The organism is Tsuneonella troitsensis (assembly GCF_001441535.1).
Classification (GTDB): Bacteria; Pseudomonadota; Alphaproteobacteria; order Sphingomonadales; family Sphingomonadaceae; genus Tsuneonella; species Tsuneonella troitsensis.
Genome location: NZ_LMAU01000003.1, coordinates 563,768 through 611,240, shown reverse-complemented (window position 1 = coordinate 611,240; position 47,473 = coordinate 563,768). Strand labels below are relative to the sequence as shown.

The 47,473-nt window shown below is 65.5% G+C and carries 37 protein-coding genes (1 of these 37 only partly in view); 24 read left to right on the top strand and 13 right to left on the bottom strand.

All coding sequences use genetic code 11. The features are described 5' to 3' along the window. On the bottom strand, positions 1 to 3,776 hold a 3,776-nt coding region (locus tag AR323_RS09620), incomplete at its 3' end, for a beta strand repeat-containing protein (protein WP_200956695.1). Positions 3,777 to 4,240: 464 nt separating this feature from the next. Between AR323_RS09620 and AR323_RS09615 the strand changes: the two genes are divergently transcribed. Next, on the top strand, positions 4,241 to 4,894 hold the full coding sequence (locus AR323_RS09615; protein ID WP_057883705.1) for a hypothetical protein: 654 nt from the start codon (positions 4,241 to 4,243) through the stop codon (positions 4,892 to 4,894). Positions 4,895 to 4,903: 9 nt separating this feature from the next. Here the strand turns inward: AR323_RS09615 and AR323_RS09610 are convergent, their stop codons facing one another. Beyond that, on the bottom strand, positions 4,904 to 6,223 hold the full coding sequence (locus AR323_RS09610) for a sulfotransferase family protein (RefSeq protein ID WP_083495335.1): 1,320 nt from the start codon (positions 6,221 to 6,223) through the stop codon (positions 4,904 to 4,906). Between the two features lie 94 nt (positions 6,224 to 6,317). On the opposite strand from AR323_RS09610, the gene serS reads away from it, so the two are divergent. The 3 genes from serS (at position 6,318) to AR323_RS09595 (ending at position 9,461) form a co-directional block, all read left to right on the top strand. Continuing rightward, the gene (gene serS / locus AR323_RS09605; RefSeq protein WP_057883704.1) at positions 6,318 to 7,592 is read left to right on the top strand and encodes a serine--tRNA ligase; all 1,275 of its coding nucleotides are present in this window, start codon (positions 6,318 to 6,320) and stop codon (positions 7,590 to 7,592) included. Then, positions 7,592 to 8,353 carry a 5'/3'-nucleotidase SurE gene (gene surE / locus AR323_RS09600; protein WP_057883703.1) on the top strand — a complete coding sequence of 254 codons (762 nt, stop codon included), beginning with the start codon at positions 7,592 to 7,594 and terminating at the stop codon, positions 8,351 to 8,353. The genes serS and surE overlap by 1 nt, the downstream gene beginning before the upstream one ends. A gap of 64 nt (positions 8,354 to 8,417) precedes the next feature. After that, positions 8,418 to 9,461 (top strand): potassium channel family protein, encoded by a 1,044-nt coding sequence (locus tag AR323_RS09595; protein ID WP_057883702.1) that lies wholly within the window; start codon positions 8,418 to 8,420, stop codon positions 9,459 to 9,461. Here AR323_RS09595 and AR323_RS09590 read toward each other — a convergent pair. Further along, a complete protein-coding gene (locus AR323_RS09590; protein WP_057883701.1) occupies positions 9,458 to 9,868 on the bottom strand; it encodes a DUF1761 domain-containing protein in 411 nt (136 codons plus the stop codon). The two genes, AR323_RS09595 and AR323_RS09590, sit on opposite strands and share 4 nt — an antisense overlap. A gap of 73 nt (positions 9,869 to 9,941) precedes the next feature. Between AR323_RS09590 and rimO the strand changes: the two genes are divergently transcribed. Further along, entirely contained in the window at positions 9,942 to 11,321 is a 1,380-nt protein-coding gene (gene rimO, locus AR323_RS09585; protein ID WP_057883700.1) for a 30S ribosomal protein S12 methylthiotransferase RimO, read from the top strand. On the opposite strand, the gene AR323_RS09580 is transcribed toward rimO, so the two are convergent. From AR323_RS09580 to hemC, 4 genes are read right to left on the bottom strand one after another with little or no spacing between them, the layout of a single operon-like run. Beyond that, positions 11,318 to 11,887 (bottom strand): alpha-ketoglutarate-dependent dioxygenase AlkB, encoded by a 570-nt coding sequence (locus AR323_RS09580; protein WP_057883699.1) that lies wholly within the window; start codon positions 11,885 to 11,887, stop codon positions 11,318 to 11,320. The genes rimO and AR323_RS09580 overlap by 4 nt on opposite strands. A gap of 47 nt (positions 11,888 to 11,934) precedes the next feature. Next, a complete protein-coding gene (locus AR323_RS09575) occupies positions 11,935 to 12,837 on the bottom strand; it encodes a hypothetical protein (protein WP_057883698.1) in 903 nt (300 codons plus the stop codon). A gap of 49 nt (positions 12,838 to 12,886) precedes the next feature. Next, positions 12,887 to 13,564 carry a uroporphyrinogen-III synthase gene (locus tag AR323_RS09570; protein ID WP_235510524.1) on the bottom strand — a complete coding sequence of 226 codons (678 nt, stop codon included), beginning with the start codon at positions 13,562 to 13,564 and terminating at the stop codon, positions 12,887 to 12,889. Then, positions 13,561 to 14,490 carry a hydroxymethylbilane synthase gene (gene hemC, locus AR323_RS09565; protein WP_057883777.1) on the bottom strand — a complete coding sequence of 310 codons (930 nt, stop codon included), beginning with the start codon at positions 14,488 to 14,490 and terminating at the stop codon, positions 13,561 to 13,563. Before hemC ends, AR323_RS09570 begins: the two co-directional genes overlap by 4 nt. Before the next feature lie 46 nt (positions 14,491 to 14,536). Between hemC and tsaD the strand changes: the two genes are divergently transcribed. The 15 genes from tsaD (at position 14,537) to AR323_RS09490 (ending at position 32,314) form a co-directional block, all read left to right on the top strand. Continuing rightward, on the top strand, positions 14,537 to 15,574 hold the full coding sequence (gene tsaD / locus AR323_RS09560; RefSeq protein WP_057883776.1) for a tRNA (adenosine(37)-N6)-threonylcarbamoyltransferase complex transferase subunit TsaD: 1,038 nt from the start codon (positions 14,537 to 14,539) through the stop codon (positions 15,572 to 15,574). Then, complete coding sequence (locus AR323_RS09555; RefSeq protein WP_057883697.1) at positions 15,571 to 16,566, top strand: NAD(P)H-dependent glycerol-3-phosphate dehydrogenase; 996 nt, start codon at positions 15,571 to 15,573, stop codon at positions 16,564 to 16,566. Before tsaD ends, AR323_RS09555 begins: the two co-directional genes overlap by 4 nt. A 5-nt stretch (positions 16,567 to 16,571) precedes the next feature. Beyond that, positions 16,572 to 18,098, top strand: a complete 1,527-nt coding sequence (locus AR323_RS09550; protein WP_057883696.1) for a lipopolysaccharide biosynthesis protein — start codon at positions 16,572 to 16,574, stop codon at positions 18,096 to 18,098. Continuing rightward, positions 18,095 to 18,631, top strand: coding sequence for a hypothetical protein (locus AR323_RS09545; RefSeq protein WP_057883695.1), 537 nt, complete (start codon positions 18,095 to 18,097; stop codon positions 18,629 to 18,631). Before AR323_RS09550 ends, AR323_RS09545 begins: the two co-directional genes overlap by 4 nt. Positions 18,632 to 18,694: 63 nt before the next feature. Beyond that, positions 18,695 to 19,057 carry a response regulator gene (locus AR323_RS09540; RefSeq protein ID WP_057883694.1) on the top strand — a complete coding sequence of 121 codons (363 nt, stop codon included), beginning with the start codon at positions 18,695 to 18,697 and terminating at the stop codon, positions 19,055 to 19,057. Positions 19,058 to 19,102: 45 nt separating this feature from the next. Beyond that, on the top strand, positions 19,103 to 20,275 hold the full coding sequence (locus AR323_RS09535; RefSeq protein WP_057883693.1) for an acyl-CoA dehydrogenase: 1,173 nt from the start codon (positions 19,103 to 19,105) through the stop codon (positions 20,273 to 20,275). Positions 20,276 to 20,289: 14 nt separating this feature from the next. Then, positions 20,290 to 20,943: a maleylacetoacetate isomerase gene (gene maiA / locus AR323_RS09530; RefSeq protein WP_057883775.1), complete on the top strand. Its 654-nt coding sequence runs from the start codon at positions 20,290 to 20,292 to the stop codon at positions 20,941 to 20,943. Continuing rightward, positions 20,940 to 21,947, top strand: a complete 1,008-nt coding sequence (locus AR323_RS09525) for a fumarylacetoacetate hydrolase family protein (protein ID WP_057883692.1) — start codon at positions 20,940 to 20,942, stop codon at positions 21,945 to 21,947. Before maiA ends, AR323_RS09525 begins: the two co-directional genes overlap by 4 nt. A 70-nt stretch (positions 21,948 to 22,017) precedes the next feature. Continuing rightward, a complete protein-coding gene (locus tag AR323_RS09520; protein WP_057883691.1) occupies positions 22,018 to 22,785 on the top strand; it encodes an SDR family NAD(P)-dependent oxidoreductase in 768 nt (255 codons plus the stop codon). A 77-nt stretch (positions 22,786 to 22,862) separates the two neighbouring features. Beyond that, entirely contained in the window at positions 22,863 to 24,170 is a 1,308-nt protein-coding gene (locus AR323_RS09515) for an acyl-CoA dehydrogenase family protein (protein WP_057883690.1), read from the top strand. After that, on the top strand, positions 24,167 to 25,678 hold the full coding sequence (locus AR323_RS09510) for an MFS transporter (protein ID WP_057883689.1): 1,512 nt from the start codon (positions 24,167 to 24,169) through the stop codon (positions 25,676 to 25,678). Before AR323_RS09515 ends, AR323_RS09510 begins: the two co-directional genes overlap by 4 nt. A gap of 14 nt (positions 25,679 to 25,692) precedes the next feature. Next, positions 25,693 to 26,904, top strand: coding sequence for an acyl-CoA dehydrogenase family protein (locus tag AR323_RS09505; RefSeq protein ID WP_057883688.1), 1,212 nt, complete (start codon positions 25,693 to 25,695; stop codon positions 26,902 to 26,904). Between the two features lie 12 nt (positions 26,905 to 26,916). Further along, complete coding sequence (locus tag AR323_RS09500) at positions 26,917 to 27,984, top strand: acyl-CoA dehydrogenase family protein (RefSeq protein WP_057883687.1); 1,068 nt, start codon at positions 26,917 to 26,919, stop codon at positions 27,982 to 27,984. A gap of 140 nt (positions 27,985 to 28,124) precedes the next feature. Then, the gene (locus AR323_RS09495; protein ID WP_083495352.1) at positions 28,125 to 29,297 is read left to right on the top strand and encodes an MFS transporter; all 1,173 of its coding nucleotides are present in this window, start codon (positions 28,125 to 28,127) and stop codon (positions 29,295 to 29,297) included. Positions 29,298 to 29,470: 173 nt separating this feature from the next. Continuing rightward, positions 29,471 to 32,314 carry a TonB-dependent receptor gene (locus tag AR323_RS09490; RefSeq protein ID WP_083495333.1) on the top strand — a complete coding sequence of 948 codons (2,844 nt, stop codon included), beginning with the start codon at positions 29,471 to 29,473 and terminating at the stop codon, positions 32,312 to 32,314. Between the two features lie 77 nt (positions 32,315 to 32,391). Here AR323_RS09490 and AR323_RS09485 read toward each other — a convergent pair whose 3' ends face one another. Both AR323_RS09485 and AR323_RS09480 read right to left on the bottom strand, forming a co-directional pair. Next, positions 32,392 to 33,639, bottom strand: a complete 1,248-nt coding sequence (locus AR323_RS09485; protein WP_057883685.1) for a TetR/AcrR family transcriptional regulator — start codon at positions 33,637 to 33,639, stop codon at positions 32,392 to 32,394. A gap of 7 nt (positions 33,640 to 33,646) precedes the next feature. After that, a complete protein-coding gene (locus tag AR323_RS09480) occupies positions 33,647 to 35,410 on the bottom strand; it encodes a class I adenylate-forming enzyme family protein (RefSeq protein WP_057883684.1) in 1,764 nt (587 codons plus the stop codon). A 181-nt stretch (positions 35,411 to 35,591) separates the two neighbouring features. Between AR323_RS09480 and AR323_RS09475 the strand changes: the two genes are divergently transcribed. Genes AR323_RS09475 through acs form a run of 4 tightly spaced genes read left to right on the top strand, consistent with a single transcriptional unit; the run spans position 35,592 to position 42,391 of the window. Continuing rightward, positions 35,592 to 36,827 (top strand): serine hydrolase domain-containing protein, encoded by a 1,236-nt coding sequence (locus AR323_RS09475; RefSeq protein ID WP_057883683.1) that lies wholly within the window; start codon positions 35,592 to 35,594, stop codon positions 36,825 to 36,827. 13 nt (positions 36,828 to 36,840) lie between these two features. Then, positions 36,841 to 38,880 (top strand): 3-hydroxyacyl-CoA dehydrogenase NAD-binding domain-containing protein, encoded by a 2,040-nt coding sequence (locus AR323_RS09470; protein WP_057883682.1) that lies wholly within the window; start codon positions 36,841 to 36,843, stop codon positions 38,878 to 38,880. An 8-nt stretch (positions 38,881 to 38,888) separates the two neighbouring features. After that, positions 38,889 to 40,403, top strand: a complete 1,515-nt coding sequence (locus tag AR323_RS09465; RefSeq protein ID WP_057883681.1) for a hypothetical protein — start codon at positions 38,889 to 38,891, stop codon at positions 40,401 to 40,403. A gap of 32 nt (positions 40,404 to 40,435) precedes the next feature. Beyond that, entirely contained in the window at positions 40,436 to 42,391 is a 1,956-nt protein-coding gene (gene acs, locus AR323_RS09460; protein ID WP_057883680.1) for an acetate--CoA ligase, read from the top strand. On the opposite strand, the gene AR323_RS09455 is transcribed toward acs, so the two are convergent. From AR323_RS09455 to glgX, 4 genes are all read right to left on the bottom strand, one after another. Further along, on the bottom strand, positions 42,381 to 43,217 hold the full coding sequence (locus AR323_RS09455; RefSeq protein ID WP_057883679.1) for an alpha/beta hydrolase: 837 nt from the start codon (positions 43,215 to 43,217) through the stop codon (positions 42,381 to 42,383). The two genes, acs and AR323_RS09455, sit on opposite strands and share 11 nt — an antisense overlap. Positions 43,218 to 43,231: 14 nt before the next feature. Next, positions 43,232 to 44,467, bottom strand: a complete 1,236-nt coding sequence (gene kynU / locus AR323_RS09450) for a kynureninase (RefSeq protein ID WP_057883678.1) — start codon at positions 44,465 to 44,467, stop codon at positions 43,232 to 43,234. Beyond that, positions 44,467 to 46,017, bottom strand: a complete 1,551-nt coding sequence (locus tag AR323_RS09445) for an acetolactate synthase large subunit (protein ID WP_057883773.1) — start codon at positions 46,015 to 46,017, stop codon at positions 44,467 to 44,469. The genes kynU and AR323_RS09445 overlap by 1 nt, the downstream gene beginning before the upstream one ends. A gap of 91 nt (positions 46,018 to 46,108) precedes the next feature. Beyond that, positions 46,109 to 47,473, bottom strand: partial view of a glycogen debranching protein GlgX gene (gene glgX / locus AR323_RS09440; protein ID WP_057883772.1) — the 3' portion only. Its footprint extends 411 nt past the window's final position; 1,365 of the gene's 1,776 nt are visible here — the last part of the coding sequence; its start codon lies beyond the right edge, outside the window — the gene reads right to left on this strand; its stop codon occupies positions 46,109 to 46,111.

The following is a 47,473-nucleotide window of genomic DNA, read 5'->3' as shown; positions in this document are numbered from 1 at the left end:
GCCGTCGGAAGGTCGTCGACGATGCGCACCACCAGGGTGTCGCCCGCAGCCGTGCCGCCCAGGCCCGCCACCGACAGCGCGATCGCGTCGTCGAACTCGGTCCCGGTCGCACCGACCTTGCTGTCGTTGTCGATCGTCGCCTTCAGCGTGTAGCTGTAGCTCACCGTCCCGCTCGTCGCGCTCCCGGTGTAGCCGGTCAGCGTCAGCGTGCCCTCGCCCGTGTCGACCACGCCGTTCGTGGTGCCGAACGCCTGGACCTGCGCCAGCGTGAACACCGTGCCCCCGATCGTCACCGTCGCGATGCCGTCGGTCGCCGAGACCGTGAACGTCCCCGTGCTCGTCTCGCCGTTGCCCGCTGCCTGCGACCCGTTGGGGTTCAGACCCGACTCGAACACCGTGTTGTCCGGGCCGTTCGCCGCCGCGGTCACCACGGTCGCGCCGTCGTTGGCACCCGTGATCGTGATCGTCAGCGTCGCCGGCGACACGTCGCCGTCGGCATCCTGCATCGTGTAGTCGAGCGTGTACGTCTTCAGGTCAGCCGCGGTCAGCGCCTGCGTCGCCGCACGGCTGTTGTCGAGCACGTAGCTGTAGCTGCCGTCAGGGTTGAGGGTCAGCGTGCCGTAAACGTTGAGATCCGCGATCTCCGCCGCATTGCCCGCAGACCATGCCGTGAAGCTCTTGGGCGTATCGGCGCCCGAGGCATCGTTGGTCAGCACGTTGCCCGCAACGTTGCTCACGCCGTCCTCGACCACACCGAATGGACCGTCGTTCAAGGCCGTCGGAAGGTCGTCGACGATGTTGATCTGCAGCGTACCGGCGGTGTTGTCGCCGTCCTGATCGGAAACGACGATCGCGAAATCGTCGAACGTGGAATCGCCGACTGTGTTTGTGGTGAGTTCGTAGGTGTAGTCGACCGAACCGGCGGAAATACCGGTGATCGTCAACGTTCCGAACGCCCCGGCGTAGGTTTGTCCGACCGCTGCCACTGCGCCGTCGATCGTGACGATCGCCGGTCCATCAGGCGCGGTAAACGTGAAGCTGCCAGTAGCGAATTCGCCATTGCCCGCCGCATCGGATCCGTCCGGATCGAGGCCAGCTTCGAGCACTTGAGTCACGCCGGGAGTTCCGGCGATCGGCAGGTCTAGCGTCGTGCCCGCATTGCCGATCGTGATGACGAGCTGCGCGGTCGACTGGTCGCCGTCCCCGTCCTCGATCGTGTAGGTGAAGGTATCGGTGACGTTGCCCGGAGTGCCGGCGTTGCGGGTGTACGAGAACTCGCCATCGGCATCGATCGTCAGGGTGCCGTACTGCCCGTTGACCGTCGACCCGACTGTTCCGCTGTCGACACCGCTATAGGATACGACCTCTGCGGCATCTGCGCCCTGGGTATCGTTGGTGACTACGTTTCCGCCGATCGGACCGTAAGTCCCCGCGGCAAGCGCCGCAGCGTCGTCTGCGGCAGTCGACTGGTCGTCCGCAATGGCGATCACGAGCGAAGTGGACGCGGTATCGCCGTCGCTGTCGGTCACCACGAGAGTGAACGTGTCGCTGTCCGGATCGGTCAACGTGTTGTCGGCCAAGGTATAGCTGTAGGTGTAAGCTCCAGCCGAGACCGAGATCGTCAAAGTGCCCTTGGCAGTGGTCACCGTGCCGCCTGCCGTGACGTCGACCCCATTTACGACCAGGGACCCGACGGTATCACCGCCGGTGGTCAGTGCGATCGTGCCCGCTGCCGTTTCGTCAGTGCTTGCACTATTGGAGCCTTCCGGCTCGCCTGGCCGCGCCGGAAGCGCGGCCTCGTCGACGGTATCATCTCCAGCCACCGCGATGGTGGGGGTCGAGTCGGCCGCCAGTGTGATCCTGACCGTCGCCTGGTCGGTGTCGCCGTCGCCATCGGTGATGGTGTAGTCGAACGTGACCGAGCCGGTCTCGCCGTTGCCGGGCATGTAGGTGAACGTGCCGTCGCCGTTGTTGACAAGGGTGCCCGTTCCGCTGAGCGAACCAGCAACCAAAGCCACGGTGCCAGGCTGAACGCTGTCGGCACCTTCGATATCGTTGCCGAGCACATCAACGGTTACGGGCACGTTTTCGGCCGACTGGGTTGCCGTATCGTCATTCGCGATCGGCGCGTCGTCGAGGATCGTGATCGTCAGCGTCTTGGTGTCGGAATCGCCGTCGACGTCGGTGACGGTGACCGGGAACGAGACGGAGGTGGTGTCACCCGTGGTATTGTCCGTCAGGGTGAAGGAATAGGTGATCGCTCCGGTCGCCGGATCGTAAGACGTAATCGTCAGCGTGCCTTGCGGAACGGTGATGATCTGGCCGGCGCCGGTGACGATCGTTTCACCGATCTTCACCGAGGCGATGCCGTCCGGCGCGACCACAGTGATCGCTCCGTTGGTGGTTTCCACCGGGGTCGCCTCCGCGGTGCCGGGCGCACCATCGGTCCGTGCCGGCAAGCCGGCTTCGTCGACGATGGTTCCCGCGCCCGAAGTCGGCAGCGACACGACGCTTGCCGGACTGTCTCCGATGGAGATTGTCAGGGTCGCGGTATCGCTGTCTCCGTCACCGTCGGTGAGAGTGTAGGTGAACACATCGGTAACACCGCCAGCGGTGTTCGGCGTGCGCACGTAGCTATATGAACCGTCGGCCTTGATCGTCAGGTTGCCGTACTGACCTGCAATCACGAGGTTTCCGGCGGCATCGAACGTCGAATCGCTACCACCTGCGCCACTAATTGAAGTGACCCGCGCGCCGTCGGCGCCCTGCACGTCCGCACCGGCTGCGCCGCTCGTGGTGCCGCTGCCGCTAATGACGTTGCCGGTTTCGGGGCCATACGTACCCGCCGCGACCGCATCGGTATCGGCGCGCGCATCGGGCGCATCGTCCAGAATGGATATGGTCAGGTTTGCGGTGGCCGTGTCGCCGTCCGTGTCGGTCACGACCACGACGAAAATGTCGGCGGGGTTCGTGTTCGCGTTGGTGTTGTCGGTCAGCGTGTAGCTGTAACCGTAATTGCCCGGCGCGATACTGGTGATCGTCAGCACGCCGTTCGGGGTAGTGAACTGTTGCCCAACAGCAGTGATCGCGGTGCCATTCAGCGTGATGGAGGCAAGGCCGTCTTCGGCCAGGAAAACGATCGATCCCGCAGTCGTTTCGCTATTGGTCGACGCGTTCGAACCCGGAGACTCGACCGATCCGTTCAGACGCGTACCCGGTAAGCCCGCCTCGCTGACCGACGCACCCGCAGAGGATGCGCCCGTCGGATTATCGGGCGTTATGATCCCGACAGTCGGCTCGCGGTCGACGAAGTTGGGAATGATCTCGCGCTCTTCGGGCTGGGGAAACGCCAGCTCAGTGTACGGCAGCAGGTCGCCAAGACCGTAAGCGGCCTGGAGCGGACCGACAGCGCTGGCGAAGTTGCCGCCCGAGCTTTGCGGATTGCCGGCAGCAGGCTGCGGTTCGTTGCCGATCAGGAGCGCTGCCAGGTTGAGCGGCGGGATGACGACGTCGTCAATGACGAGTTGCGGAACGATTATCGCGCCGTCGGGGATCACATAACGAACGCCGTCCGCACCGATGACGACCAGGTCGCGGCCCTCAATACGGATGTCACCGAGTTCGGTGCCGGCCGGAAGTACGACGACGCCCGATTGGTCTGCGACGAGAACTTGCGCCGCTCCCCGCCCCACTGCGGGTGCGGAAGCGCTGCTGTCTTGCAGTTCAGCCGAGTCCTGATCGCCGAACTGGTTCGGTTCCTGATTGTGCAGATCCATCTCGTACCAACCTCGCGTTACGGGTGCGTCTTTTCGACGAAGCAAGATTGGGGACCGCCAGAATGGACGGGTGAGCGCCTAACGCTCCCGACGACTCTCCAATTCTTGCGGCCCTGGTTTTCGTCGTGATCGGCACGTTCACATGCCCTCTGATCGCGACGAGTCGTTTGTGAGGCAGAGTCAGAACAGGATTCTAACAGGGTTTCAAGGAAATTAACCTTTGTTGCTCGGTCCCCGTCAATCTGGAGTTTACATCGACTTACACGGTGAACGTTCGCTTCAATTCCCGGAATAGGACAGTCCGGGGCGCTTGCTCACGAAAAATTCCGCGCGCTCTTGCTCCCTGCTCCTCTTGTGAGGGGAACGATTTTGCATGATCCTGTGCGCTGGGCTGCGTGAAGCCGAGGTAGTGGGTTGCATGTGCGTTGACCAAGCGCGCTGATGTAGGGGGGAAGTCGACGAATATGATGACCCGACGTGCCATTTCCCTGTCCGTTGGTGGCCTCGCGCTAGCGGCTGGCCTGGCGACCGCGCTCGCGGTCAACGCCGAGCCGCCAAGTTCCGTCACACGCTTTCTGGCCGATCGAGATCTTTATTCGATCAGCATCGTTCGAGGCGACTATCCCGTCTGGATGGAACTGCCTGAGCTGTCTTCCCCTGAGACGAGTTCGAAGCAAGATTCGGGCGAAGTGCCCGCTGACGATCCGATCGAACCGGAATTGGCGACGATGGAACAGGCGGTCGACGTTGGCGAAAGGCCGGAAATGGCCACCGTCGGCAATTCGACCGGACGCATGGTTGCGCCGCTGAAGTTCAGCGTCACCGACTTCGGCATGGCAGCTTCGGTCGACGTTAGCGGGAAGATACGGACGAGCAAGCCGGTCATGTTGGCAGGCAATCGCCTGGGCACGATCGAGTTGGCGGTGGGACAGGGTGCATCGGTCTCGATCGATCGTCAATCGTTGGCAGACCTCGTGGGAGACCGGTCTCCAGCGCTTGCGTCGACCCTTACGCGGCTGGAGGGCGACCGCGTCACGCTGGAGGAAATCCGAAGCCGCGAGGTCGCCGTACGTTATGATCCACTTGCGGATGCCCTGATCATCGAACCGCGGTCCTGACGACGGTCCTCAGCGCATGTTCCCAAATGCCGAAGAAGGAACATCGCCCGCCCCTTCCATCGGCACATCGTAGCTGCGGATGTATGCGCCAAGGCGATCGAGGACTTCTTCCTCGCGAAGGCCGAACTCGTCCAAACTATATCGATGGGGCGTACGCTTGAGCGCGCGACTGCGCTCGATGTAGTTTTCCATGCCGCCCACCGCGGGAGCCATATCGAGACCCAGGAAGCGGTAAACCCTCGTCATCGTCCCGCGCCAGTCCCGGTCCATGTCCTCGTACCGGACATCGATGACGCGGTCGGGGGCCATGTCGCGGCGAGCCCTCATCATCCGGGATATCATCAACTCAGTCTTGCGAAGCCACTCGCGCCCCACGCGATCGGGATCGGCATGGTCCGAGTAGATTATGGTCTGGTTCCAGGCGAGCGAGGCGGCGCTGCCGACGACCTGGCGGGGGTCGCGGTGCGTGAAGATGACCCGCGCGTCTGGAAACACATTCAATAGCGCCGGTAAATCAAGCATATGCTGCGGCGTCTTGAGAATCCATGGCCGCAACGAACTCTCTTGCTGAGACCAGCCTATGAGCCGCAGCAGGTTCGCCATGTGCCGGTACGCCGGAGTTGCATCTTCGCCCTCGCACCAGCGAGCGTAAGTGGGTACGGTCCACTGGGCTTCATGCTTCATCCCCCACATCGACGCGACCAGAAGACCCAGTTCCTCCTCAGGCTCGTATGGTCCGGTAGGGTGGATCGAGAGAGTGCGCGGATTGGCGAGCCGCGCGACCTTCATTATGCGGCTCGCCAGCTTTGGACGGAAGTCGGCGGCCTTGCCGACCATCACTTCTTCGAATCCGGGCCGCGGCACCGGGCTGATCGTTTCAAAGCTGCGCAGGTGCGCGAACCGGCGGTCTGCGGCAAGCAACCGGTGCATACGTGTCGTACCGCTGCGCATCGGTCCGACGATGACAACCGGATTCTTGATCGGTCGGGCCAGGATCTCAGGGTGCCGATCGAACCATATCTGCGTGTAGAGGCGGTCGCGCAAGACGTGGTGAAACTGCTTTTCGGCGGCGAACGTGCCGGCGTCGTTGAGCCGAGCTTCGCCGCGGACTGCGTCGAGCAAGACGTCCATCGGGCGTTCGAACCAAGGATCGCCGAAATCGTCCAGGCCCGTAGCTGCGACGGCCTGCTCCAACAGTTCGGTTTTCGTCAATCTGGCCGGCGCGATCGCACCGATATGCCGCCCATGACGGAGCACCCGATCGAGCACCCCGATGAAGGGGGTGCGCTTTGGCGGATTTATGACTTGCTGGACCAGAGTCGCCCCCATTATTCCGCCGGTTGGCGCATTGTCCCACTACCCTCGGATTTGGGAGCGGTTCCCGCATTGCCCTTGTCTTGAGCGTCGGGCATAGGCCGCGCGCATGCACGACATACGCCTTATCCGTGACGACCCCGCGGCGTTCGATGCCGCCCTCGCCCGCCGCGGATTTGCCGCTTCGGCTGCCCAGATCCTTGCCCACGACGAAGCGCGCCGGGCTGCCGCGACAAGGGCTCAGGAAATGCTCGCGCGCCGTAACGAAGCGTCGAAGGCGATTGGCGCGGCGATGGGGCGTGGGGATCCCGACGCCGCTGAAGCGCTCAAGGCGGAGGTGGCCAGCATCAAGCTTGAACTTCCCTCGATCGAGGACGCCGAGCGGGAGGCGGCGCGCGCACAGGATGATCTCCTGGCGAGCCTCCCCAACCTGCCCGCCGACGATGTGCCCGAGGGCGATGACGAGACGGCTAACGTCGAGGTTTCTACCTGGGGCGAGCCTCGCCGATTTCCGTTCGTTGCGAAGGAGCACGCGGACATCGGACCCGCGCTGGGCCTCGATTTCGAGACAGGCGCGGCCATCGCCGGTGCGCGCTTCACGTTCCTGCGCGGACCGATGGCGCGGCTCCAGCGGGCGATCGCGCAATTCATGCTCGACGTTCAGACCGGCGAGCATGGTTACACCGAATGCGCCACCCCACTTCTTGTTCGCGAGGAGTCGATGTTCGGCACCGGGCAATTGCCCAAGTTTGCCGACGATAGTTTCGTTACGACCGACGGGCGCTGGCTGATCCCGACGAGCGAAGTCAGCCTGACCAACTCGGTCCGCGAACAGATTGTCGATCTTGATGTACCGTTGCGATTGACGGCCCTAACACCTTGTTTTCGTTCGGAAGCGGGCTCGGCCGGACGCGACACGCGCGGTTACATTCGCCAGCACCAGTTCGACAAGGTCGAGCTCGTTTCGATCTGCCGCGCCGAACACGCAGCCGCCGAACACGACCACATGCTACGGAGCGCGCAGACGATCCTCGAACGGCTGGAACTGCCATACCGCACGATGCTGCTGTGCGCGGGCGACATGGGCTTCGGCGCGAAGAAAACCTACGATCTGGAGGTGTGGCTGCCCGGACAGGGTGCTTACCGTGAGATCAGTTCGATCAGCTGGTGCGGAGATTTCCAGGCTCGGCGGATGAACGCCCGATACCGGGCCGAAGGCGGCAAACCGGCTTTCGCCCATACCCTCAACGGATCGGGTCTCGCCGTGGGCCGCACGCTGGTGGCCGTGCTGGAGAACTACCAGCAGGAAGACGGCTCGGTGGTGGTACCGGAAGCGCTCTGCCCCTGGGCGGGCGGCCTCGAGCGACTGGTGCCGGCCGTCTAATGCGCATCCTTCTTACCAATGACGATGGTGTCCACGCCCCGGGCCTCATCGTGCTGGAAGAGATCGCGCGTGCCTTTACCGACGACATCTGGATCTGTGCGCCTGCCGAGGAGCAATCCGGTGCGGGTCACTCGCTTACGCTTTCGCGTCCGGTACGGATGCGAAAGCACGGCGAGCGGCGGTATTCGGTAAGCGGGACGCCCACCGATGCCGTCACGCTGGGCCTGCGCAAGGTCATGGACGGCCCGCCGGACGTGATCCTGTCGGGCGTAAACCGCGGCGCGAACCTGGGCGACGATGTCACCTATTCGGGCACGGTATCTGCGGCGATCGAGGGTGCGCTGGCAGGCATTCGTTCGATCGCTCTCAGCCAAGTCTACGCCAGCGAAGGCATGGGCGATGCCGTTCCGTTCGACGCGGCGCGCGCGTGGGGGGCGAAGGTGATCGCCCCACTTCTCGATGCGCCGTTGCCGAAGCGGACGTTGGTCAACGTCAATTTTCCTGCGCTTGCTGCGGAAAAAGTCAACGGAATCCGCGTCGTACGCCAAGGATTTCACGACTATTCGAGGGGCAGCGTGGTCGAAGGTCGCGACCCTCGAGGCTACCCCTATTACTGGTTCGGACTGGAGGCGATCGAGCACACGCTCGACCACGGAACTGATCTCGAGGCGATCGACGAGGGGTATGTCTCGGTGACACCGCTGCAATTGGACCTGACGCATCATTCATCACTGGGCGCGCTGGCGGAGCGGTATTCCTGATGGGCCGGCAGACGAGCGCTCAAGGGCTTCGAGAGCCGGCACAAAGCGCTCTCCAGGTCGCGAGATGCCAGTGAAGCCACCCAAGCCCCATCAGCGCACCAAGTTCCAGCCGATCCGCCGCGCGGTGCGCGTTCCAGTTTGGGCCGATCTCGGGATCCGCATGGGCTTGGCGCTCGGGCTCGTTTTCATGGTCATCATGATCCACTGGTGGGATCGCGAGGGTCTGGTCGACAATTTCGACGGGGAGATCAGCTTTCTCGACGTCGTCTATTTCACGATGATTTCGATCACCACCACCGGATTCGGCGATATCGCACCTATTTCGGACCGGGCGCGTCTGGTGGAGGCGGTGATCGTCACGCCTATACGGATCGCCGTCCTATTCATCTTCGTGGGCGCCGCCTACGATTTCGTCATCCGCAGAAGCTGGGAGAAGTGGCGCATGGCGCGCATTCAGGAACGTCTCACGGATCACATCGTGGTTCTCGGCTTCGGGGTATCGGGCTCGGAAGCCGTGAAGGAACTGATCGAGCGCGGCACGGATCCCGAATGCATCGTGGTGATGGACACCAGCACCGCTCGGCTGGCCGATGCCGAGGCCATGGGCTGCAACGTGATGGAAGCCGATGCATCGCGCGACGAGAACCTGCAGGCTGTGCGGATCGCCGAGGCTTCGACCGTGCTGATTTCGGCCGGGCGAGACGACAGCTCGATCCTGATCGTGCTCACCGTCCGCCACCTCGCACCCAAGGTCCCGATCAGCGTGGTCGTGCGCGCCGACGACAACGAATTGCTGGCGCGGCAGGCAGGCGCGGACAATGTCATCAATCCCGTTCGCTTCACCGGGCTGTTGTTGGCCGGCAGCGCGCAGGGTTCGCACATCGCCGACTACATGGCGGACCTGGCATCGCACAGCGGGCGGGTGAAGCTGGTCGAGCGACCGGTGCGCCCCGAGGAGATCGGCAAGTCGATCAACGAGCTTGTCAGCGGCGGCAAGGGTCTGCGGGTCTATCGCGACGGTGAGGCGCGCGGATACTGGGAGTGCGGGTTGTTGCAGGAGGGCGACATTATCGTCGAAATCCAGCCCACGGCGCTCACCGAAGCCTAGCCCAGCAGGAAAAAGACCAGCCCCATCGCCAGATAGGCCGCCAGCCAGAAACCGGCATCGATGAATGCGACCCGCGTCGGCACACGGATGTGGCTGAAACTGACCCACAGCGCGGGAATGACGAAAGCAATCGCAAGGCCGCCGCTCATCATGAAGTAGAGCCACGGCTTGGCCGCCAGCGTCGCTTCACCGACCCGTGCGAACAGGTGGCCCAGCATCGTCGACGTAAGCAGCAGGAGGATCGCGGAGAGCGCCGCGATCTTCTCGGGCCGGACCCGCGCCATGACGCGTCCCGGCGCCACTTTTCGCAGCTTCGCTCTGCCGAACAGCGGTCCGAACCAGACCAGCGCGAGCCCTCCGGCTGCGATGGCTGCGACGACGACGGCGATCCAGTTGACGGGACCCAATTGGCGACCTTTCCTGCGACATTTTCGTCCGGAGTAGCGCAATTGACGTTTGCGGTGTAGGGGCGCGGCCGAAATGAACTCCCCAATCGCCACCACAATCCCGGACCAGAAGAAGGTCGGCATGGTCAGCCTCGGCTGTCCCAAGGCACTCGTCGACTCCGAGCGGATCCTCACCAGCCTGCGGGCCGACGGCTACGCCATGAGCGCGGACTATGCCGGTGCCGACGTCGTCCTCGTCAACACCTGCGGCTTCCTCGACAGCGCCAAGGAGGAAAGCCTCGAGGCGATCGGCGAGGCCATCGCCGAGAACGGTCGCGTGATCGTGACCGGCTGCCTGGGCGAAGAAGCGGAGCTCATTCGTGCCCGTTTCCCGCAGGTGCTCGCCGTCACAGGAGCGCATCAGTACGAGGCCGTGGTCGAAGCGGTGCGCGAGGCCGCGCCTCCATCGCAGGGGCCGTTCGTCGACCTGATCCCGCAACCCGACGTGAAGCTGACGCCGCGCCATTACAGCTATCTGAAAATTTCCGAAGGCTGCAACCACTCCTGCGCCTTCTGCATCATCCCTCAACTGCGCGGGAAGCTTGCCAGCCGGCGCATCGACGCGGTCCTGCGCGAGGCCGAAAAGCTAGTTGCTGCAGGCACCAAGGAACTGCTGGTGATCAGTCAGGACACCAGCGCCTATGGCGTCGACATCCGGCACGAGCCGCGGATGTGGCACGGCCGCGAAGTCCGCGCCCACATGACCGACATGGCGCGCGAACTCGGCCAGCTCCGCACGCCGGAAGGCGATACGCCTTGGGTGCGCCTGCATTACGTCTATCCCTACCCACACGTCGACGCAGTCATTCCGCTGATGGCGGAGGGGTTGCTGACGCCATACCTCGACATCCCGTTCCAGCACGCCAGCCCCAAGGTGCTGCGCGCCATGAAGCGTCCGGCGAACGAGGCGCGTGTTCTCGAACGAATTCGTTCGTGGCGGACGATCGCCCCGGACCTGACAATCCGGTCCAGCTTCGTGGTTGGGTTCCCCGGCGAGACGGACGACGATTTCGCCTATCTGCTCGACTGGCTCCAAGAGGCGCAACTCGACCGCGTGGGAGCGTTCCGCTTCGAACCGGTGGCGGGAGCTGCGGCGAACGACTTGCCCGATCCGGTGCCCGAAGCCGTCAAGGAAGAGCGCTACGCCCGCCTGATGGAAGTGACCGAGCGGATCAGCGCCGAGAAGCTCGCAGCCAAGGTGGGCCGCACATTGCAGGTGATCGTCGACGAGGTCGGCGAGCCGGACGAGGACGGCGATATTGGTGCAACCGCTCGCAGTCAGGCCGACGCGCCCGAGATCGATGGACAGGTATTCCTGCGCAACGTGCCGGCAACGCTGAAGGCCGGCGATTTCGCCAACGTGCTGGTCGAGGATGCCGACGCGCACGACCTGTATGGAGTGGTCGCCCCTTAGGCTCGCAGGGTACGGAAGGTCACGCTGCGCCGAGTGATGTTCATCGGCGCGATCGAGTGTTCCCATTCGTCGCGCACCTCGCCGCCGAGCAGATAAGTCGAACGCGGCGGCAATTCGACTTTGCGTCGTTCGAAGGCGCCGCTCGGCAGCCGTCGCCGGAGCCGCAGGACCGCCGGAGCCGAAAGCGACAGGCCGACAATCTCACCATACTGCGGTCTATCCCGATGCCACCCGATCCCCGCGCCAGGTTCGTAGCGGATCAGCAACGCCTGCTCGAACGCTGACGGGTTGCGGGCGAACAGCGGAACGACCCTTTCCCTCAACGTCGCGAGCCAGTCCGGAAGTTCTGGCGCAGGCGTGGGCCGGCTCCGCTGATAATCGTAAGCCGAGCCGTAATTCGTCGTGAGGCGCTTGCCAGTCCAGGGACCGAACTGGAACGGCGCCAGCGCCGCGCAATCGATTTCGGCTGTGATCGATCGCTCGTCCGCCCGGTCTATCGCGTCTTCTACGAGAACGAGCCCGGGCACCACGGCGGGCAATGCGAAAAGTCCTGGCTGCGCGACCATGCCCGGGACATGGCGACGAAAGGCGCCGATGGAACCCCTTGGGAGAATCAAGACGGGTCGGCGGTTTCCGCGGGACCCGGCTGCTGGATCGGCTGGCCGTCCCCATCGCGCAACCTGCGCGGTTCGCGCACCGCAGTCGTCTCGATCAGGTCGAGCGCCCGCTGCGCGCGCTCGTAACGACGCGCATCGACGAGCCAGGATGCCGCGTTCTGTGCACCCGGCATCTGTTCCACTTCCGCAATTGCCCGGTCCACGCGACCCGTTTCGAGGAACATGCGCGCCCGGTCCAGCCGGCGCGTTGGCTGGGGCGACGGTGTCGTTTCGCGGCGAATCACGAACAGGCTGGACAGTTCCCTTCTCAACCGCTCGATGCTGGGCTGATCGTTGGACGTGACAAGCTGGTCACCCAAGCCGTCGAGACGCGCCAGCAAGACGTCGAGCGTTACCGGATCTCGCGCGAAATCGATCACCGTCTGCACCGAATTCGGCTGCGCATCGCCAAACCGCAGGCGAAGCTGGTCGCCGAGGTAGCCCAGTTCGGCGCCGCGTTCGATCGCTCGCCGGGTGGCGAAAGCGATCAACAGCCCTTCGGCACGAGCGGCGTTGCCCACCGCGGCCTGTGCCTGCAGGTCGAGCCGCGCGATGCGCTGCTCGGCTGCGGCAAGCCGCTGATCGATGCCGCCCTGCGTTTGTTCCACCCGTTCGACCGCGGCAGCAGCTTGCGCCGTCTCACTCGCGATAGGTGTCGGGCTGGGCGATGGAGTGGCGGTCGCGGGAACGTCCGAGCCACTCTCGAAATCGATTTCCGCTGATGTGTCCGTGGTGGTGAAGTAACCACGCCAGGCAAGGAAGCCGGCAACCGAAGCGCCAAGCAGAAACGAAGCGAGCACCGCGATTATGACGGGCTTCAAAGACGGGCGCGACCGCCCCGGTGACGTGCTGTCGATCATTCGAATCCTGCGTACGGTCCGGCTCTATCCGGTGCGATCCCGTTCAGTTTCAATGGCACATGTCTGCGGCCATGGCCAGAAGAGCGGCATCGGTCACCTCTGGAGCCACTTGGATCCGTGCCCAGCCGCTTCCCACCGCAGTCGCGATCCGCGGACCGAGCGCCGCCAGTGAAATTCTATCGCGCGCGATGGAGAGCCGATCGCACTCGGCGGCGAACCGGCGGGCTGCTTCGCCCGAATGCAGCAGGGCCACGGCGCCGGAAGCCAGAACTTCGATCACCTTGTCGGCCAGCGGCAATGGCGCTGCGCGATAAACGGTCCGCTCGACCATCGAAACGCCGTTCGGCGGCGCGAGGTCGATCCGTTCCTCACCCGAAAGGCGCAGTAGCTGTGCTGGGGGCTTGATGGTGTCCAGTAGCGCCTGCAGCCCGCCCTGCCCCGTGGCGGCGACGGTGAAACCGGCTTCGCGTGCGGCTGCAGCCGTTCGCTCACCGACAGCCACGACCGGCAGGTCGGTCAGCTCGTCCAATTGTGTTCCGCCAAATCTGAAGGCGTTCGCACTGCCCGCGATCAGCCGATCGAACTGTACTGGATCGGGCGCGTCCCACGGCACAGATTCGATCGCGAAGATCGGCGCGGAGATCGCTTCCAGTCCCCGCTTGCGTGCTGCCGCCAGAGTTTCGCTGCAGCCAGGTTCGGGTCGCAGGACGAGTAACTTAGGGATCACTCGGGCCCTGTGAACAGCGCCGTGATGGCCGGGGATGCGCGGGCGAGAAGGTCGGCGGCGAGCCGGGCGGGTGCGTCCCGATCGCCGGGCGAAAGGGTGACGGTGCCGTCCACCCTCTCCGCGCCGTCGGCGCTGTAGATGGCGGCCGTCAGCGCGATCTGATCGCCTACGCTGCGAGTGAGCGCGGCGATCGGCGAGTGGCAGGTGCCGCCAAGCGCGGCGAGCAGGCTTCGCTCGGCGTCGACTGCTGCCCGGCTGGGAGCGTCCTCTATCGCGGCCAGCAGGCTGCGCGTGGCGGGATCGTCGGCGCGGCATTCGATGGCGATTGCCCCCTGTGACGGCGCCGGGAGCCAATCGTCGGTCTCGAGCGGGGTTCCCACTCCGCTTTCGCCCAAGCGTTCGAGCCCCGCGGCGGCGAGCAGGGTCACGTCCGCCTCCCCCGCCGCCAGCTTGGCGATCCGGGTGGCGACGTTGCCGCGGAACTGCACAATGGTCACGTCGGGGCGCTGGTGCAGCATTTGCGCGGCCCGGCGCGGTGCGCTGGTCCCGATCCGTGCGCCTTCGAGGATTGCCCGGATGCTGGCTGCGCCCACGAGCACGTCACGCACATCAGCGCGCGGCAGAACCGCCGCTATGCACAGAAAGTCCGGGCGGATCGTCTCCACATCCTTGAGCGAATGGACGGCGGCGTCGATCTTTCGCTCATGGAGCCACTCGTCGAGTTCCTTGGTCCACAGCGCCTTGCCGCCGATCTCTGCGAGCGGACGATCCTGTATCCGGTCGCCGCTGGCGGTGACGGGCACCAGCTCGACCGCGTCTTCGTCCCAGCCGTGAGCGACGCATAAGCGCGCGCGGGTTTCCACCGCCTGCGCCATGGCGAGCGGCGAGCGTCGGGTTCCCAGGCGAAGCTTCACGGTGGCGGTCATCTGGCGGCGCTTGCCGTAGCCAAGCAAATGCCTAATGGGAAGCGGCATGGGGCTAGTCCTGGGCATTGAATCGAGCTGCGACGAAACAGCGGTGGCGCTCGTCGCGAGCGACCGCACCATCGTGGCGCAGAAGATCGCGAGCCAGGACGAGGAGCACGCAGCCTATGGGGGCGTCGTTCCCGAAATCGCCGCGCGTGCTCATGCCGAACGCCTCGCGCCCATGATCGCCGCCGTCCTCAAAGAAGGCAGAGTGGCGCTGGCCGATCTCGATGCGGTCGCGGCGACTGCCGGACCCGGTCTGATCGGCGGCGTGATGGTCGGCCTCGTCAGCGCGAAGGCACTAGCGATGGCCGGCGAGGTGCCCTTGGTGGCGATCAATCACCTCGAAGGGCACGCGCTGTCGCCTCGCCTGGCCGATCCCTCGCTGGAGTTTCCTTACGCACTGCTGCTGGTATCTGGCGGGCATTGCCAGATTCTGCGGGTCGAAGGGGTCGGCCAGTATCGTCGGATCGCGACCACGATTGACGACGCCTTGGGAGAAGCGTTCGACAAGACCGCCAAGATTCTCGGCCTGGGATTTCCCGGTGGTCCTGCGGTCGAGCGGCTCGCGCTGCAGGGCGATCCGAAGGCGGTCCCCCTGCCCCGCCCGCTCGTGGGCAGCGGAGAGCCGCATTTCAGCTTCGCCGGTCTCAAGAGTGCTGTCCTCCGTGCGCGCGAGAACGGGCAGCACGCGCCGGAAGATATCGCCGCCAGTTTCCAGCTGGCCGCGATCGACTGCGTAATCGACCGGCTGCGCCATGCGCTGGATGCGATCGACCCCGTCCGTTCGCTGGTTGTCGCCGGGGGGGTGGCCGCAAACGCCTCGGTGCGAACCGCGCTCGAGGACCTAGCAGAGAATCGCGGCCTTACGTTTTCCGCGCCGCCACCGTCGCTGTGCACCGACAACGCGGCGATGATCGCCTGGGCCGGGCACGAACGCCTAGCTGTCGGACTTCCGGCCGATCCGCTCGATGTGGCGGCACGCCCGCGCTGGCCGCTCGATCCGGCCGCCGAGCCGGTGCGCGGCGCGGGGGTCAAGGGATGACCGATGCCGCAACCGTGGGCGTTCTGGGCGCCGGTGCCTGGGGAACCGCGCTCGCGCAGATGCTCGCGTCCGACGGGCGCGAAGTGATTTTGTGGGCGCGCGAAAGCGAACTGGTTACGGAAATCAACGCGGAGCGGCGCAATTCGCTGTTCCTCCCCTCCGTGGTCGTCGCGCCGTCTATCCGCGCGACCGGAGAACTCGGCGACCTGGCAAAGCTCGATGTGTTGCTCATCGTCACCCCCGCGCAGCACACGGCCAGCGTGCTCGGGGCCATGCCGTCCCATCCGCGCGATCTCGTGCTCTGTTCCAAGGGAATCGAGGCCGGGACGGGGCGTTTGATGAACCATGTCGCGCGCGATGCCGCCCCGCATTCCGAGATCACCGTGCTTTCCGGGCCGACCTTCGCGCACGAAGTGGCCGCCGGACTGCCGACTGCGGTGACCTTGGCCTGCGCCGGCGGAACCGCGCAGTGGAACCGGATCGCACCTGCGATCGCGCGACCGAAATTCCGCCCCTACTACTCCGACGACGTCGTCGGGGCGGAGATCGGCGGCGCGGTGAAGAACGTACTCGCGATAGCGTGCGGAGTGGTCGATGGCCTCGGCCTCGGTCAGAACGCCCGCGCCGCACTGATCGCGCGTGGATACGCGGAGATGCTGCGGTTCGGCGAAGCGCTGGGCGCAGAGCGCGACACGCTGGCCGGACTGTGCGGCCTCGGCGACCTCGTGCTCACATGCTCGTCGACCGCGAGCCGCAACTTCAGCCTTGGCAAAGCACTGGGCGAAGGCGGCGATGCGGCTACCTTGATGGCTGATCGGCGCACCGTCGCGGAAGGAGCGCACACCGCGCCCGTCCTGACCGAACTGGCAGCGCGCCACGGTGTGTCGATGCCCATCGTCACGGCCGTCTATCGCCTGCTTCAGGGTGCCCCGGCGAGCGCGATCGTGGCCGAACTGCTCGCCCGACCGCTGGCGGCGGAAAGCGACTCGTGAGCCCAATGGCCGAGGCCCCGCGCACGGACGGGGGCGACATCGCCGCACTGGCCAAGGGCGGACGGACCAATTTCCTCGGTTTCCTGCTAAGGCTGGCGGCGCGACTGCCGTTCCTGTTCATCGCGGGCCGCCTTTACGGTGCCGAGGCGCTGGGACGATTCGCCTCCGCTCTCGTGGTGGTCGAACTCGCCGCGATGATCTGCTCGATGGGAGAGAAGCGCGGGCTTGCCCAGCGACTGGCCGAAGCGCCCGACAGCCGACCGGCGAACGTCGTCTTCGACGGGATCCTGATCGCCTTGCTCGCCTCGCTGGTGGCGGGACTGTTCTTCTGGTTCGTGCCCGCCCCGCTGTTCCCGAGCGGCAATTATACCGACCTCGATCGACTCATCGTGCTGGCCATACCCGGTTACGCCCTGACCGAAATCGTGCTGGCGGCACAGGCTTATCGCTTCGATATCGGGACCACGGTCCGCGCCCGTGCCGTGGTCGAACCGTGGACGATCTCGATCCTGGCCGGCGCATTCTATTTCGTCATTCCCGATTCGGGCCTGGCGATGGCCTACCTTGCGTCGATCTACGCGGGTCTGCTGACAGCGCTGTGGCCGTTCTTCAGGACCTACGGCCTGCCGCGCGGCTGGCGTCCCCATCCCGTCGCGATGACCCGGCTCACGGTGCGCGCCTTTCCCCTAGCCGTGGCAGACGCGATCGAGTGGGGGACGCGCCGCCTCGACATATTCGTGCTGGGCCTGTTCGCGGCGCCCGCCGCGGTAGGTGTCTACTACGTTGCCCAGCAGGTCGCCTCGCTGCCTCAGAAGCTGAAGACCAGTTTCGAGCCGATCCTCGGTCCGGTGATCACCCGCAACCTCAAGGAAAACAACTATCCAGCAATCGCCCGGCAGGTGTGCCAGGTGGGCTTCTGGATCGTGGCCGCCCAAGCTGGGATCGCCCTGGCCCTCGGCATTCCGGGAGAGGGGGTCATGGGCCTTGTGGGGCCTAATTTCGTCGGCGGCACCGGAGCGCTCGCATTCCTCCTGGCCGCCGAAGTGGTCGCCGCGACGGCGGTCGTTCCGGAGGCCGCGTTGGTCTATATGGCCCGTGTCCGCAACCTCGCCATCTCGGTCGCGACGATAGCGCTGCAAGCGGTGCTGACAGTGACCGCGATGGTGGTCGTCGACCGGATGGGCCTACCCGAAACCTATAAGGCAGCCGGTGCCGCAGCCGCGCTGATGATCGCCCTCGGGACCGCCTCGTTCGTGAAGTCGCGGCTTCTGTCGAGGATCCTGGGGCAGAGCATCAACAACTGGCGCTGGGCGCTAGTCTGGGCCGCAGCCCCGGCGATCATCGTCGGCGTTCTGGCAACATACCTGCCGGAATGGGCCGAACTCGCCTTCGGTATTCCCGCTATCCTGCTTGCCTATGGAGCGATGATCTGGCGGTACGGATTCGGTCCGGAAGACCGCGTCCTGTTCCGCCGCAATCTTGAACAACCGGCCGCCGAGACCGGCCCAACTGCCCAGGAGTCCCGACCGTGAACGATTTCATCGCCGCGAACCTGCCTCTCGTCATCGTCGGCGCAATTATTGCGCTTGTCGTGCTGTGGTGGGCCTTCATGGCTACGCGCCGCACGCGGGTGACTGTCGACCGGCGCGATACGCTCGACGAAGGCGCCGCCCCCGCCTCCCGCAACCAGGCTCTAATCGACGCGCCCCCGGTTGTGGCGGGATCGACGATCCCCACACCGCCGCCTGTCCCAGAAGCCATCGGCGGGGTCGGCATTGCCGTCGCCGCCGCGGTCGAGGACGCGCAGATCGAGCGAGCCGCCGCTTATGGCGACGACCTCACCCGCATCAAGGGGCTTGGGCCCAAGCTTGCCGCGACGCTGTCCGATCTAGGGATAGTGCGCTTCGATCAGATCGCGGCGTGGAGCGAGGCGGATATCGACCGGCTCGACGCGCAACTCGGTCGCTTCCAAGGGCGCATCCGCCGCGATTCGTGGGTCGAGCAGGCTGCGTTGCTGGCTGCGGGAGACGTCGACGCATTCGAGCAGAAGTTCGGCGCGCACTGAGCGGAACGAATAACTCTGACGAATGTTAATTCCGGGTTCCCGATCGCAACCCGGAGTTCAACCATGTCTCATCAGCCCTGCGTTCTTGTCGCCGAGGACGAGATGATCGTCGGCTTCGACCTGTGCGATACAGTGAAGGAAGCGGGCTTCGACGTTTCCGGGCCGTACGACACCGCGCAGTCCGCGTTTGACGCGATCGCCCAGCGCCGACCCGATCTCGCGATTCTCGACATCAATCTCGACGACGGCGAGGTGTACCCGCTGGCCGAACAGCTAATGGCGGCCAACGTGCCAGTGATATTTCACTCCGGCCGCGTCGATCCGCAGGAGGTTTCGGGTCGCTACCCGGACGCCCATGCCCTTTCCAAGCCGTGCCCGCCCAACCGGATCATCGCCACCATGCACGAGGCGCTGGCCGCCGCCTGAGCGGCGCCTCTTGCACGAAGCGCGCGGCCCTGCGAAGGCAGGCGCATGACACCATTCGACTGGGAAGACCCGTTCGGTCTGGACGCGCAATTGTCCGAAGACGAGCGGATGATCCGCGACGCCGCGCAGGCCTTTGCGCAGAGCGAACTTCAGCCCCGCGTGATCGAGGCATTCGCCAACGAGGTCGACGCACCGGAGCTGTTCCCTCTGATGGGTCGCGCGGGCCTTCTCGGCGCGACAGTGCCGGAAGAATACGGCGGCGCGGGCGCCAACTACGTCGCATACGGACTGATTGCGCGCGAAATCGAGCGGGTCGATTCCGGCTACCGCTCGATGGCAAGCGTGCAGTCCAGCCTCGTGATGTATCCCATCCATGCCTACGGATCGGAAGGACAGCGGCGCAAGTACCTCCCTGGCCTCGCCAGCGGCGACCTGATCGGCTGCTTCGGACTGACCGAGCCTGACGCGGGCTCCGACCCTGGCTCCATGCGGACCTATGCGAAAAAGGACGGTGACGGCTATTCGATTTCCGGCTCGAAGACCTGGATCTCCAACTCGCCCTTCGCCGACGTGTTCGTGGTCTGGGCCAAGAGCGAAGCGCACGGCGGCGGCATTCGCGGGTTCGTGCTGGAAAAGGGCATGCCGGGCCTTTCCGCTCCGAAGATCGAGAACAAGTTGTCGCTTCGCGCAAGCACAACCGGCATGATCGTGATGGACGATGTGAAGCTGCCCGCCGACGCGCTACTGCCAGATGTTCAGGGTCTCAAGGGTCCGTTCGGCTGTCTCAACCGCGCGCGCTACGGTATTTCCTGGGGCGCGATGGGCGCGGCGGAGTTCTGCTTCCACGCCGCGCGCCAGTACGGCCTCGATCGCAATCAGTTCGGCTCGCTGGCCGGCAAGCAGCTCTACCAGCTCAAGCTGGCCGACATGATGAGCGAGATCGCGCTGGGCCTGCAGGCGTCACTGCGGGTCGGGCGGCTGATGGACGAGCACAATTTCGCGCCCGAGATGATCTCCATCGTCAAACGCAACAACGTGGGCAAGGCGCTCGATATCGCCCGCAAATCGCGTGACATGCACGGCGGAAACGGCATTTCGGGCGAATACCAGGTGATCCGCCACATGGTGAACCTCGAGACGGTGAACACTTACGAAGGCACGCACGACGTCCATGCGCTGATCCTGGGCCGCGCGATCACCGGGCTCGCCGCGTTTTGACCGACCGCGACCCGATGAGACTGTTCGCCTATTTCCGCAGTTCGACCAGTTATCGTGTCCGTATCGCGCTGGAGCTGAAGGGCCTTTCCTACGAGGTCGTGCCGGTGAACCTGCGCACCGGCGAGCAACAGGCGGCGGAGTTCGTCGCGCGCAACCCGTTCGGCGGGGTTCCCATGCTCGAAGCCGATGGCCGCGACCGGGCGCAATCAATGGCGGTGATCGAGTGGCTCGACGAAGCCTATCCGGATTTTCCCCTGCTGCCCAAGAGCATTGAGGATCGCTACACCGTGCGCGAACTCGCCTATGCGATAGCGACGGAGATCCATGCCCTCAACAACCTGCAAGTTCTTAAACACCTGCGCGGCGCGATGGGGCACAGCGAGGCCGAAACCGACGACTGGTATCGCCACTGGCTGGCGCGGACGCTCGATCCGGTCGAGGCGCGACTCGCGCAGATTGGCACCGGAGATTTCCTGATGGACGGGTCTCCGGGCCTGTTCGAAGTGGTCCTGCTGCCGCAAGTCTACAACGCGAGAAAGCTCGGCTTCGACCTCACGGCGCACCGCCACATCACTCGCATAGAGGCAGCCTGCCTCGCCCTGCCCGCGTTCCAGCGCGCGCATCCCGATCACCAGCCGGACACCCCCAAGGAGGCCGTGGCCCAATGAAACTCGCTTCGCTCAAGCACGGCCGCGACGGCCAGCTCGTCGTCGTCTCGAAAGACATCACGCGTTACAGCTCTGCCGAGCATATCGCGCCCACGATGCAGTATGCGATCGACAACTGGGAAGCGGTCGCCCCTGCGCTCGAGGCGCTTTACCGCGATGTCGAACACTGGACCGTGCCTTGCGGCCGATTCCACGAACACGATGCGATGAGCCCACTCCCCCGCGCCTACCAGTGGGCGGACGGCAGCGCCTATATCAACCACGTCGAACTGGTCCGGCAGGCTCGCGGCGCGAAAGTGCCCGAGAGCTTCTACCACGACCCGTTGATGTATCAGGGCGGCAGCGACGGGTTCCTGGCTCCGCGCGATCCGATCCCGCTGAAGGACGTGGCCTGGGGCTGCGACATGGAGGGCGAGATCGCTTGCATCGTCGACGACGTGCCGATGGGCGTTTCCAGTGACGAGGCCGCCGGTCACATCAAGCTGCTGATGCTCGTCAACGACGTGTCGCTGCGCGGCCTTATCCCCGGCGAGCTGGAAAAGGGCTTCGGCTTTTTCCAGTCGAAGCCGGCGAGCGCCTTTTCGCCGGTCGCGGTCACGCCTGACGAGCTCGGCGATGCCTGGAAGGGCAGCCTGATCCACCTGCCACTCATCGTCGACTACAACGACGCTCCGTTCGGGCGAGCCGACGCCGCCCAGGACGCGACGTTTAGCCTGGCCGACCTCGTCGCCCACGCGGCCAAGACCCGCAGCCTTTGCGCGGGATCGATCATCGGTTCGGGCACTGTGAGCAACAAGGGTGCCGACGGCGGCGCCGGCAAGCCAGTCAGCGAAGGCGGCGCCGGATACTCGTGCATCGCCGAAATCCGCATGATTGAAACGATCGCCGACGGCAAGCCGTCGACCCCCTTCATGTCGCCGGGGGACAAGGTATCGGTCGAGATGCGCGACGCGGCAGGGCATTCGATCTTCGGCAAGATCGAACAGGACGTGATCGCCGCCTGACGCTTCATCCGGGGCTTGTACGGCCCGGTTTTCGAACACATGGTATCTCCCGCTTTGGGAGAGTGACACCATGAACGATCCGTTCGACCTGACCGGCAAGGTTGCCGTTATCACCGGCTCATCGCGCGGCATCGGCCGTGCCATCGCCGAGCGGCTCGCGCAGCGCGGCGCCCGCGTCGTGGTATCGAGCCGAAACCAGGATATCTGCGACGAGGTTGCAGGCTCCATCAATGCGGCCTTCGGCGAGGGAAGCGCGATCGCCGTCGCGGCGAGCATTTCGTCCAAGGAAGCAATCGAAGACCTGATCCGCACGACCCGGGAGAGGCTCGGGCCCGTCGACATCCTTGTCTGCAACGCGGCATCGAACCCGCACTACGGCTCGCTCGACACGATCGACGATGCCAAGTTCCGCAAGACCCTCGACAACAACATCCTGTCGAACCACTGGCTGATCCAGCAGGTCCTGCCCGATATGCAGGCGCGAGGCGACGGGGCGATCGTGGTCATCTCCTCGATCGCGGGACTACGCGGCACGCCGACCATCGGGGCCTATGCGATCACCAAGGCGGCCGATATCCAGCTTGTTCGCAACTACGCGGTCGAGAAGGGCAAGCACGGGATCCGGGTGAACGGCATTGCGCCGGGCCTGGTCAGGACCGACTTCGCCAAGGCGCTCTACGAGAATCCCGAAGCGGAAAAGGCCGCAATCGCGCGCACGCCGATGGGCCGGCTCGGCCTACCCGACGACATCGCCGGCCTCGCGGTGTTCCTGTCATCGCCCGCGGCAAGCTGGCTGACCGGCCAGACGATCGTCGTGGACGGCGGAACCACGGTCTGAGTCTTGCCGCGTTTCGGAAAAGCGGTATGGTGATTGCCTGAGCCGTCCGAAGACGGCCGCGCGGGAGAGACGCGGACATGGCATGGGATTTCGAAACGGAGCCCGATTTCCAGGCGAAGCTCGACTGGATGGAAAGCTTCGTCGCCGAAAAGGTGGAGCCGCTGGGGTATCTCGGTATCCATCCGTACGACGTGAAGAACCCGCGTCGGAACGCGCTCGTCCGCCCGCTGCAGCGGGAAGTCAGGGACCAGGGGCTGTGGGCCTGCCATCTCGGCCCCGAACTCGGCGGTCAGGGATACGGCCAGGTCAAGCTGGGCCTGATGAACGAGATCATCGGCGGCGCGACTTTCGCTCCGATCGTGTTCGGATGCCAGGCTCCAGATACCGGAAATGCCGAGATCATCGCCCACTACGGCACGCCCGAGCAGAAAGAACGATACCTCCGCCCCCTGCTCGACAACGAGATCGTCAGCGCCTTCTCGATGACCGAGCCGCAAGGCGGATCGGACCCCACGAACTTCGTGACCCGTGCCGAGATCGACGGCAATCACTGGAAGATCAACGGGGAGAAGTGGTTCTCCACCAACGGCAAATGGGCCGATTTCCTGATCGTGATGGCGGTCACCGATCCCGACGCGCCGCGGCACGAGCGGATGAGCATGTTCATCGTGCCGATCGACGCCCCCGGAGTGGAGATCGTCCGCAACGTCGGCGTTTATGGCCAGCAGGACGGCAGCGAAAGCTATGTCCGCTACACCGACGTGCGCGTGCCCGCCGATCACCTGCTCGGCACCCGCGGCAGCGCCTTCGCGATTTCGCAGACCCGCCTTGGCGGCGGCCGGGTCCACCACGCGATGCGCACCGTCGGCAACTGCCGGAAGCTGCTCGACAAGATGAGTCGCCGCGCCGTGAGCCGGACCACGTGCACGGGTACGCTGGCCGACTACCAGGCGGTCCAGTTCGACATCGCCGACAGCTACATCGAGCTGGAACAGTTCAAGCTGTTCGTCCTCAAGACCGCGTGGATGATCGACAAGCACAACGATTATCGCCGCGTCCGCAAGGATATCGCCGCGATCAAGGCGCTGATGCCGAAGGTCTATGCCGACATCGCCAAGCGGTGCATCCACATCCACGGTTCGCTCGGCGTATCGAACGAAATGCCCTTTGTCGGCGGACTGATCGCGGCGATGGTCATGGGCATCGCCGACGGTCCGACCGAAGTGCACAAGGCGACCGTCGCCAAGCAGCATCTCAAGGCGTATCGCGACGTCAAGGACCCCATCTTTCCCGATTATTCGCTGCTGAACCGCAAGGCGCTGGCCATGGAGCTTTACCCCGATCCCGTAGGCGAAATCGCCGATGCCGCGGAGGCGGTCGCTTGAACGCCGAGGTCAAGGTCGCGCAGGCGGACGACACATCCGTTCCGCCGCTGCGCCGCGCGACGCGGGTCGCATACGGTTTCGGCTCCATCGCCGACGGGATCAAGAGTGCCGCGTTCTCGACCTATCTGCTGCTCTATTTCAACCAGGTCCTCGGGGTGCCCGCCGCGATCGTTTCGACAGCAATCGCGCTGACCCTTGCGGTCGACGCGATCGCCGATCCGCTGATCGGCCGCATTTCGGACCGGACGCGGTCGCGCTGGGGCCGACGCCACCCCTACATCATGGGCGCCGCCATCCCGGCTGGCCTGTTCTTCGCGCTCGTCTGGTTTCCGCCGGACGGTTTGAGCGACTTCGCGATGGGCGCGTGGATTTTCGGCATGGCCTCGCTCGCGCGCGCCGCGATGAGCGCGTACCAAGTGCCGGCCAACGCGCTCGGCAGCGAACTGACGCAGGATTACGCGGAGCGGACACGGCTCTACGGACTGCGTTACTGGTTTGCCTATGCCGGCACGTTCGCGTTCGGGGCGTTCGCGCTCACCTTCTTCTTTGTGGCGACTCCCGACTATCCGAAGGGCCAGCTCAATCCGGCGGGCTACGTGCCGTTCGCGCTGACCGGCGCGGCGCTGATCGTGATCAGCATCCTGGTCTGCGGCTGGGGCACCCGCTCGCGCATTCCATACATCCGCCAAGCCGACGACCGGCCGGTCGTACCCGGGTTGATGACCCACCTGCGCGAGATGGTGTCAGCGTTCCGCAACCGCGCGTTCCTGACGATCTTCGGCTTCGCGATCTTCAAGTGGACCGCCATCGGCCTTTATGGCGCGACCTCGCTCTATTTCGGGACCTACGTGTACAAACTCAGTTCGGGCGAGCTTGCTCTGTTGACGCTCGACGGGTTCGTGGCCGTGACCCTGGCTCTGCCGCTTGCGCCCAAGTTCACCAAGTGGTGGGGCAAACGCAACGCCGCGCTTTACCTCGCTTTCTTCGGGGTGCTGCTGGGCACAAGTCCGCTGATGCTGGTCTGGCTCGACCTGTTCTTCGAGCCCGGCCATCCGCTGCTGTTGCCGACCCTGCTGATCATCGGCGCATTATACGGCGCGATGGTCGCGATTTCGCTGATGACGGCATCGTCCATGCTGGCCGACGTAGTCGAGGACGACGCGGTACGATCAGGCGGGCACAATGCCGGAATCTATTTCTCGGCGGCCAGCTTCTCGTCGCAATGCGCCACCGGACTGGGCATCCTGGCCGCCGGTATCGTGCTGGAAACCTCGCGCTTTCCTGCGGGCGTCGATCCGGCGCAGGTGACCGAGGCGATGACCGACAGCCTGATCATCCACTACGTGCCAATAGTTGTGGGCCTGTGGGCCGTCGGTTGCGCGATCATCGCGCTTTACCCGATCACCGAAGCGAAGCACCTTGCCAACCTTGAGCGATTGCGCGCACGCGAGGCAGAGGCGAACAGCCGCATGATTCAGGACGCGCCGATCGGCGCGCCGACACGTTAACGAGGAGAACGATCATGGCGACCCTGGCCGAACCGAGAGAGGCGACGAGCGACGAGGCTTTCCGCGAGGAAGTACGCGCGTTCCTGGCCGACCATTTCCCGCCCGAGCTGAAGGGCAAGGGCAATGCGCTAGCAAGCGTGGAAGGCCCCACCAAAGAAGGCCCCGCCGAAAAGGCCTGGCGCGAGGCGATGGGCAGCCGCGGCTGGGGCACGCCCACGTGGCCCAAGGAATATGGGGGCGGCGGGCTGAGCAAGGCACAGACCCGCATCCTGCAAGAAGAAATGGCCAAGGCCGGCGCGTGGAACCCGATCGGCGGCATGGGCGTGATGATGTTTGGGCCCACCCTCCTCGAATACGGCAGCGAGGAACAGAAGCACGAACACATCCCGCCGATCTGCCGCGGCGAGATCCGCTGGTGCCAGGGCTATTCGGAACCCAACGCGGGATCCGACCTCGCCAACCTGCAGACCTTTGCCGAGGACAAGGGCGACCACTACGTCGTCAACGGCCAGAAGACCTGGACCAGCGGCGGCCAGTGGGCCGACAAGTGCTTCGCCATCGTCCGGACCGACCGCAGCGACAAGCACCACGGCATCAGCTTCATGCTGATCGACATGGATGCGCCCGGCGTGGAAGTCCGCCCCATCCAGATGATCAGCGGCATGAGCCCGTTCTGCGAAACATTCTTCACCGATGTGAAGGTGCCCAAGAAGAACCTCGTCGGGCAGGAAGGCCAAGGCTGGACGATTGGCAAGCGCCTGCTCCAGCACGAGCGGACGAATATCTCGGGCGGCGGCGCCGCAGCGCGGATGATGGGCGCCAACCTGTCCGACCTCGCCAAGAAATACCTCGAACTCGGCGATGACGGCCGGATCGCTGACGCCGTGATGCGCGACCGGATCGCCGATTTCGAAATCCGCTGGCAGGCTTTCCTGCTCACCGCCAAGCGCGCGGTCGAGGAAAGCAAGGCCGCCGGCGGCGTGAGCGAGATCAGCTCGGTGCTCAAGAAGCTGGGCACCAAGCTGACCCAGGAACGCAGCGAACTGACGATCGAGATCATGGGCCTGCAGGGCCTCGGCTGGGAGGGCGACGGCTTCTCCGAATCCGAACTCGGCGGCGTGCGCGCCTGGCTCTTCGGCAAGGCGACAACGATCTATGGCGGCTCGACCGAAATCCAGAACAACATCATCGCCAAGCGCGTGCTTGGCATGCTCGACCATCAGTAAGGGGCACGCGACATGGCCATTCTGAACGAAGAACAGGAAATGCTGCGCGACATGGCGCGCGAATGGGCGACCAACGAAAGCCCCGTCGCCGCATTCCGCAAGGTCCGCAACGAAAAGCCCGCCGAAGGATATTCGACCGATGCCTTCGCCACCATGGCCCAGATGGGCTGGACCGGCATCGTCATTCCCGAGGAATTCGGCGGCAGCGATTTCGGCTGGATGAGCGCGGGGCTGGTGGTCGAGGAGCTCGGCAAGACGCTCACCGCAAGTCCCCTGGTCGCCACGACCCTGGCTGCCAGTGTGATCGTGCTGGGCGGAAGCGATGAGCAGAAGTCGATGTGGCTGCCGAAACTCGCCAGCGGTGAAGTGGTCGGCACGCTGGCGATCGACGAAGGCCCGCGCCACGGCGGCAAGGTTACCGCGACGGTCTCAAGCGGCAAGCTCACCGGGACAAAGGCTTTCGTGCATGAAGCGCACGGCGCCACGCTGTTCGTGGTCGCCGCGGCAGACGGCCTATATCTGGTCGAAAAGGGCGAGGGCGTTACCATGTCGGATCGCAAGCTGACCGACCAGCGCAGCCATGCCGAGGTAACCTTCGACGGCGCGGCCGCCGAACGGCTCGCCGACGGCGGGGACGACCTGCTCGACAAGGTGCTGGACCGAGCCCGGATCCTTACGTCTGCCGAGATGCTCGGCATGGCGAACCAGGTGTTCGACGTGACGCTCGACTACCTGAAGCAGCGCGTTCAGTTCAATCAGGTGCTGGCGAGCTTCCAGGCGCTCCAGCACCGCATGGCTGACCTGTTCGCCGACCTCGCCATGATGCGATCCGCAGTCGAAAGCGGGCTCGAGGCACTCGACGGCGGTTATGGCATCCCGCGCGCGGCCTGCGTCGCGAAGGCGGAAGCCAATCGCGCGCTTCACGCCATGAGCCGCGAGGGCATCCAGCTTCACGGCGGTATCGGCATGACCGACGAATACGACGTCGGTTTCTACCTCAAGCGCGCCCGCGTGCTCGAGGCGAGCTGGGGTTCGAGCACCTACCTGAAGGACCGCTTCGCCAATCTGGCGGGCTACTGAGCGCCCCCAGCGACGAAATCGAGGAATACGGCCTCGCCCTCGCGGACGAGGCCGTAGACCCGTTTGCGCAGCACGCGCGGTTCGTCGACGCGAACCTTCGGCGCAACTACAGCGCGAGCTTCATCCACGGGGTGCTGGGGATGACCGGCTTCCGGCTGATCTACGCGCCCACGATCATTCCGGCCTACTTGCTAGCCATTACCGGCAGCCCGGCAGCGGTGGGGCTGGGCACCGCGTTGCTCCAGCTAGGATCTACCGTCTCCCCGATTCTCTCGGGCGCCCGGATCGAGCGTCGCAGCCACATCCTGCCCTATTCGATCCGCGTCGGATCGATGATGCGGCTGGCCATCCTCGGCCTTGCCCTTGCCGGCTGGTTCCTGACCGGCGAGGTGCTGGTCATAGTGACGCTGGCGCTGTTCGCGTTCCTGGGCTTCTTCAACGGCGCCCAGCGGGTCGCCTTCCAGATGATCATGGCCAAGGTTATCCCGATCGACCGGCGGGGCCGGTTGCAGGGGTACCGGAACCTTGCCGGCGGGCTGATCGCGGCGGTGCTGGCGTGGGTCGCGGGCAAGTACTTCATCGCTGACGAGTGGCTGGGCAACGGTTACTCCACGACCTTCCTGTTCGCGTTCGCGCTGACCAGCGCTGGGCTGCTGGTGCTGCAGACCATGATCCGCGAGCCCGCCGCGCCAGCCTCGCGTCCGGTCATACCCTTCCGCGAGCGCATTCGGCAGTTCCCGCAGTTGCTGGAGGACAAGGATTTCGCCCGCTTCATTGCGGCGCAGGCGTGCGCCACAGCCATCCGCATCGGCGGGCCGTTCTGGACGATCTACGCGGCGCAGCGCTTGGGGATGACCGGCGCGCTGATCGGCGGCCTCAGCTTCGCGTTCCTTGGCGCCGACACGCTGTCGAACCTGCTGTGGGGGCCGATGGGCGACCGGCTGGGCTTCCGCATCGTCTACATCCTCTCGCTCGCCAGCGCGGCGGCGGGCGTCATCTTGCTGATGACGCTGGGCACCTCGGCGGCGATCTACACGGCGTTCATCCTGCTGGGCATCGGCGGATCGGGCTGGATGCTGGCCTCGACGACGATGGTGCTCGAATTCGGCGCGCACGAAGATATTCCCATGCGCCTGGCCTTTGTCACCACCGCGGAAGGCGCGGTGGCAGCGATCGGTCCGATCCTCGCGGGACTGCTGGTCGCCGTCGCCGGGTTTGGCCCGCTATTCGCGCTGGTGCTCGCGGGCATCGCCCTGGCGCTGGTGCTGATGATATTTGCAGTACGTGAACCGCGCCGGCGCACGCAAGTTTGACTTTCGAGGCCAAGGCGTTGCCCGCCTGCCTCACCTCCACGGAAAGAACCGGGATTCAGCGGCCAAGCGCTGCTTCCTGCTTGACAGGAAGCTTGTGTTCACCTTTCAGATTCGAGGAACGGGTACCCATCGCGTAATGGCGAGGACCCGTCCCCAAGGGAGAGAGAAGACCGATGATCAAGGCTAATCTGCGCCATACCTGTGCCTGCTTCGCAATCGCGGCGGGCATTTTCGGGGTGAGCTCCGCTCAAGCGCAAGACACCTCGGCCGCTGCTGTAACCGAAGAGTCGGCCGAGGTGCTGGAAGAGAGCGTCGATGATGTGGGCATCGTGGTGACCGCGCAGGGCCGCGCCCAGGCGCTGGCTGACGTTCCGGTCGCGATCTCTGCCGTTAATGCAGAGACGCTCCAGAATTCGGGTGCCAATGACATTCGGCAGCTCAACCAGGTCGCCCCGTCGCTCCTGGTGTCCTCGACCGGCAACGAAGCGAATGCCTCTCCGCGTATTCGCGGTATCGGCACCGTCGGCGACAATCCCGGCCTTGAAAGCTCGGTGGTTGTGTTCATCGACGGCGTGTATCGCTCGCGTTCGGGCATCGGCCTGAACGAACTCGGTGAGATCGACCGCGTCGAGGTGCTGCGCGGCCCGCAAGGAACCCTGGGCGGCCGTAACTCCTCCGCCGGCCTGATCTCCATTATCTCTAAGCAGCCGTCCTTCAGCGGTTTCTCCGCCGGTGGCGAAGCCACTTACGGCAACTACGATTACCTGCGTCTGGCAGGGAACGTGAACGTGCCGCTCGGCGATACCGTGGCCGCCCGGGTCGACGGCGTGTTCGTGCAGCGTGACGGGTTCTACCGGGATCCCGCGAACGACACCCGGGTCAACGACCGCGATCGCTATTTCCTGCGCGGGCAGCTCCGCTTCGAGCCGACCAGCGACATCAGCGTCCGTCTGATCGGCGATTACACGAACCGCGAGGAATCGTGCTGCGGTGCGGTCTATGTCGATCGCTCGGTCAATCCGTTCATCGGCAATCTCAACGAGCCGGTGGCATCGGTCAATGCGGGCGCCGGGACGTTCGGCAACGGCAACAACATCATCAACGTGCTGCGCGATCTGGGGCAAGACCCGGCCGCGTTCAACCGGGGCTACGATCGTACGCTGTCGGTCACTCCCGGCCGCAGCTACGACGGCAAGACCGAGGATTGGGGCGTTTCAGGCCAAGTGGATTGGAACCTCGGCGAGGCATCGCTGACCTCGATTACCGCATACCGCGATTACTATAACGAACAGGCTGCCGACCTCGATTACAGCACCATCGACATCCTTTACAACGGGGCTGATGGCAACAACCGGCGCGCGTTCAGGACTTTCACGCAGGAACTGCGCCTGAACGGCGAAGCATTCGACGGTAAGCTCGACTGGCTGATTGGCGGCTTCTACGCGGACGAGAAATTCCGCGGGAAAAGCAATCTGCGCTTCGGCAGCCAGTATGGCCGCTTTGCCGCTTGCCGCGCTGTGTCCGGCGGCACGCTGGCCGCGGGCTATTCCCCGACCAGCGCGGGCTGCCTCGCGCCGGCCATTCGCGGTGCGCTTAACGCCGGATTTGTCCCCGGCATCTCGGCCGGGGTGGGACAGACCCTCACCGCCGCGTTCGACCGGCTGGATTCCATCAGCGATCGCGGAAGCACCGTGGATTTCTACCGGCAGGACAGCCGCAGCTTCGCGGCCTTCACGCACAACATCCTGCACGTCACCGACACGGTCGATCTGACGCTGGGCCTGCGTTATACCAATGAACGCAAGAAGTTCAGCGCCACCTTCGGCAACGACAACACGGCGTGTGTCGCCCAGCAGGCGGCGCTTGGGCCCTTCCTCGCCACCGGTCTGGCGGCCACGGCGGGCGGGCTCATCTCGCTGACGTGCCAGGGCAATTCGACGAGCGAGCTGAACGGGGTCAGCATCAACGACCAGCGCAAGGAAGACGAATTCACCGGCACCGCCATCCTGTCGTGGAAGCCGGTCGACGATCTGCTGGTCTACGGCAGCTATTCGCGCGGGTACAAGGCGGGCGGGTTCAACTTCGACCGCTCGGCGCTCAAGGCACCGATCCGGTCATTCGCCAGCTTCGGCGGCGGCAATGCGCAGGCCGGTGCGCAGGCGCTCGTCGGCAATCTCCAGTTCGACGCGGAAACGGTGAACGCATTCGAGATTGGCGCGAAGTACGCGACCGGACCTTTTTCGCTGTCTGGCGCGCTGTTCCTTCAGCAGTTCAGCAACTTCCAGCTGAACACGTTCGACGGCACCGTCTACATCGTCCAGAATATCAACGGCTGTTCGGCTGATCTGAACGGTGCCGACCGTGACCAAAGCAAGTTCACAGGCGCTCCCAACTTCAACGCCGGCGCCAGCGCCAGCGGCGCCTGCGCCGCGGACGATGTGACGTATGGCGTGCGCTCGCAGGGCGTCGAGTTGGAAGCGCAACTGGTTCCGGCCGACAACATCCGGGTGGCGCTCGGCATGACCTATGCCGACACCAAGTATCGCCGGAACCTGGTTGGGACCGAGGATGGCGCGCCGCTTAACGAGTCGCTGCGCAAGCTGCCGGGGGACAACCTGTCCAACGCGCCGCAGATCACCACCACCGCCTCGTTCGCCTATACCCCGGAAATCGGCAACAGTGGCCTGTCGGCCCTGTTCTATGTCGATGGCCGGATGACCGGCGACTACAACACGGGGTCGGACCTGTTCCCGCAGAAGGAGCAGGACGGTTACGCGTTGTTCAACGCCCGCATCGGCCTCCGCGGCCCCGACCAGCGTTGGTCGGTGGAGCTGTGGGGACAGAACATCTTCAACAAGGACTACGCTCAGGTCGCCTTCAACTCGCCGTTCCAGGAAGGCGCGGTCTCGACGACGACTGCGTTCGCCGATCCGCAGTACCCGGGCGGCCGGCAGATCTATTCGCAGTTCCTCGCGGAGCCGCGGACTTACGGTGTGACCCTGCGCAGCCAGTTCTGATCGCAGGCTAATTGATCGGGAGGGGGCCGGGTACCGCGAGGTATCCGGCCCCTTTTCGTTGCCACAAATCTAGTTATTCAGCCGACTTCGGGCGGATCGGTGAACACGCCCGCGCACGGCGTCCAGGCATACAGTTTGACCGCCAGCGCAGGGTCCGGCTGCCGGGCCGCCCAGCCGCGCGCCTCGTACGCGGCGTTCAGGGCCGGCATGATCAGCTGGCTCGCCACCAGCGGATCGACCGCGCGCACCGACCCGTCGGCGATCCCGTCAGACAACATCCCGGCAAAGCGATTGGCCAGCCGATTTGACCGCACGACCACGCTGCCCCGATCCCCCATTGGCAGCGCCTGCAGCGCCGTGGTCCGCAGCAGCGGCATCGGATCGTGGAACTGCAGGTCGATCAGCTCTGCCAGCGCACTCGCGGTGCGCGTCCACCCGTCCCCCGCCAGCTCTCGCGCAGCCAGCTGCACCGCTGACAGGCGATCGTAACTGCGCTGGAAACACGCGAAGACCAGATCGTCCTTGGCGTTGTGATGATGATAGAAACTGCCTTTGGTGACATTCAGCGCCGCCGCGATGCGGTTGACCGATGCGCCCCGGTAACCGCGCTGGTTGATCATCACGGTCGCCGACCGGAGGAATGCGCCGGTCGCGTCATCATCGTCCCCGCCGCGCCAGGATTCGTTCGCCAGCGTCTGCGGCGACCAGCCCCGCCCCTCCCCCGCCAGGCCGCGGGCGAAGATATCGAACATCCGTGCTTCAAGGCGATCGAAGTCATGCGTCGAATAGCGCAGCGACCATACCGGCCACCAGAACATCGCTTCCAGCAGGATGTGCGCGCGCGCCGTGTCGAGCGACCGCTTGAGGCCGCCGCGCCCGTCGCCGAAGAACGCGCGCACGTGATCGAGCACCCGCGCGTATTGCGCCAGCAGCGGCGCCTGCGCGGCTTCGCCCAGCGTGCGGATTTCGCTGAGCGCGGTGATCAGCCCGCTCTCGCCGCCGCGAATCCGGCGGCGGAGCGCGACGTGCGCGCGCACGAACGAGCGCACCCGTTCCTGCGGCGTCGGCTGCGCGGCAGCCTCCGCCGCCGCTGCTTCGAGCCATTCCAGCGTCGCTTCGTAGACCGCGACCACCAGCTTGTCCTTGCGGTCGAAGTAATAGGTGATGCTGGTGGCGTTGAGCCCGACCGAGCGCGCGAGCTCGGCGAACGTGGTGCCCTTGACCCCCAGTTCGTTGATCAGCGCGGACGCTGCATGAATGACATCCTGCCGCCGCCGTTCGAAGCGGTCGGTCTCGTTCGGCTTGGCGTGGGTCCCCTCTCCCATCGCCAGGTCAGCGCTGCCCGGGCGGCTGTTCGAAGAGCGCCTTCAGGTCCTTCTTGAGGATCTTGCCGTTGGCGTTGCGCGGCAGCGTGTCCGCGCTGAACAGGATCCGGACCGGCACCTTGAACTTGGCCAGCCGCTCGGCAACCCAGGCCTGCAGTTCAGCCTCGGTGGCGGTCGTGCCGGGTGCGAGGTGGACCACCGCTGCCGGTTCTTCGCCCAACTGCTGATGCGGGATGCCGACCAGCGCCGCGTCGGTCACCGCGGGGTGATCGTAGAGGACGTTCTCGACTTCGGACGAATAGATGTTCTCGCCCCCGCGCAGGATCATGTCCTTGGCCCGGTCGACGATGTAGCAGAAGCCCTCCTCGTCGAGCCTGGCGAGGTCACCGGTGCGCACCCAGCCGTCGATGAAGGTCTCGGCAGTGGCTTCCGGGTTGTTCCAGTACCCCTTCACCACCATCGGCCCGCGCGCATATAGCTCGCCCACCTCGCCTACCGGAAGCTCCTCGGTGCCGTCCTCGTTCATGATCTTGAGATCGGCGACCGCGACCGGCGGGCCGCAACTGGTGGGGCGGTTGAGGTAGTCCTCGCTCGAGTGGCCGGTGACGGTCGCCATCGTTTCGGTCATGCCCCAGCCGTTGCCGGGCAGCGCGCCGAAGATGTCGCGGATCTTGCGCACCAGTTCCGGGGCGGAGGGCGCGCCGCCGTACGCGATCGCCTCCAGGCTGGAGAGGTCGTAGTTCTCGCGGTCGGGATGCTCGATCAACTGCCACGCGATCGTCGGCACCCCGCCGGTCACGTTGACCTTCTCGCGCTCGATGATCTGGAACGCCTTCACCGGATCCCACCGGTGCATGAACACCAGCGTGTTGCCCGCCGCCAGCGTGCCCATCAGGGTGGCCGAGCAGGCGGTGACATGGAACAGCGGGATCACCGTCAGCGCCGTCTTGGGCACCGGGTCGGGCGGCACCTCTCCGCGCCGCAGAACCGACACCGTGGCGTTGTAGGCGCCAGAGAAGATGTTGGTCACGAGATTGCGGTGCGTGCCGAGCGCGCCCTTGGGCTTGCCGGTGGTGCCGCTGGTGTAGAAGATCGTCGCGTCATCATCGGCCGCAATATCGACCGGAGGCAGCTCAGCATCGGGCAGGTTCTTCCACTCGTCAGTGGTGCCGATGAGTTCCTCAAGCCGCGCTGCTGGTGGGGCGAGGTCGCCCAGGCACCGGCTGACGAATACGTGGCGCAGCGAGGGGATGTCGCCCGTGTGCGGGGAGATTCGGTCCCACCGCTCCGCATCGCAGATCAGCACCGTGGTGCCCGAATCCGCCAGCCCATAGGCAAGCTCGCCGCCAGTCCACCAGGCATTGAGCGGGACGCACACCGCACCGATCGTCACGCTTGCGAAGAACGCCACCGGCCATTCGGGCAGGTTGCGCATCGCCAGCGCGACCCGGTCGCCCTTCTTCACGCCGTGCGCCTGCAGCACCTGCGCCAGCTTTGCCACCGCGCGGTGGAACGCGGCATAGGTCACCCGCTCGTCTTCGTAGATGGTGAACTCGCGGTCGCCGTGCGTGCGCGCGACCATCATCAGCGCGCGCAGGTTTTCCGGCGCGTTCTTCCACACCCGCGTGGGCACGCCGCGGATGGTGATCGTCTCCATTTCGAATCGCTCGCCAGGCGCGGTGAGCTTGTCCTGGATCTGTCCGCGGCTCATCGCGGGCCAGCCCGCGGGCGGCGTCCAGCCGAGAACCTCGGCCAGGTTGGTGTCAGGCATCGCTTTCCCTTATGCTTATGTCTTTGGCCCGACTGTATGAGCAATCGCGCCGCCTTCGCAAGCGGGCTTTCCAGATGCAGGTATGGCGGCAAGCGGCGGAGAGTATTTGCCCTGATCGGAAAGCTGGGTATGGCTTGACCGCAAGAGCGCCGATGGGCGCCATGCGGGAGAGAATCGCGTCATGCTGGACACCACCACTGCCACCGCGCTGGGGTTCGATCAGGATCGGCTGAATCGGATCGAGCCATTTCTGCGCACCGCCTATCTCGACAGCGGCCGCCTGCCGATGATGCAGGTGTCGGTCGCCCGCGACGGCGAGATCGCCTATCGCGCGCAGATGGGCGTGATGGGCGAAGGGCGCGAGGACCTGCGCGACGACGCGTTGTTCCGCATCGCCAGCATGACCAAGCCAGTCACCTCGATCGCGTTCATGCAGCTGGTCGAACAGTGCAAGGTCGCGCTGGAGGACCCCGTGACCAAGGTGTTTCCGGAATTCAAGAACCTGTCGGTCTACGCCGGCGGAGGCGGCAGCGGGGCGCCGTTCGTGCCGGGCGCGGCGGCGGGGCCCATGCGCTTCGTCGACCTGCTCACCCACATGAGCGGCCTCACCTATGGCTTCCAGCAGCGCAGCAACGTCGATGCCGCCTATCGTGAGAGCAATTTCGACTTCGCCCGCGCGCAGCTCGACAGCGATGAATATATCGCCAAGCTGGCGAAGATCCCGCTCGAGTTTTCGCCCGGCGACCGGTGGAATTACTCGGTGTCGACCGACGTGCTGGGCGTGGCGGTGGAACGGCTCAGCGGCATGCGGCTGGGGGATTATTTCCAGCAGCACATCTTCGGCCCCCTGGGCATGACCGACACCCGCTTCGGCGCGGAAGGCCAGCTTGAGCGGCTGGTGGACGCGTATCAATACGTGCCCGGCCAGCCGGCCAAGCTGATCGACGCGGGCCGCACCAGCCGGCTGGGCCAGGCGGGCAAGTTCGACAGTGGCGGCGGCGGCCTGGTCGGCACCATCGGCGATTACGAGAAGTTCTGCGCCATGCTGATCGGCCGCGGAGAGCTGAACGGCGCGCAGATCATCGCGCCCAAGACGCTCGACCTGATGACCGCCAACCACTTGCCCGGCGGCCAGGACCTGACGCAGCTGTCCCAGAGCCTGTTCTCCGAAAGCCAGAACGCCGGTGTCGGCTTCGGCCTGGGCTTCGCCTGCGTGATCGATCCCGCCAAGACCCTGATGCCGTCGAGCAAGGGCGAATTCTACTGGGGCGGCGCTTATTCGACCGCGTTCTTCGTCGATCCGGTGGAGGGCATCTCGATGGTGTTCATGACCCAGGTCTACCCGTCCAGCGCCTATCCGGTGCGCCGCCAGCTCAAAACCCTGATCTATTCCGCGCTGTCCGACAGCCGCGCTTGAGGAGCCTGAGAAAATGACCGATCCGATTTCCTCCCACCGTGACGGCGAAGTGCTGGTCGTCGTGTCCAACAACCCCCCGGTCAACGCGCTCGGCCAGGCGGTGCGCGCCGGCCTCAAGCGCGAGGTCGAAGCCGGCCTTGCCGACGACAGCGTCAAGGCGATCGTGATCCGCTGCGACGGGCGCACGTTCTTCGCCGGGGCCGACATCACCGAATTCGGCAAGGCGCCGCAGGGCCCCAGCCTGCCCGAAACGCTCGATGCGATGGAGGCGAGCGACAAGCCGGTGGTCGCCGCGATCCACGGGACGGCGCTGGGCGGCGGGTGCGAGGTGGCGCTCGCCTGCCACTACCGCGTCGCAGTGCCGAGCGCCAAGCTCGGCCTGCCCGAGGTCAAGCTCGGCCTGATCCCGGGCGCTGCCGGCACCCAGCGCATGCCGCGCCTGGTCGGTGCCGAAGCCGCGCTGCCGCTGGTCGTCGGCGGCGATCCGATCAGCGCCAAGAAGGCGCAAAGCATCGGCCTGCTCGATGCGATCGTCGGCGAGGACAGCCTGGAGGCTGACGCCGTCGCCTTCGCCCGCAGCAAGATCGGCCAGTCGGTCCCGCGCGCCTCGGAGGGCACCAGGAACCAGGACGGGGTGCGCGATCCCGACATCTTCGATAAATTCCGCGCTAGCCAGGCGCGCAAGATCCGCGGCTTCGACGCGCCCAACGCCGCGATCGAAGCGGTCAAGGCGGCGGGCGAGCTCCCCTACGCCGAAGGCGTGAAGAAGGAGCGCGAGCTGTTCGGCAAGCTGATGTCCGGCACCCAGTCCGCCGCCATGCGCCATTACTTTTTCGCCGAGCGCGCCGCGAACAAGATCGACGATGTGCCCGCCGACACCCCGCTGATCCCGATCAAGCGGGTCGGCATCATCGGTGCAGGCACCATGGGCGGCGGGATCGGGATGAACTTCCTGACCGCCGGCATCCCGGTGACGATCCTGGAGATGCAGCAGGAAGCACTCGACCGCGGCGCGAAGACCATCCGCAAGAATTACGAGAATACCGCCAAGCGCGGCCGCATGACCGAGGATGCGGTCGAAAAGGCGATGGGTCTGCTCAAGCCGACGCTCGACTATTCCGAACTGGCCGACTGCGACCTGGTGATCGAGGCCGTGTATGAGAACATGGACGTCAAGAAACAGGTCTTCGCCAAGCTTGACGAAGTGGTGAAACAGGGCGCGATCCTAGCCTCCAACACCAGCTACCTTGACATCGACGAGATTGCGACCGCCACCAAGCGGCCCGGCTATGTCGTGGGCATGCACTTCTTCTCACCCGCCAACGTGATGAAGCTGCTGGAGATCGTGCGTGGGCGTGAAACCCGGCACGACGTGCTGGCGACGGTGATGAAGCTCGCCAAGACCATCGGCAAGGTCGCCGCGGTGTCGGGGGTGTGCCCCGGGTTCATCGGCAACCGGATGCTCAGCCCGCGCCAGCAACAGGCCAACGCGCTGATCATGGAAGGCGCGAACTATTGGGACATCGACGACGTCCTGCTCGAATTCGGTTTCCCGATGGGGCCGTTCCAGATGGGCGACCTCGCCGGGGTCGACATCGGCTGGCACCGCGATCCCAACCGCATCGAAACCCTGCGCGATGCGCTGTGCGCGGCGGGTCGCTGGGGGCAGAAGGTCGGCAAGGGCTTCTACGACTACGACGAGGCCCGCAACCGCACCCCGTCCGACGAGACGCGCCAGATCATCGCCGATTTCGCCGCGAAGGAAGGCAAGCCGCAGCGGGAAATCTCGAAGGACGAAATCCGCGAGCGGCTCCTCTATCCGATGGTGGACGAAGGCGCGAAGATCCTAGACGAAAAGATGGCCCAGCGCGCGAGCGACATCGATGTAGTCTGGATCAACGGCTACGGCTGGCCGCTCTACACCGGGGGCCCGATGTTCTGGGCCGATACGATCGGTCTGAAGACCGTCGTCGAAGGGCTTGAAAAGCATGGCCTTCCGGTGAGCGACTACCTGCGCCGCAAGGCCGATGCAGGCGAGAGGTTCAACGCCTGACCGCTGACATGTCCTCGGACAACACCCCGGTAATCGTCGGCGTCGGCCAGGTCGTCGAGCGGATCGGCGAACCGGATTACGTCGGTCGCAGCGCCGCCGATCTCGCCGCCTGGGCGAGCGAGCGCGCACTCTCCGATGCAGGAGCGGATCGCGACCTCAAGCCGCTCGTCGGGGTGGTCCATGCCATCCGCACGTTCGAGGATTCGGGCGCGGCGCCCTTTCCGTTCGGGAAACCCGACAAGTTCCCCCTGGCGGTCGCACGCCGCGTCGGCCTCAGGCCGAAGCACGCGATCCTGGAAGCGGTCGGCGGGCAATCCCCGGTCACCGCGCTGATCGAGGTGGCCGAGCGGGTGGCGCGCGGCGAGGTGGCCGCCGGATTGGTGTTCGGCGCGGAGGCGATTTCGTCCACGCGGCACCTGTCCGGCGCGGGCGAGACGCGCGATTGGTCCGAAACCAGCGACGGAGAGATCGAAGATCGCGGCTCAGCCCGCATGCTGACGAAGCAGGGCATCGTCCACGGCATCGTCAGCGCGCCGATCGCCTATGCCTTGCAGGAAAATGCCCGCCGGGCGCGCCTTGGCATGAACCGCGAGGACTATCGCATGGCGATGGGGCGCCTGTTCGCCCCGTTCAGCGCGGTCGCCGCTAGGAACCCGAATTCGTGCGCGGCAAGCGAACCCCTCTCGGCCGAAGACATCGCGACGATCACGCCCCGCAACCGGATGATCGCCGATCCCTTCCCGCTGAAGGTCGTCTCGCGCGACCAGGTGAACATGGGCGCTGCCATCCTGGTCATGTCGGCAGGCGCAGCGCGCTATGCCGGTATCCCCGAAGACAGGTGGGTGTTCGTTCACGGCGCGGCGAGCGCCGCGGAGCCCGATATCCTCGACCGCGCCGACATGGGCGCCTATCCCGCCGCTGCCGCCGCGCTCGATGCCGCCCTGGCGGCGGCCGGCAAGACTGCGACCCAGATGGATGCGTTCGATTTCTATTCGTGCTTCCCGGTCGCCGTATTCTCGACCGCGATCGATCATCTCGGCCTGTCCGCCGACGATCCCCGCGGGCTGACGGTGACCGGCGGGCTTCCGTATTTCGGCGGCGCAGGGAACGGCTATTCGAGCCATGCAATTGCCGAAATGGTCGATGGGCTGCGCGCCAAGCCGGGATCGTTCGGCCTCGTCGGTGCGAACGGCGGGTTCCAGAGCAAGTATGCGGCGCTCATCCTGTCGACGCAGCCCGCGCCGTTCCCCGGCTGGAGCGAGGCACGGCGACCCGACGACGGCGCGCATGTCGTCGCCGACCTGGTCGAGGGAGCCGGCAGGATCGAGACTTACACCGTCGTCCATGGCCGCGAGGGTCCAACCTATGCCATCGCGATCGGGCGGCTACCGGACGGCAAGCGCTTCATCGCCCGCAGTGACGATCCCGCCTCGCTTGCGGCGATGCAGGCGCGCGACCCGCTCGGCGCGCAAGTCGCGCTATCGAACGACGGAGAACGCAACGCGTTCACCTTGGCCGGATGAACCGCTAGTCTCCGACCCCGAAGGAGAGAACCATGACCGAGGCCGCCGCGCAGCACGATGACGAATGGGTGTGCCGCCCTCGCAACGCAGCCGAGGGCACGAACTGCACCGCCGATCAGTACGCGGCGATGTATGCCCGCAGCATCGACGACAGCGACGCGTTCTGGCTGGAGCAGGCGGACCGCCTCGACTGGATCGAGAAGCCGACCAAGGCCGGCGACTGGAGCTTCGATCCCGTGGCCATCGAATGGTTCGCCGACGGCAAGCTCAACATCTGCCACAATGCGGTCGATCGCCATGTCGCGGCAGGTCACGGCAACAGGCTGGCCCTGATCTTCGAGCCCGACGATCCGCAAGGCGCGGTTCGCCGGATCACCTATGCGGAACTCCAGGCCGAGGTGATCCGCATGGCAGGCACGCTCAAGAAGATAGGCGTGGTCAGGGGCGACCGGGTCACGATCTACATGCCGATGGTGCCCGAAGGCGCTTTCGCCATGCTCGCCTGCGCACGCATCGGTGCGATCCATTCGGTCATTTTCGGCGGCTTCAGCCCCGAAGCGATTGCGGGCCGGATCGAGGATTGCGCGAGCGACTGGGTGATCTGCGCCGACGAAGGCCTGCGCGGCGGAAAGACCGTGCCGCTCAAGGCCAACGTCGATGCGGCGCTCGAAAAGGTCGGGGTGAAGGCGGTGTTGGTGATCCGGCACACCGGCGGGTCGGTCGCCATGACCGAAGGCCGCGATCACTGGTATCACGACCTTTCGGCGGGTGTGGCGGCAGACTGTCCGTGCGAGCCGATGGCTGCAGAGGACCCGCTGTTCATCCTCTACACCAGCGGATCGACCGGCAAGCCCAAGGGCGTGCTGCACACCACCGGCGGCTATGCCGTGTGGACCGAAACGACATTCCGCCACGTCTTCGATTACCGGCCCGGCGAGGTGTTCTGGTGCACCGCCGATATCGGCTGGGTCACCGGACACAGCTATGTCGTCTATGGCCCGCTGCAGAACGGCGCGACCGCGCTGATGTTCGAAGGCGTCCCCAACTTCCCCGACCACGACCGCTTCTGGACCACGGTCGCCAAGCACAAGGTCAACATCTTCTACACCGCCCCCACCGCGATCCGCGCGCTGATGCGCGAGGGCAAGGAGCCGGTGCAGCGCCATGACCTGTCCTCGCTCCGCCTGCTCGGCACGGTCGGAGAGCCGATCAATCCCGAAGCCTGGCGCTGGTATTCCGACACCGTCGGCAAGGGCGCGCTGCCGGTGGTCGACACCTGGTGGCAGACCGAAACCGGCGGCGTGATGATCACGACCCTGCCCGGCGCGCACGACATGAAACCCGGCAGCGCGGGCAAGCCGTTCTTCGGCGTGTGCCCGCAGCTCGTCGATGGCGATGGCGTGGTGCTGGAGGGCGCGGCCAGCGGGAACCTGTGCATCACGCGATCCTGGCCGGGACAGGCGCGCACCGTCTATGGCGATCACGAGCGGTTCGTGCAGACCTATTTCAGCACCTATCGCGGCAAGTACTTCACCGGCGACGGCTGCCGCCGCGATGCCGACGAATATTACTGGATCACCGGCCGGGTGGACGACGTGATCAATGTATCGGGCCACCGGATGGGCACCGCCGAAGTCGAAAGCGCCCTGGTATTGCACGACAAGGTGGCCGAAGCCGCGGTCGTCGGGTTCCCGCACGACATCAAGGGCCAGGGCATCTATTGCTATGTCACCCTCAACGCTGGCGAGGATCCCTCCGACGATCTGACCGCGGAACTGCGCCAGCAGGTGCGCAAGGAGATCGGCCCAATCGCCTCGCCCGACCACCTGCATTTCACCCCCGCGTTGCCGAAAACGCGATCGGGCAAGATCATGCGCCGCATCCTGCGCAAGATCGCCGAGAACGAGACGAGCACGCTGGGCGATACCTCGACCCTCGCCGACCCCTCGGTCGTCGACGCCCTGATCGAGGGGCGGCTCAACCGCTAGGCGGATGCGCCTCGAGCCAGGCGATGAGGTCGCCGATCACCGCGTCCTTTTCCGGCTCGTTGAAAATTTCGTGGTAGAGGCCGGGATAGGTGATCACCGTCTTGTCCGCCGCGCCGATGCTCTCGGCGACCGGGCGCATCCCGGCGAGCGGAACGAGGCTGTCCGCCTCGCCGTGCTGGATCAGGACCGGCACCATCATCGTGGGTGCCTTGTCGCGATAGCCGGAGACGGACGTGAACATCTCGTGCGCGGTGCGCGCGGAAACCTTGGCGTTCGTGACGAGCGGATCGTCGACATAGGCCTTCACCACCGCCGGATCGCGGCTGACCGCCTCGGCCGGCAGTTCGATCATGCCGGTCCGGGGGGCGATCGCAGAGACGATCGACAGCACCAGGCGCTGCGCCGTCGGCACGCTGCCGCCGATCAGCGGACCGGAAAGGGCAAGGCCCGTCAGATCCTCCGGCCAGCGAAGGGCGTAACCGAACGCGACGTTGCCACCCATCGAATGGCCGACGAGCTTGATCGGCCGACCGCCATGCCGCGCGCGAACGGCGCCCACGAACCCGTGGAAGTCTTCGATGACATGGCTCATGCGGTCGACGAAGGCCCGTGGGCCGCCCGATTTTCCGTGCCCCCGGTGATCCATCGCATAAACCGCAAAGCCGAGCGGAACGAGCCGGTCGACCAGGTTGCCGTAGCGCCCGCCATGCTCGGCATAGCCGTGCGAAATGGCGATCACGTCGCGCGGCTCATTCTCGGGAAGCCACCCCTGCGCGTGGAGGGCAATGCCGCCGTGTCCGGTCAGGCTCCATTCGATGTGCCGCATTCAATTTCCCCCGATCAAGTCACCGCAGCGCGTTCCCTATACTCTGGCGCATCCCATGCACCCTCGTCCATCACCGCGGCTATCGCGCGCACGGCAGCTTCGACGTCTGCAAAAGAGGTGTAGAGCGGCGTCAGGCCGAAGCGCAGGACATCGGGGGCGCGAAAGTCGCCCACCACGCCCCGCGCGATCAGCGCCTGGACGATCGGATAGGCCTGCGGGTGTGCGTAGGAAATCTGGCTCCCGCGCTCGGCCGGGTCGCCGGGGCTGACGAGCGTGAACCGATGCCGCGCAGCGACAGGTTCCATGGTTTCCACGAACAGTTGGCCCAGCGCCATCGACTTGACGCGGAGCGCGGCCATGTCGGCTTCCAGCATCAGGTCCACCCCGACTTCCAGCGCGGCGAGGCCGAGGATGGGCGGCGTGCCGACCAGGAAGCGCGCGATGCCGGGGGCCGGTTCGTAGCGATCCTCGAAATCGAACGGGCGGGCATGGCCGAACCATCCGGACAGCGCCGGCATCGCCGCCTCCTGGTGGCGGCGGGCGACGAAGATGTAGCCCGGCGCACCGGGCCCGCCGTTGAGGAACTTGTAGCCGCAGCCGACCGCGAAGTCGGCCCTGGCGTCGTTCAGCGCCACCGGAATGGCGCCCGCGCTGTGACTGAGGTCCCAGATCGCCAGTGCGCCCCTGGCATGCGCCGCCGCCGTCGTCGACGCCATGTCGCGGACGGCGCCGCTGCGATAATGCACCTGGGTCAGCAGGACCGCGGCGGTATCGTCGTCGATCGCGGACACCACGTCGGCCCCGTCGACGAACCGCGCGGTGATCCTGCGACCGGTCAGCGCCTCCAGCCCCTGCATCATGTAGATATCGGTCGGGAAGTTGCCCCGCTCCGAAAGGATCGTCGAGCGATCCGGGTTGAGCGAGATCGCGGCGCAGAGTGCCTTGAAGACGTTCACCGACGTCGAATCGCAGGCAACCACTTCCCCCGCGCCGGCCCCGATCACCCGTGCGATCTTGTCGCCGACGCGCTGTGATGCGTCGACCCAACCTGCGCTGTTCCACGAGCCGATCAGACCCTTGCCCCACTCGGTTTGCACGACTTCCGCCACGCGGTCCGGCGTGGCTTTCGGCAGGCACCCCAGCGAATTGCCGTCGAGGTAGATCACGCCGTCCGGCAACGCGAACCGATCGCGAAAATGCCGCAGCGGGTCGGCGGCATCCATCGCCGCAGGGGAAACCGCGCCCTCCATCAGTAGAGCTTCACCTCGATCAGCCGCGGCCCTGCCTCGCCATTCGCATCCAGCAGCGCCTTGGCGAGCCCTTCGGCGGTATCGACCTGTACGCCTGGCACGCCCATCGCCTTGCCCATCGAAAGCCAGTCGATCGTCGGCCTGTCGATGTCGATCATGGTCAGCGCCGCCTCGCTCGGCCGGTCGCCCGCGCCCATGTTCGAATATTCGGCCTTGAGGATGTTGTAGGTGTTGTTGGCGAACACGACTGTCGTGACCGGAAGCTGCTCGCGCGCCTGCGTCCACAGCGCCTGGATCGTGTACATCGCGCTGCCGTCTCCGACGAGGCAGATCGTCCGCCGGTCGGGACACGCGAGCGCCGCGCCGGTCGCCACCGGGGGACTGTAGCCGATCGAGCCACCCAGGTTGTTGATCATGTCGTGAGGCCGCGCACCGAGCGTGTAGCTCATGGATTCGCGTCCGCTCGTCAGGCTTTCGTCCACGACGATCCCGTTCTCGGGAATGCCTGCACACAGGGCATGGGCGATGCTGATCGGATCGAGCTTGCCGCTGGGCACGACCACTTCCGCAGAGGGCTGGTACTGTGCTTGTGCGTTGCCCAGCCCGAGCTCGTCGATCAGCATCTGCAGCGCGAGGGTGCTATCCTCGTCCGGCTCGCTGAGCGAATGCACCTGCGTGCCGGGTTCCTTGAGCAAGCTGGGCAGCCCGGGGTAGCTGAAGAAAGCCACCGGCTCCTTCGTCTCGAGCGTTACGATGTGCCGCGTACCTTGGAGGAACTTGAGCGCAGGCGCGACCGAATAGGGAATGCGCTCGAGCGGCACCCGCCCTGCCCCGCGTTCTATGCGGTTTGTGAAGAACTGGCTGGCGAGGCGGCAGCCGGTGCCGGCGGCAACCTTACCGGCAAGCTCCAAAGGCTCGATCCGGCACGCCTTGTTGGCGAGGATCAGCATCGTCGGCTCGCCAGAACGCAGCACCTTGGCAACCTGCGCGATCCGTTCGGGATCGGGAGCCTTGCGCCCCTGCGCAACCGGAGACGGCGCGATCGCCCCGCCGGCATCCTGCCATGCGGTATCACCCGGCAGGATCAGGGTCGCGATCTGGCCGGGATGCTCGCTTGCCTTGGCAACCGCCATGGCGGTGTCCCACGCGATCGTCTCGGCCGACCCGCCCCGGCGCACCCAGTGCGACAGCGGACGCGCCAGTCCTTCGATATCGCTCGTCAGCGGGGCATCGAACTTCAGATGCTTGGTCGCATGCTCGCCCACGACATTGACCATTCCGCTCGATGCCCGCCGTGCATTGTGAATGTTGGCAAGGCCGTTGGCGAGGCCGGGTCCGAGGTGAAGCAGCGTTGCCGCCGGCTTGTCCGCCATGCGGTAGTACCCGTCCGCCGCGCCGGTGCAGACACCTTCGAACAGGCACAGCACCCCGCGCATGCGCGGATCGCCGAGCGCGGCGAGAAAATGCATTTCCGACGTGCCGGGGTTTGCGAAACACACGTCGACCCCGTGGTCGACCAGCGTGGTAACAAGGCTCTGCGCGCCGTTCATGGTGATGGTTTCGATCCTTAAAATTGCATCGGAACCGGTAGCGTCCACTTTGAAGGATGCGAAGGACAAATCCGCCGCAATACGTCTCCGCTCAGCCGATCGTGACCTTGCGTCCGGCACGATCGACCGTGAACCCCGGGTGGTCGGAACCTTCGGGCGGACGGTAGGCGAAGCCCGGTGTATCGGGCCAGTCCCAGGCGCCCTCGTCCATCGGCTCGCCGTCCAGCCTCAGCCAGGTTCCGCCCTCGGGCAACGATGCGAACCGTTCGCCCCTCAGGCGCGACAGCTCGGCAACGTGCGCCTGAAGGTCGCGGTCCCGGCTCTCCCAGTCGACCCAGCCGATCTCGTTGTCCTGGCAATAGGCGTTGTTGTTGCCGCGTTGCGTGCGGCCGAATTCGTCCCCGGCGGTGAGCATGATCGTACCGGTCGAAGCGAAGAGCGAGCCCAGCATTGCTCGCATGGTGGCGCCGCGCGCTTCGATGATGGCGGGGTCGTTGGTGGGACCTTCGGCGCCGTGATTGTTGCTGTAATTGGCCCCGTGGCCGTCGCGGTTGTCCTCGCCGTTCGCCTCGTTGTGGCGATCGTTGAACATCACGCTGTCGGCCAGCGTAAACCCGTCATGTGCGGCTACGAAGTTCACGCTCCGGCAGTCGGTACCGAACAGGTCGTCCGATCCGGCGAGGCGATGCGCCATCGCCCCATGTCCGCCGCCGCAATTCCAGTATTCCCGCACGTCGTCGCGGAATTTGTCGTTCCACTCCAGCCAGTTGGACGGAAACTGACCGAGCTGGTAGCCGCCCGGTCCGATGTCCCACGGCTCGGCGATGAGAACCCGGTCGTGCAGCCACTCGTCATCGGCCATGGCGGCAAAGATCGGCGCGTTGGGATCGAACCCGGGGGACCGCGCCATGATCGGCGCAAGGTCGAAGCGGAAGCCGTCGATCCCGCATCGCGCCACGAAGTGCCGCATGGTGTCGAGCGCCAGTTCGCGCACCCATTCCTGCCCGAAGTCGACCGTGTTGCCGCAGCCGCTGTCGTTGACGAGTATGCCGTCCTCGGTGCGGGCATAGGCGCTGTCGTCCAGGCCCCGCAGGCACACCACGTTGCCGCCCGCATCGCCCTCTCCCGTGTGATTGAAGACGAGGTCGAGCAGCACGCCGATCCCGGCTCCGTGCAGCGTCTCCACCGTTCGGCGCAGTTCGCGCACTCCGCCCGGACAAATTCCGGGATCCAGCGCCATCGGCGCGATCGGATTGTAACCCCATGCGTTGACGAGGCCCAGCGGACCGAGGTGGGGTTCGTTCATCCAGGCGATCACCGGCATCAGTTCGACGGCCGTCACGCCCAGGCTTTTGAGATGTGCCACGACCACGGGGTGGCCCAGCGCGGCAACCGTGCCCCGCTGGTTCTCGGGAATGTCCGGATGCCGCATGGTGAAACCGCGGACGTTGAGTTC

Coding starts and splice junctions, on each gene's coding strand:
- AR323_RS09615 (WP_057883705.1), top strand. CDS start 4,241: ATGATGACCCGACGTGCCATTTCCCTGTCCGTTGGTGGCCTCGCGCTA.
- AR323_RS09610 (WP_083495335.1), bottom strand. CDS start 6,223: ATGGGGGCGACTCTGGTCCAGCAAGTCATAAATCCGCCAAAGCGCACC.
- serS (WP_057883704.1), top strand. CDS start 6,318: ATGCACGACATACGCCTTATCCGTGACGACCCCGCGGCGTTCGATGCC.
- surE (WP_057883703.1), top strand. CDS start 7,592: ATGCGCATCCTTCTTACCAATGACGATGGTGTCCACGCCCCGGGCCTC.
- AR323_RS09595 (WP_057883702.1), top strand. CDS start 8,418: ATGCCAGTGAAGCCACCCAAGCCCCATCAGCGCACCAAGTTCCAGCCG.
- rimO (WP_057883700.1), top strand. CDS start 9,942: ATGAACTCCCCAATCGCCACCACAATCCCGGACCAGAAGAAGGTCGGC.
- AR323_RS09580 (WP_057883699.1), bottom strand. CDS start 11,887: ATGGTCGCGCAGCCAGGACTTTTCGCATTGCCCGCCGTGGTGCCCGGG.
- AR323_RS09575 (WP_057883698.1), bottom strand. CDS start 12,837: ATGATCGACAGCACGTCACCGGGGCGGTCGCGCCCGTCTTTGAAGCCC.
- hemC (WP_057883777.1), bottom strand. CDS start 14,490: ATGACCGCCACCGTGAAGCTTCGCCTGGGAACCCGACGCTCGCCGCTC.
- tsaD (WP_057883776.1), top strand. CDS start 14,537: ATGGGGCTAGTCCTGGGCATTGAATCGAGCTGCGACGAAACAGCGGTG.
- AR323_RS09555 (WP_057883697.1), top strand. CDS start 15,571: ATGACCGATGCCGCAACCGTGGGCGTTCTGGGCGCCGGTGCCTGGGGA.
- AR323_RS09550 (WP_057883696.1), top strand. CDS start 16,572: ATGGCCGAGGCCCCGCGCACGGACGGGGGCGACATCGCCGCACTGGCC.
- AR323_RS09540 (WP_057883694.1), top strand. CDS start 18,695: ATGTCTCATCAGCCCTGCGTTCTTGTCGCCGAGGACGAGATGATCGTC.
- AR323_RS09535 (WP_057883693.1), top strand. CDS start 19,103: ATGACACCATTCGACTGGGAAGACCCGTTCGGTCTGGACGCGCAATTG.
- maiA (WP_057883775.1), top strand. CDS start 20,290: ATGAGACTGTTCGCCTATTTCCGCAGTTCGACCAGTTATCGTGTCCGT.
- AR323_RS09525 (WP_057883692.1), top strand. CDS start 20,940: ATGAAACTCGCTTCGCTCAAGCACGGCCGCGACGGCCAGCTCGTCGTC.
- AR323_RS09520 (WP_057883691.1), top strand. CDS start 22,018: ATGAACGATCCGTTCGACCTGACCGGCAAGGTTGCCGTTATCACCGGC.
- AR323_RS09515 (WP_057883690.1), top strand. CDS start 22,863: ATGGCATGGGATTTCGAAACGGAGCCCGATTTCCAGGCGAAGCTCGAC.
- AR323_RS09505 (WP_057883688.1), top strand. CDS start 25,693: ATGGCGACCCTGGCCGAACCGAGAGAGGCGACGAGCGACGAGGCTTTC.
- AR323_RS09500 (WP_057883687.1), top strand. CDS start 26,917: ATGGCCATTCTGAACGAAGAACAGGAAATGCTGCGCGACATGGCGCGC.
- AR323_RS09495 (WP_083495352.1), top strand. CDS start 28,125: ATGACCGGCTTCCGGCTGATCTACGCGCCCACGATCATTCCGGCCTAC.
- AR323_RS09490 (WP_083495333.1), top strand. CDS start 29,471: ATGATCAAGGCTAATCTGCGCCATACCTGTGCCTGCTTCGCAATCGCG.
- AR323_RS09485 (WP_057883685.1), bottom strand. CDS start 33,639: ATGGGAGAGGGGACCCACGCCAAGCCGAACGAGACCGACCGCTTCGAA.
- AR323_RS09480 (WP_057883684.1), bottom strand. CDS start 35,410: ATGCCTGACACCAACCTGGCCGAGGTTCTCGGCTGGACGCCGCCCGCG.
- AR323_RS09475 (WP_057883683.1), top strand. CDS start 35,592: ATGCTGGACACCACCACTGCCACCGCGCTGGGGTTCGATCAGGATCGG.
- AR323_RS09470 (WP_057883682.1), top strand. CDS start 36,841: ATGACCGATCCGATTTCCTCCCACCGTGACGGCGAAGTGCTGGTCGTC.
- AR323_RS09465 (WP_057883681.1), top strand. CDS start 38,889: ATGTCCTCGGACAACACCCCGGTAATCGTCGGCGTCGGCCAGGTCGTC.
- acs (WP_057883680.1), top strand. CDS start 40,436: ATGACCGAGGCCGCCGCGCAGCACGATGACGAATGGGTGTGCCGCCCT.
- AR323_RS09455 (WP_057883679.1), bottom strand. CDS start 43,217: ATGCGGCACATCGAATGGAGCCTGACCGGACACGGCGGCATTGCCCTC.
- kynU (WP_057883678.1), bottom strand. CDS start 44,467: ATGGAGGGCGCGGTTTCCCCTGCGGCGATGGATGCCGCCGACCCGCTG.
- AR323_RS09445 (WP_057883773.1), bottom strand. CDS start 46,017: ATGAACGGCGCGCAGAGCCTTGTTACCACGCTGGTCGACCACGGGGTC.